The organism is Pseudomonas sp. VI4.1, from assembly GCF_002029345.1.
Classification (GTDB): Bacteria; Pseudomonadota; Gammaproteobacteria; order Pseudomonadales; family Pseudomonadaceae; genus Aquipseudomonas.
The window spans coordinates 1-57,537 of record NZ_MULM01000147.1; the positions used below are offsets into that span (position 1 = coordinate 1).

48 protein-coding genes and 8 pseudogenes are annotated in these 57,537 nt (G+C 58.3%); 27 read left to right on the forward strand and 29 right to left on the reverse strand.

All coding sequences use genetic code 11. From position 1 onward, the window contains the following. A pseudogene (locus BZ163_RS34825) lies at positions 1–1,439 on the forward strand (hypothetical protein); the annotation flags it as partial. Positions 1,440–1,509: 70 nt separating this feature from the next. Continuing rightward, entirely contained in the window at positions 1,510–1,893 is a 384-nt protein-coding gene (locus tag BZ163_RS13540) for a nucleotidyltransferase domain-containing protein (protein WP_128871331.1), read from the forward strand. A 39-nt stretch (positions 1,894–1,932) separates the two neighbouring features. Here BZ163_RS13540 and BZ163_RS13545 read toward each other — a convergent pair. Then, a pseudogene (locus BZ163_RS13545) lies at positions 1,933–2,833 on the reverse strand (LysR family transcriptional regulator). A gap of 166 nt (positions 2,834–2,999) precedes the next feature. Between BZ163_RS13545 and BZ163_RS13550 the strand changes: the two are divergent. From BZ163_RS13550 to BZ163_RS13560, 3 genes are all read left to right on the forward strand, one after another. Continuing rightward, positions 3,000–3,197 (forward strand): 4-oxalocrotonate tautomerase family protein, encoded by a 198-nt coding sequence (locus BZ163_RS13550; RefSeq protein ID WP_168187356.1) that lies wholly within the window; start codon positions 3,000–3,002, stop codon positions 3,195–3,197. A gap of 86 nt (positions 3,198–3,283) precedes the next feature. Further along, complete coding sequence (locus BZ163_RS13555) at positions 3,284–3,637, forward strand: putative quinol monooxygenase (protein WP_168187357.1); 354 nt, start codon at positions 3,284–3,286, stop codon at positions 3,635–3,637. A gap of 70 nt (positions 3,638–3,707) precedes the next feature. Continuing rightward, positions 3,708–4,322, forward strand: coding sequence for a nitroreductase family protein (locus BZ163_RS13560; protein WP_128871334.1), 615 nt, complete (start codon positions 3,708–3,710; stop codon positions 4,320–4,322). A 222-nt stretch (positions 4,323–4,544) separates the two neighbouring features. Here BZ163_RS13560 and BZ163_RS13565 read toward each other — a convergent pair whose 3' ends face one another. Then, the gene (locus tag BZ163_RS13565) at positions 4,545–5,198 is read right to left on the reverse strand and encodes an MFS transporter (protein WP_256579004.1); all 654 of its coding nucleotides are present in this window, start codon (positions 5,196–5,198) and stop codon (positions 4,545–4,547) included. A 136-nt stretch (positions 5,199–5,334) separates the two neighbouring features. Here BZ163_RS13565 and BZ163_RS13570 point away from each other — a divergent pair, with 136 nt between their 5' ends. Further along, complete coding sequence (locus tag BZ163_RS13570) at positions 5,335–6,048, forward strand: alpha/beta fold hydrolase (protein WP_128871374.1); 714 nt, start codon at positions 5,335–5,337, stop codon at positions 6,046–6,048. Between the two features lie 18 nt (positions 6,049–6,066). Here the strand turns inward: BZ163_RS13570 and BZ163_RS13575 are convergent, their stop codons facing one another. Then, positions 6,067–6,966, reverse strand: coding sequence for a LysR family transcriptional regulator (locus tag BZ163_RS13575; RefSeq protein ID WP_128871335.1), 900 nt, complete (start codon positions 6,964–6,966; stop codon positions 6,067–6,069). 148 nt (positions 6,967–7,114) lie between these two features. On the opposite strand from BZ163_RS13575, the pseudogene BZ163_RS13580 reads away from it, so the two are divergent. The 3 genes and pseudogenes from BZ163_RS13580 (at position 7,115) to BZ163_RS13590 (ending at position 9,038) form a co-directional block, all read left to right on the forward strand. Beyond that, positions 7,115–7,956 (forward strand): annotated as a pseudogene (locus BZ163_RS13580) (class III extradiol ring-cleavage dioxygenase). Next, positions 7,949–8,619 (forward strand): annotated as a pseudogene (locus tag BZ163_RS13585) (alpha/beta hydrolase). Before BZ163_RS13580 ends, BZ163_RS13585 begins: the two co-directional pseudogenes overlap by 8 nt. Positions 8,620–8,636: 17 nt before the next feature. Further along, a complete protein-coding gene (locus BZ163_RS13590; protein WP_128871336.1) occupies positions 8,637–9,038 on the forward strand; it encodes a DoxX family protein in 402 nt (133 codons plus the stop codon). A gap of 72 nt (positions 9,039–9,110) precedes the next feature. Here BZ163_RS13590 and BZ163_RS13595 read toward each other — a convergent pair whose 3' ends face one another. Then, positions 9,111–9,992, reverse strand: a complete 882-nt coding sequence (locus BZ163_RS13595; RefSeq protein WP_128871337.1) for a LysR family transcriptional regulator — start codon at positions 9,990–9,992, stop codon at positions 9,111–9,113. 157 nt (positions 9,993–10,149) lie between these two features. On the opposite strand from BZ163_RS13595, the gene BZ163_RS13600 reads away from it, so the two are divergent. The 4 genes from BZ163_RS13600 to BZ163_RS13615 are packed head-to-tail and all read left to right on the forward strand — an operon-like array spanning position 10,150 to position 13,804. Beyond that, entirely contained in the window at positions 10,150–11,166 is a 1,017-nt protein-coding gene (locus tag BZ163_RS13600; protein ID WP_128871338.1) for an LLM class oxidoreductase, read from the forward strand. Next, positions 11,163–11,963, forward strand: coding sequence for a sugar phosphate isomerase/epimerase (locus BZ163_RS13605; RefSeq protein ID WP_128871339.1), 801 nt, complete (start codon positions 11,163–11,165; stop codon positions 11,961–11,963). The genes BZ163_RS13600 and BZ163_RS13605 overlap by 4 nt, the downstream gene beginning before the upstream one ends. 15 nt (positions 11,964–11,978) lie before the next feature. After that, positions 11,979–12,785, forward strand: coding sequence for a TIM barrel protein (locus BZ163_RS13610; RefSeq protein WP_128871340.1), 807 nt, complete (start codon positions 11,979–11,981; stop codon positions 12,783–12,785). Positions 12,786–12,820: 35 nt separating this feature from the next. Continuing rightward, positions 12,821–13,804, forward strand: coding sequence for an LLM class flavin-dependent oxidoreductase (locus tag BZ163_RS13615; protein ID WP_128871341.1), 984 nt, complete (start codon positions 12,821–12,823; stop codon positions 13,802–13,804). Between the two features lie 172 nt (positions 13,805–13,976). Here BZ163_RS13615 and BZ163_RS13620 read toward each other — a convergent pair whose 3' ends face one another. The 6 genes and pseudogenes from BZ163_RS13620 to BZ163_RS13645 form a co-directional block, all read right to left on the reverse strand. Next, entirely contained in the window at positions 13,977–15,101 is a 1,125-nt protein-coding gene (locus BZ163_RS13620; RefSeq protein WP_128871342.1) for a glycerol dehydrogenase, read from the reverse strand. Between the two features lie 74 nt (positions 15,102–15,175). Beyond that, positions 15,176–15,958: a (S)-acetoin forming diacetyl reductase gene (locus BZ163_RS13625; RefSeq protein WP_128871343.1), complete on the reverse strand. Its 783-nt coding sequence runs from the start codon at positions 15,956–15,958 to the stop codon at positions 15,176–15,178. A gap of 59 nt (positions 15,959–16,017) precedes the next feature. Next, complete coding sequence (locus BZ163_RS13630) at positions 16,018–17,349, reverse strand: carbohydrate porin (protein WP_128871344.1); 1,332 nt, start codon at positions 17,347–17,349, stop codon at positions 16,018–16,020. A gap of 112 nt (positions 17,350–17,461) precedes the next feature. Next, a complete protein-coding gene (gene gabD / locus BZ163_RS13635) occupies positions 17,462–18,910 on the reverse strand; it encodes an NADP-dependent succinate-semialdehyde dehydrogenase (RefSeq protein ID WP_128871345.1) in 1,449 nt (482 codons plus the stop codon). Then, positions 18,907–20,585 (reverse strand): annotated as a pseudogene (locus BZ163_RS13640) (flavin-containing monooxygenase). The gene gabD and the pseudogene BZ163_RS13640 overlap by 4 nt, the downstream one beginning before the upstream one ends. A 139-nt stretch (positions 20,586–20,724) precedes the next feature. Then, the gene (locus BZ163_RS13645; RefSeq protein WP_128871346.1) at positions 20,725–21,525 is read right to left on the reverse strand and encodes an SDR family NAD(P)-dependent oxidoreductase; all 801 of its coding nucleotides are present in this window, start codon (positions 21,523–21,525) and stop codon (positions 20,725–20,727) included. A gap of 312 nt (positions 21,526–21,837) precedes the next feature. Between BZ163_RS13645 and BZ163_RS13650 the strand changes: the two genes are divergently transcribed. After that, positions 21,838–23,706 carry a sigma-54-dependent Fis family transcriptional regulator gene (locus tag BZ163_RS13650; RefSeq protein ID WP_128871347.1) on the forward strand — a complete coding sequence of 623 codons (1,869 nt, stop codon included), beginning with the start codon at positions 21,838–21,840 and terminating at the stop codon, positions 23,704–23,706. A gap of 126 nt (positions 23,707–23,832) precedes the next feature. Then, positions 23,833–24,006: pseudogene (locus tag BZ163_RS13655) on the forward strand (MFS transporter); the annotation flags it as partial. Between the two features lie 84 nt (positions 24,007–24,090). Here BZ163_RS13655 and BZ163_RS13660 read toward each other — a convergent pair. The 5 genes from BZ163_RS13660 to BZ163_RS13680 form a co-directional block, all read right to left on the reverse strand. Next, positions 24,091–25,542 carry an aldehyde dehydrogenase gene (locus tag BZ163_RS13660; RefSeq protein WP_128871348.1) on the reverse strand — a complete coding sequence of 484 codons (1,452 nt, stop codon included), beginning with the start codon at positions 25,540–25,542 and terminating at the stop codon, positions 24,091–24,093. Between the two features lie 26 nt (positions 25,543–25,568). Next, positions 25,569–26,714 (reverse strand): NAD(P)-dependent alcohol dehydrogenase, encoded by a 1,146-nt coding sequence (locus tag BZ163_RS13665; RefSeq protein WP_128871349.1) that lies wholly within the window; start codon positions 26,712–26,714, stop codon positions 25,569–25,571. A gap of 48 nt (positions 26,715–26,762) precedes the next feature. Then, positions 26,763–27,701, reverse strand: coding sequence for a catechol 1,2-dioxygenase (gene catA / locus BZ163_RS13670; RefSeq protein ID WP_128871350.1), 939 nt, complete (start codon positions 27,699–27,701; stop codon positions 26,763–26,765). Between the two features lie 80 nt (positions 27,702–27,781). Beyond that, positions 27,782–29,065, reverse strand: a complete 1,284-nt coding sequence (salA, locus tag BZ163_RS13675; protein WP_128871351.1) for a salicylate 1-monooxygenase — start codon at positions 29,063–29,065, stop codon at positions 27,782–27,784. Between the two features lie 168 nt (positions 29,066–29,233). After that, on the reverse strand, positions 29,234–30,574 hold the full coding sequence (locus tag BZ163_RS13680; protein WP_128871352.1) for an aromatic acid/H+ symport family MFS transporter: 1,341 nt from the start codon (positions 30,572–30,574) through the stop codon (positions 29,234–29,236). Between the two features lie 336 nt (positions 30,575–30,910). On the opposite strand from BZ163_RS13680, the gene BZ163_RS13685 reads away from it, so the two are divergent. The 9 genes from BZ163_RS13685 (at position 30,911) to BZ163_RS35605 (ending at position 40,773) form a co-directional block, all read left to right on the forward strand. Further along, on the forward strand, positions 30,911–31,813 hold the full coding sequence (locus BZ163_RS13685; RefSeq protein WP_128871353.1) for a LysR family transcriptional regulator: 903 nt from the start codon (positions 30,911–30,913) through the stop codon (positions 31,811–31,813). An 87-nt stretch (positions 31,814–31,900) separates the two neighbouring features. Then, positions 31,901–33,838 (forward strand): FAD-dependent oxidoreductase, encoded by a 1,938-nt coding sequence (locus BZ163_RS13690; protein WP_256579009.1) that lies wholly within the window; start codon positions 31,901–31,903, stop codon positions 33,836–33,838. Beyond that, positions 33,835–34,377, forward strand: coding sequence for a VOC family protein (locus tag BZ163_RS13695; protein ID WP_128871354.1), 543 nt, complete (start codon positions 33,835–33,837; stop codon positions 34,375–34,377). The genes BZ163_RS13690 and BZ163_RS13695 overlap by 4 nt, the downstream gene beginning before the upstream one ends. Before the next feature lie 157 nt (positions 34,378–34,534). Then, positions 34,535–35,461 carry an AraC family transcriptional regulator gene (locus BZ163_RS13700; protein ID WP_128871355.1) on the forward strand — a complete coding sequence of 309 codons (927 nt, stop codon included), beginning with the start codon at positions 34,535–34,537 and terminating at the stop codon, positions 35,459–35,461. Between the two features lie 40 nt (positions 35,462–35,501). Next, positions 35,502–36,425: a LysR family transcriptional regulator gene (locus BZ163_RS13705; protein WP_128871356.1), complete on the forward strand. Its 924-nt coding sequence runs from the start codon at positions 35,502–35,504 to the stop codon at positions 36,423–36,425. A 329-nt stretch (positions 36,426–36,754) separates the two neighbouring features. Further along, positions 36,755–38,044 carry an MFS transporter gene (locus BZ163_RS13710; protein ID WP_128871376.1) on the forward strand — a complete coding sequence of 430 codons (1,290 nt, stop codon included), beginning with the start codon at positions 36,755–36,757 and terminating at the stop codon, positions 38,042–38,044. A 4-nt stretch (positions 38,045–38,048) separates the two neighbouring features. Beyond that, positions 38,049–39,221, forward strand: coding sequence for a M20 aminoacylase family protein (locus tag BZ163_RS13715; protein ID WP_128871357.1), 1,173 nt, complete (start codon positions 38,049–38,051; stop codon positions 39,219–39,221). A gap of 305 nt (positions 39,222–39,526) precedes the next feature. Then, positions 39,527–40,303 carry an OprD family outer membrane porin gene (locus tag BZ163_RS35600; protein ID WP_256579010.1) on the forward strand — a complete coding sequence of 259 codons (777 nt, stop codon included), beginning with the start codon at positions 39,527–39,529 and terminating at the stop codon, positions 40,301–40,303. Beyond that, positions 40,231–40,773, forward strand: a complete 543-nt coding sequence (locus tag BZ163_RS35605; RefSeq protein ID WP_371916801.1) for an OprD family outer membrane porin — start codon at positions 40,231–40,233, stop codon at positions 40,771–40,773. Before BZ163_RS35600 ends, BZ163_RS35605 begins: the two co-directional genes overlap by 73 nt. Positions 40,774–40,866: 93 nt before the next feature. Here the strand turns inward: BZ163_RS35605 and BZ163_RS13725 are convergent, their stop codons facing one another. The 4 genes from BZ163_RS13725 to BZ163_RS13740 all read right to left on the reverse strand — a co-directional run bounded on the left by BZ163_RS13725 (position 40,867) and on the right by BZ163_RS13740 (position 45,417). Further along, on the reverse strand, positions 40,867–41,325 hold the full coding sequence (locus tag BZ163_RS13725) for a cupin domain-containing protein (RefSeq protein ID WP_128871358.1): 459 nt from the start codon (positions 41,323–41,325) through the stop codon (positions 40,867–40,869). A 272-nt stretch (positions 41,326–41,597) separates the two neighbouring features. Beyond that, positions 41,598–42,758 carry a mandelate racemase/muconate lactonizing enzyme family protein gene (locus BZ163_RS13730; protein WP_128871359.1) on the reverse strand — a complete coding sequence of 387 codons (1,161 nt, stop codon included), beginning with the start codon at positions 42,756–42,758 and terminating at the stop codon, positions 41,598–41,600. Positions 42,759–42,795: 37 nt separating this feature from the next. After that, positions 42,796–44,112: an MFS transporter gene (locus BZ163_RS13735; RefSeq protein WP_128871377.1), complete on the reverse strand. Its 1,317-nt coding sequence runs from the start codon at positions 44,110–44,112 to the stop codon at positions 42,796–42,798. 252 nt (positions 44,113–44,364) lie between these two features. After that, positions 44,365–45,417, reverse strand: coding sequence for a LacI family DNA-binding transcriptional regulator (locus BZ163_RS13740; RefSeq protein ID WP_128871360.1), 1,053 nt, complete (start codon positions 45,415–45,417; stop codon positions 44,365–44,367). Between BZ163_RS13740 and BZ163_RS34830 the strand changes: the two genes are divergently transcribed. Beyond that, positions 45,416–45,760: a hypothetical protein gene (locus BZ163_RS34830; RefSeq protein ID WP_168187359.1), complete on the forward strand. Its 345-nt coding sequence runs from the start codon at positions 45,416–45,418 to the stop codon at positions 45,758–45,760. The genes BZ163_RS13740 and BZ163_RS34830 overlap by 2 nt on opposite strands. Here the strand turns inward: BZ163_RS34830 and BZ163_RS13745 are convergent. The 10 genes and pseudogenes from BZ163_RS13745 to BZ163_RS13790 all read right to left on the reverse strand — a co-directional run bounded on the left by BZ163_RS13745 (position 45,728) and on the right by BZ163_RS13790 (position 55,471). Then, positions 45,728–46,660, reverse strand: a complete 933-nt coding sequence (locus BZ163_RS13745; protein ID WP_128871361.1) for a LysR family transcriptional regulator — start codon at positions 46,658–46,660, stop codon at positions 45,728–45,730. The genes BZ163_RS34830 and BZ163_RS13745 overlap by 33 nt on opposite strands. A 107-nt stretch (positions 46,661–46,767) precedes the next feature. After that, entirely contained in the window at positions 46,768–48,690 is a 1,923-nt protein-coding gene (locus BZ163_RS13750; protein ID WP_128871362.1) for an NAD(P)/FAD-dependent oxidoreductase, read from the reverse strand. A 52-nt stretch (positions 48,691–48,742) separates the two neighbouring features. Then, complete coding sequence (locus tag BZ163_RS13755) at positions 48,743–49,660, reverse strand: alpha/beta hydrolase (protein ID WP_128871363.1); 918 nt, start codon at positions 49,658–49,660, stop codon at positions 48,743–48,745. Between the two features lie 15 nt (positions 49,661–49,675). Beyond that, the gene (locus BZ163_RS13760) at positions 49,676–50,041 is read right to left on the reverse strand and encodes a Rieske 2Fe-2S domain-containing protein (RefSeq protein ID WP_128871364.1); all 366 of its coding nucleotides are present in this window, start codon (positions 50,039–50,041) and stop codon (positions 49,676–49,678) included. A gap of 3 nt (positions 50,042–50,044) precedes the next feature. Then, positions 50,045–50,357: pseudogene (locus BZ163_RS13765) on the reverse strand (YciI family protein). Beyond that, complete coding sequence (locus tag BZ163_RS13770) at positions 50,354–51,229, reverse strand: dioxygenase (protein WP_128871365.1); 876 nt, start codon at positions 51,227–51,229, stop codon at positions 50,354–50,356. The pseudogene BZ163_RS13765 and the gene BZ163_RS13770 overlap by 4 nt, the downstream one beginning before the upstream one ends. A gap of 43 nt (positions 51,230–51,272) precedes the next feature. Next, positions 51,273–52,340: a maleylacetate reductase gene (locus BZ163_RS13775; RefSeq protein WP_128871366.1), complete on the reverse strand. Its 1,068-nt coding sequence runs from the start codon at positions 52,338–52,340 to the stop codon at positions 51,273–51,275. A 9-nt stretch (positions 52,341–52,349) separates the two neighbouring features. Then, complete coding sequence (locus BZ163_RS13780) at positions 52,350–53,813, reverse strand: aldehyde dehydrogenase family protein (RefSeq protein ID WP_128871367.1); 1,464 nt, start codon at positions 53,811–53,813, stop codon at positions 52,350–52,352. Positions 53,814–53,904: 91 nt separating this feature from the next. Beyond that, positions 53,905–54,927: a hydroxyquinol 1,2-dioxygenase gene (locus tag BZ163_RS13785; protein ID WP_128871368.1), complete on the reverse strand. Its 1,023-nt coding sequence runs from the start codon at positions 54,925–54,927 to the stop codon at positions 53,905–53,907. Between the two features lie 46 nt (positions 54,928–54,973). After that, a complete protein-coding gene (locus BZ163_RS13790; protein ID WP_128871369.1) occupies positions 54,974–55,471 on the reverse strand; it encodes a hydroxyquinol 1,2-dioxygenase in 498 nt (165 codons plus the stop codon). A 352-nt stretch (positions 55,472–55,823) separates the two neighbouring features. Between BZ163_RS13790 and BZ163_RS13795 the strand changes: the two genes are divergently transcribed. Next, the gene (locus tag BZ163_RS13795) at positions 55,824–57,167 is read left to right on the forward strand and encodes an outer membrane beta-barrel protein (protein ID WP_128871370.1); all 1,344 of its coding nucleotides are present in this window, start codon (positions 55,824–55,826) and stop codon (positions 57,165–57,167) included. Positions 57,168–57,257: 90 nt separating this feature from the next. After that, positions 57,258–57,383: pseudogene (locus BZ163_RS35610) on the forward strand (helix-turn-helix domain-containing protein); the annotation flags it as partial. Between the last annotated feature and the right edge of the window lie 154 nt (positions 57,384–57,537).

Sequence of the window (57,537 nt, forward strand, 5' to 3'; positions counted from 1 at the left end):
GCACTGCCGGGGTCCTCAGTGAGGTCGCGGGCATGACGGCGACCCTGGGCAGCTACCAGCGACGCATGAACGAATGGAACCTGCAAAAGGAGCTCGCCGCCGCAGAGCTGATCCAGCTCGAGACCCAGATCGGCATGGCCAACGAGCGGCTGGCGATGACCAACAGCGAAGTCAACCTGCAGACGCGGCAGATCGCCAACGCCCGCGCCGTTGGCGACTTCCTCAATGAAAAATATACCAACGAGCAGCTGTACGGCTGGATGCTGACGCAACTCACGACGGTGCACACCCAAGCCTACCAGCTGGCCTTCGCCCTCGCCCGGCAGGCCCAGGCCGCCTATCAGTACGAACTCGGCAGCCAGGACGCCTTCGTCCAGTTCGGTTACTGGGACACCCAACTCAAAGGGCTCACGGCCGGGGAAAGCCTGCTCTTCGATTTGCGCCGGATGCAGGCCCGGTACCTGCAAGCCAATACCCGCGAGATCGAGCTGGTCAAGCATGTCTCGCTGGCGATGGTGCAACCCCTGGCCCTGGTGCAATTGCTGCAGACGGGCATCTGCGATATCGCCCTGGACGAAGCGCTGTTCGATCGCGATCACCCCGGACAGTATTTCCGTCGGCTGCGTTCGGTGGCACTCACCGTGCCGTGCGTCACCGGGCCCTACAGTGGCGTGAACGCCAACTTGACGCTCGCCCAGGCCAAGGTTCGCGTGCAGCCGCCCACTGCGCCGTACTCACCGGCACTGGCGCGGGATGTGGCCGCGGCCCCGGCGTTCGCGGCCAGCCTGCCGGCGGCCTCCGCCAGCATCAGCACCAGTCATGGCCAGGACGATGCGGGCCTGTTCGAGGTCAACCTGCACGACGAGCGCTGGTTGCCCTTTGAAGGGCAAGGTGCAATCAGTACATGGACCCTGGAGCTCGATCCCCGCGACAACGGCTTCGATGTCTCCACCATTACCGACGTCGTCCTGCACTTGCGCTATTCGGCGCGCGCGGCCGGTGGAGACCCCCAGGCGGTACGCCAGGCGCTCAAGCCGTTGGGCCCGCGGCAGTTTCTCCTGAGCGTGCGCAGCAGTTTCAGCGACGCCTACTACGCCTTCTTCAACCCCGCCGACCCAGAGGCCACGCAGCAGGTGCTCACGTTGCCGCTGTTGGCCAATGTCTTCCCGTTCTCCAATCTGGGCGCGGCTTCCATCACCGATATTTCGATCAACCTGATGCTGACCGAGGTGCCGCCCGCCGGCACCCAGATCACCAACGCCACGTTCGGGCCAACCGGCGGCAGCACGGTTGCCATGTCGATCAACCAGGTGCCGCCTCCGTCTGGCGGCGACCCCGTCGCGGCGCTTGGCGTCGTCACGGGCCAATCAGGACAACCGGGTTCCTACTCGCTGACCGTGCCCGAGTCCGGCATTGCGCCGCGATCGCCAGCACGCTGAATGGGCATGCACGCCTGGACGCCTCGCAGTTCAACGACATCCTGCTGATTGTCAGCTACGGGATCGCCTGATGCTCAGCGACGCCGACATTCAGCGCATCGTCACGCGCATCGTCCAGGGGTGCCAGCCCATCGCGGCCGGCACCTTTGGCTCGTACGCGGTCGGGCTCGCACGCGAGGACAGCGACCTCGACCTGTTCGTCATCCTGCGCACACCACTGGCAAAGTCAGCGCGACGCCGATCGATCTGTCGGCATCTGTTCGGCGTGATGCACCCGCTTGACGTCCATGTGTTCACACCGGAGGAGTTCGAGGCGGATGCGCGGGAGGAGTTGTCATTCGCCTGGATCATCGCGAAACAGGCCCGCTTGTACTATTGGACTGAGGAGGCGGCGGTGCAGGTTCCGGCATTGATGCTGGAACACGGCATTGTCAGTACGCAGCGTGCCAAGTAGTCCAGGCCAAATTTTCGAACCCTGTGGCGGCAGTTTGCATCACTGCCAATGCGCACACAGCTTCACCAGCTCATCGACCACATACCTGACTTTCGGCCGCAGATGGGACACCTTTGGCCAGACGGCATGCACATCGACAGCTTCTGGTTCGTACACTTGCAGAACCTCCACCAGCCTGCCGGCTTCGATATCGTCCTGAAACAGGCTGCGTGGCATCTGGCACAGGCCCGTTCCGGCGACTGCCGCGAGAATCATGGCTTCACCGTCGCCAATTTGATGGGTTGTCGGCGGCGCGTAACGTACGGTCTGCCCCGCTTGCATGACCCGCCACGACAGCGGCTGGCCGCGTCGATGCCGACGATGCAACGGTGCTGGCTCAGGTCTTCCAGGGTCTGCGGAACGCCAAACCGCGCCAGGTAGTCGGGGGCGGCACATATCGCCCAGCGTTGCCTGGTCAGCCGCCGCGCCACCAGGCCGCTGGTGTCTTGCAGTTCTCCGAAGCGGACCAGCAAATCGATGCCCTCTTCGAAGGGATCAACCAGATGGTCGGAGAACGTCAGGTTCAGTTGCAAAGCGGGGTGTTTTTTGGCGATCTCAAACAGCAACGGGGCCACGACCCGACGCCCGAACGCCACGGGAATGTCGACTCGCAGGCGACCGGAAGGCTCGCCACCACCGGGCCCCAACCCGCTCTCGGCGGCACCGATTTCTTCAAGGGCGCTGGAGCACGCCACGAAATAGGCCTCACCGTCCGCGGTCAGGGAAATGTGCGCGTCGTGCGATGAAACAACTGAGTACCCAGGCGTTCTTCCAAGCGCGCAATGGCTTTGCCGACGGCGGATTTTGACACGCCGAGGCGCTCGCCAGCCTGGGTGAAACTGGTCGAGCGCGCCGCCACGACAAAGGTGATGACGCCTTGAAACGAATCGATAGGTACCATGCCGGCTCGATAATTGTAGAGTTTTGATCTACCCAGATTATAGTTTCAGGTCATTTATCGCCAGCATACTCGACAGTAAGATGGACTCCAGCAATGCAACGGTGCAGATCGTGATCCTACGTCGCGCATCTTTCTCCCAATCATCCATACCCAGAAGGAGACCATCATGCCTGTCATACGTGTGAGCTGGTTCGAAGGTAAAGAACACGCGCAAAAAGCCGCTGTTGCCGCAGATATCACCGAAAGCATCGTGAAACACACTGGTACCGATGCCAATTACATCTACGTGATTTTCGAAGACGTCGCCGCATCGGATTGGGCCGGCGCCGGCAAGCTTTTCGGGGAAGCACCCGCAAAGTCCTGACGACCACGACCTGCATCGCATGCATTGGCTAGACCCGCAATGCTGCCGTGCAGGTATTCGTTATAAATCTGCCGGAGAAAACCACCATGCATCCGCATATTTCCTGCCTGTTCTCTCTCGCGGTCAAACCCGCAGAGTTCGCTGAGTTCAAGGCACTGATCGCCACCATCGTTGCCGCCACCCGTGCTGAGCCGGGCACACTGGTTTACGAATACAGCGTCAATGAAGACAACAGCACCGTTCACATCCTTGAGCGTTATAACGTCGATGCCGTGGTGAGCCACGTAGACACCACGTTTGCGCCTTTCGGCCAGCGCTTCCTGGAGCTGTGCTCGATCAAAAGCCTGGTGGTCTACGGCACACCCGACGCGGAAATCCGCAAGCGCCTCGACCCCTTTGGCGCCGTATACATGACCCCATTCGATGGCTTCAGCCGCTGAATTCAATCAAAGCGCAGGCTCAGGAGCGACAGCCGTGTCCTGCGCATTGATATCCCACACAGAGACCACCATGTCCGTAATCGCCGAAGTTATTAAGTCCCGCATTTCCGCCAACAGCTACGACATTGAACGTTCATTAACGGACGCCCAGATTGCCGAACTGATTGACCTGGCTACCCACGCCCCTTCCGCCTTCAACCTGCAAAACTGGAAGTTTCTAGCCCTGCGCAGCACCGAAGCCAAAGCGCGCTTGTTGCCGTTGGCATTCGGACAGCAAAAGGTCATGGACGCCGCCGTGACATTTATTGTCTGCGGCACCCTGAACCCGCATGCAACCCTCCCTGCTGCATTGAAGCCGACACTGGATGCCGGGATCATTGACCAATCGATCTACGACATGTGGGTGGGTGCGGCTCAAAGCATGTACCAGGAGAATCCTCAGCAGCAGCGCGACGAAGCAATCCGCTCTGGCTCGCTCGCCGCGATGACCCTGATGTTGGCCGCCAAGGGCCAGGGTTTAGTATCGACGCCGATGATCGGGTTCGATCAGGCTGCAGTCGCCAAAGAGTTTGGCCTGTCGGATGAAGATGTGCCCGTGATGTTAATCACCGTTGGCTACCCCGGCTTGGCCAACTGGCCACAAAAACCGCGCAAGGCCGTGAACGACGTTTTGCAGTTTGTTTAAGCTGCGGGCCCGTGTGTCAGGTTAATCCAGGCATGCGGGGACATTGCTAACTCTTTGGCAACAAGACCGCCGCAGAGTTGCTCCTGGAACTCTCCGCCATCGACCGCAATACCCTTTCCCCTTCCCCCTCCTCCTTCTGGGCGCGCTCAAGCTGTTGTTGTCATTACAGTTGCGCACTGAGTTTGTCATTAGAACCGGTGGGGGGTGTCATAGGAACTCCTGTTAATTTGAGTTGATGGGAGCAGGTTCGGTGCTGGTGATCATGGCCCCGAACACTGCCACACCGATCACGCCGCCCAACTGTCTGGCCGACGCCATCAGTCCCGACGCCATGCCGGCGTCATGCGATGAAACCGATGACAGCATCGAGTTCGTAATCGAAGGCACAGACGATGCACTGCCAATACCCACTACCATCAGGGCAATATCCAGGTACCAAAGCGATGTCTCAGGGGTGACGCGCGCCAACGCCACAAAGCCGACTGCCTGAATCAGGAAACCTATAGTAATGATGCGCTGTGCGCTGACGCGCCTGGCGATCCGGGACGAGATCATCGTGGAAATAGTCAGCACTGCCGTGAGCGGTATGAACGCCAGCCCAGTTCTGAAAGCGTCGTAATGCAGGAATGACTGGAAGTAGATGCTGAATATGAACACAGTGCCGTAGAAGGTGAAATTGATGGCGGCACCTGCCAATGCAGTGGTTGCCAGAATTCTGTTTCGGGCCAGTCGACTTGGCAGCATAGGGGCCTTTACGCGTCGCTCAATCAAGACGAATGCAACTGCGCAAATTACGGCGATTGCCAGGGTCGATAGCGTTTCAGTTACCCAGCCTTGGGAACTTGATTCAGTCAGGGCGTAAGTCAGTGACGGCATTTTGGGTATTTATCCTCGAACTGTCCAAGCTCTATCTTTGCTTGGCAGCGAGTTGACGGTATCGGGGACGGCCAACTTACAGCCGGTACCGGAAATCGTCGCTCGAACGTTATTTGAATCGACACAGGATTGGACCGTGAAGTATCCCCTAATCAATCAATCGCTCCCGGCCATGCTCGGCGAAGACTTTTACTTTCCCCACGAAATCATTGACCAGGCATTCCGCGCTTCGGACTTTCCCGACCTTAAAGTCAGCAGCTTCAGAACCAGTGACCGTGTAAATCTGGCTTACTGGGAAGCAGGTGCAGGGCAGCCATTGATTTTCATCCCGGGCTGGTCGGCAAACGGTGCGATGTATTTCCACCTCATGCACATCCTCAGCAATCACTATCACGTCTACGTGTTGGATGTTCGCAACCAGGGATTCTCCGAGAAAACGGCGTCGGGCAATCGCATTTCCCGTTATGCCATGGACGTAAAAGAGTTTGCCAAACATCTGGGCGTGCCACATGCGCACTATTGCGGGTGGTCGATGGGGGCCTCGGTCATGTGGGCCTACATTGATCTGTTCGGTACACAAGGTATTCGCACCTTGAGCATCATCGACCAGGCACCTTCGATTTATTGTCACGCTGATTGGACGGAACAACAACGACTGGATGCCGGCGCGTTCACCACCTCGCCGGAACGCATGATCGATTCCTACGTGAATATGAAGTGGATGAACTCAGTGATCAGTGACTCGGTACTGTTTGTGTACGACAAGACTGAACAGGGCGACCACTTTCTGGCGTTCAAGAACCCGCAGAAATTCGCCGCTGACCTACACAACTTTTTGCAACGATCCTGATGCGTGCGGCTAAAAGCGCTAACGCTCCCATTCGGGATGGGCAAAACGTTCAGTCAGGAAGCTGATCAGCGCCCGCACCTTGCTTGCCACGTGCTTGCGAGTGGGATAAACCACGTAAATGCCCAACTCGATGGAGCGGTATTCAGGCAGGATTTCCACCAGGGCTCCGCTGCGTAAATCCTCTCCGACCATAAAGCTCGGCTGTAGGGCAATGCCGCCGCCGGCAAGGGCGATACTGCGGCACGTATCGCCATTGTTGCAGCGCACGCTCGAGCGGGTGCGCACGCTTACGCGACCGTCGGGCCCGTCGAACAGCCATTCATTCCCAGTCGCAAAGTTGGTATAGGCAATGACGCGATGTTCAGCCAGGTCCGCCAGGGTGCGGAGCGGCGGATGACTTACCAGATAATCAGGGGATGCACACAAGCACATTCGCGTGCCAGCCAGCCGCCGCCCCACCAGGGATGAATTCTCCATGCGCGCAATGCGTATCGCTGCGTCGAAGCCCTCATCCACCAAGTCCACCAAACGGTCATTCAAGCTGATATCCAACTCCACGTTCGGGTGGGCGTTCATGAACGCTCCCCACAGCGGCGCAAGGTGCAGAACGCCGAAACTGACCGGCGCATTTACTCGTAAAACACCACTGGGTTCCGGCGCTGCGGACGATACAGCCTCCTCTGCCTGATCCATCAGGGCCAGTACCTCACGTGCCTGATGGTAGAACTGCCGACCCTCCTCGGTCAGCGAAAGCTTGCGTGTGGTGCGATGCAGCAGCCGCGCGCCCAATCGTTCCTCAAGGGCACTCACATACCGCGAGATAGCGGCCTTGGACATTTCGAGCGGTTCGGCCGCGCCTACAAAAGTACCTTTATCGACCACCGTGCAGAACACCTGCATCTCCAACGCTCTGTCCATGACTGTCTCACTTATTGGAACTATCCATCACATTCGGCCTTATTTATCTCAGATTCACAACCTATAAACTGATCCCGTCGAAACAAGCACCAACGTGGCACATCCACCCTGGCTGCCTTAACAAGTAACTCCTTCGGAGCATTCCACCATGAACACCCCGTTTCCCCTGTTGTTTGTGTCTCATGGTGCTCCAATGTTCGCGATCGAGCCTGGCCTGGCGGGTCCCCGCCTGGCTCAAGTCGGTCGCGAGCTGCCACGACCTGACGCCATCGTCGTCCTCTCTCCGCATTGGATGACGCGCGGCGAAGTCGTTGTCACCGCGAGCACCGCGCCTGCGACCATCCATGATTTTGGAGGGTTTCCCGACGCACTGTATCAACTGAGCTATCCCGCACCGGCGCGCCCGCCCTGGCTGGGCATATCGTAGACCTGTTGCAGGCAGCCGGCTGGCAGTCACGACTAGACGCTCAACGCGGCCTGGACCATGGCGCCTGGGTACCGCTGTTGTACCTGGCACCCGAGGCAGATATTCCGGTGGTCCAGGTCTCCATGCCCGCCAGTCTTGACACCCATCAGGCCTGGAAGCTGGGCGATGCACTCAAGCCGCTGCGGGATATGAATGTATTGATCGTCGCGTCAGGCAGCCTGACTCACAACTTGTACGAGTTCCGCGGAGCCACCCGCGAGAGCGCCACCTACGTCGACGCGTTCGCCGCGTGGACCGCTAAAACCCTGCACGACGGTAACACCGAGCAATTGCTGGACTTCAAGCACTATGCGCCATCGGCTGAGCGGGCTCACCCCACCGATGAACACTTTCTGCCCTTGCTGATCGCTCTGGGCGCAGCCGGGGAAGGCTACGAGACGCAGGTATTGGAGGGTGGCGTGACCTACGGCGTGCTGGCAATGGACAGCTACTTGTTCACCTCGGCCCCGTCCAATGGACACGGACCTATTCAACTGACTCAAGGCACTATCGACCATGCGTGACACTACATTTTCCGATGCAGCCCGCGAACCACAAACCGGTCTGTTTTTCCGCAAAGGCTGCAGCACCTTCTCCCCCCAAGGCCGCCTCATCCTGCTGCATGGTGTGGGCTCGAACGAGGGCAATCTTGCTGCCTTGGCCGAATCGCTTCCTGAAGAGTTGGAAGTCATTCTGGTTCGCGCCCCCTTGCAGGTCGGCCCGCAAGGCTTTGCCTGGTATCAGGTGAACTTCACCAGCAACGGTCCGTCCTTCAACCAGGAACAGGCGGAATCCAGCCACCAGCTGTTGCAGCGATTTATCGAAGCGCTGCCCGCCCTGCCGACCGTGATCGCAGGTTTCAGCCAGGGCGGCATCATGAGTGCGAGCCTGGGCGTCACCGAGCCGGAGCTGGTGACGGGCTTTGCAATACTGAGCGCCGCATGCTGCGCGAGATTGCCCCAAGGATCGCTTCAGCCGAGCGCCTCAAGTCGGTCACGGCCTTCATCGCCCACGGTCACCAGGACGCCGTCCTGCCGGTGGACTGGGCGAACGAGGCAGATGCCTGGCTGGATCGCATCGGCGTCAAGCACGAAACCCATTTCTACACCATGGCCCACGAGATTATCGGTGACGAACTGGCCGACTTTTCTCAATGGCTGAGCCACACGCTGTCCCTTCCCAACTAAATAAAAGGAGCTACACCATGATTGACTCTCGCACTGCACCCTACGCTGCACTCGTCATGCGCTTGGCGCTGGGCATCATGTTCATCGCCCACGGCTTGACCAAAGTGCTGGTATTCACCCCGGCGGGCACTGCAGGCTTTTTCGAGTCCATCGGTTTTCCAGGCTTCCTGGCCTATCCGGTCATGGCTTTCGAAGTGATCGGCGGCTTGATGCTGGTATTAGGTGTCTATGCACGCTGGGTAGCCGCACTGGCAGTGGTTCAGCTGTTCGTCGCGGCGACCGTGCACTTCGGCAACGGCTGGAGCTTCAGCAACGCCAATGGCGGCTGGGAATATCCAATCTACCTGAGCATGACCGCACTGGTCGTTGCATTGCTGGGTGAAGGCGCCTTCGCGGCCAAGCCATCCAATATTGCTTGATTGAGCCCACACGTGACAGCTGCCGGCGCCCTGCGAACCCAGTGCGCCGGCAGCTGCGTTTGGGGCCGGCGCTCACGTCAGGCGTGACACCATGAAGCTGACAAACGCCTTGATCTTGGGCAGCGGCTGTCGGCTGGACGGCCACAGGATGCTGAACGTGCGGTGATCACTGATATACCGGTCCAACACCGGTACCAAGCGCCCTGCCGCGATGGAGTCCTCGATAAAAAAGTCAGGCAGGCAGGCGATACCCTGTCCCGCTTGCGCCATTGCCAGCAATGCTTCAATCGCGTTGGACGTCGCCGATTGCCCCAGCTCCAGCGTGTCTTGCCCTTTCTTCGTCACCAGCGGCCAGGGATCAAGCTTACCGCTGGTGGGATAGCGGTACCGCAGGCAAGCATGACTAGAAAGGTCCGCCGGGCGCAAAGGTACACCCCGACGCGAAAGGTAGTCTGGTGATGCGACCAACCGGTGACTGTAGCCATTGAGCTTACGCATCATCAGTCGGGAATCGTCGACTTCGCCGATGCGCATCACCGCATCGAAGCCCTCCTCGATCACATTGACCAAGCGATCACTGAACTCCAGCTCCAATTCCACTTCTGGATACGCTTGCTGAAACGCAATCAAATGAGGCATCAACCGCATGCCGAGCTGTGGCAAACCGAGGCGTAACTTGCCCTGGGGGTTGCCTGCAGCCTGCGTGAGCTCTCGCTTGGCGACTTCATATTCAGCAAAAATCCGCTGGCAACGCTCCAGAAAAAGACTGCCCTCGGCCGTCAAGGTAATCGCCCGCGTGGAGCGATGAAATAGCCGCACGCCCAACTCTTCCTCAAGCCGCGCGACGGCCTTGCCAACGGCCGAGGAAGACACCCCGATCCTGCGCCCGGCCTCAGTAAAGCTGCGGGTCTGCGCCGCCTGAACGAATGCGCTGAGCGCGCCGAAATGATCCATGAACAGCCTCGCCTATTTGAGCTTTATTTTCACAAATGATCGGAATTTCATCTTGTTTTTCTTTCAAATCATAGCGCCTATAGTCCCCTCCATCGTGACTTTATGAGTGCTTCTCGCCTTCAACGTCACCGCCATCCGCTAATACGAGCGTACCCCGATGACCTCCCAACCTCGCGCGCGCGCAATCGCCCAGGAGCTTCAGCAACACCCTGGCTATGCCCGCGTATTCAAACCGGGGCATTTGACCTTCGGTTTCATTGCCCCGCTGGAAAGCTACCCCAACAGCCCGGGCCCCACCTTGCAGGATCACGCGCAGATGGCTCAACGCGTAGACGAAGCCGGATTTTCCGCGATCTGGCTGCGCGACGTGCCGTTCTATGACCCCAACTTTGGGGACGTCGGCCAGATCCTCGATCCTCTGGTTTATGCAGGCTACCTGGCTGCCGTGACCACGCGAATTGCGATTGGCACGGCGGGTATCGTCTTGCCGTTGCGCGATCCACTGATTGTTGCCAAGCAGGCCGCGAGCGTGGACCAGCTGCTGGGCGGGCGATTCATTCTGGGGTTGGCCACCGGTGACCGGCCGATCGAATACCCGGCTTTCGGGCTGGATTTTGACAACCGTGCCGACCGCTTCCGTGATGCACTGGGCATCATCCGCGCAACCACGCAAAGCCATTGGGCAAAGCATACGTCGCGTTTTTATGGCCAGTTGAACGGTGAAATTGACCTGATCCCCAAACCCGTCGGCGCGCGCTTGCCCACCCTTATCGTCGGCCACGCGGGTCAGTCGCTGGAGTGGATCGGTAAGCACACTGACGGGATTCTTTCCTACACCTCCAACCCTGCGTTGATTCCCCAGGTGATCGAGCGCTGGCGTGCCGTCTGTGGCAACGAGGTGCACAAGCCCTACGGCTACGGCACGTTGTTTGATCTGGATCGCGATCCGAACCATCCCGTTGAGGTGGGACGCGTGCTGCGCGCCGGGCGTAATGCGCTGATAGAGCACTGGAAACGCCAGCAGGATCGGGGGGTGGGTCATGTCGCCCTGCACTTCAAACCACAACGCCGCCCTGCCGCTGAAGTCATCGATGAGCTGGCTGAATACCTCCTTCCGCATTTTCCAAGCATCGCCCTCCCCGTTGCCCCTCAACCTACGCAGGCCGCCCGATGAAACACGCCCTTCACCACATGGATTTCATCTTCCAGACCGCCATGGGCACCTATCCCCTGGCCGCACAGTGCGAAATGCTCGCCGAGCATGGTTATCAAGGCTTGACGATGTCTGCGTGGAGCCAAGACCTGAAGTCGATTCCCCAAGTCAAACCGACCTGGGGCCTTGACGTAGGCGCGGTCTACTTGATCTACCGCAAGGGCCTCGAATCGTTCGTGATCCAGGTTTTCGAGAGCATTGAGGGTTGCACCACCATTGAACTGGCGCTGCATTCAGGTGATGAAGTCACGAACTTTGACCGCCGCATGCTTGAGCGCCTGTTGCCTATCTGTGAGCGCAGAGGCCTGCACATCAACCTTTATCCGCACGCACGCTACGGCATGCAAACGACCTCGGAAGCCGTCGCACTGTGCCGGGAATTCAACCATCCCCTGCTCAATATCGTGTTCAACGGTTATCACTGGTACGCCACTGAAGAACAAGCCTTGGAACAACGCCTTGATGCGATGTGGCCTTGGCTCCAGCACGTGAACATTGCCGGAACACGACGTTCTCCGTTGGGTTGGGGCGGGCTGGCGACCATCGAAACGCTTGATGAAGGCGAGATGGATAATTTCGTCCTGCTAGGCGCCCTGGAACGCCGCGGCTTTACGGGTCGTGTCGGCGTGCTGGGATGGCAAAGTATGGGAGGCGACGTCTACGGCAACCTGCGCCGTTCAGCCACGGCATATCGCTCCATGGAGCAACGCCTGGCCGCACACCCTGAATGGGCCCTATTGACCGAGACGCCACGCTAGGCGAGGAGATAGACCGTGGCCCATCGTGTCCATGCACTCGATTCATTTTTTTACTCTTCAATGGGCGTTTATGCCTTTCAGTCACAGTGCGAAATGCTCGCCGAACTCGGTTATGACGGTCTCACTGTTTCGGCCTGGGGCGGCACGCCGCTGACCGACCTGCGCCTGCTGCCGCGCGTTGGTGAACAGCACGGCCTGCGCGTCGAAGGCCTGTACCTGGTGCTGCACGAAGGCCGCAATGATCACCTTATTCGGCGCATCATCGAAAGCGTCGAAGGGGTCGAACTCATCGAGCTGGCGATCCAGACCTCAGTCAACGGAAGCACGGCCATCATGCGGTTCATCGAGTCGCTGCTGCCCATCGCAGAACGGCGCGGTTTAAGAATCGCTCTGTATCCTCATCTTCACCACGTCACCCAGACCACGGCTCAAGTGGTGCAGATCTGCGAGTACTTTGCTCACCCGCGCCTGGGTGCATCGTTCAACGGCTATCACTGGTACGCCAGTCAGGAAGGCGAACTTCAGCAGCGTCTTGAAGCCATGCAACCCTGGTTGATGCAAGTCGTACTTTCAGGCAGCGCGCTCAGCGAACTGGGCTGGGGTGGCGTGGCCACCATGGAGCCGGTTGACCGTGGAGAGTTGGACAACTTCGCCGTGGTCGCGGCGCTGAACAGCGTCGGATACACAGGCAGCATTGGCGTGCTCGGCTGGGACTACGGCGGCGATATTTACCTGAAACTGCAACGCTGCCTGGCGACCTTTCGCAATATTGATCGTCGCCTGGAGCGTCATCCGCATTGGTCGGACTTTTCATCGCTGTAATACCCTCTCCACCTGATATGAAAAAGGAGTCTGCAATGACTGCCCTCTCTGTGCTTGACCTCATGATGATTGGCGAGGGTAAAACCTTCACCGACACGCTGGATGACGCGGTCGCACTGGCGCGACATGTGGAAGCCTATGGTTACAAACGATATTGGGTCGCCGAGCATCACGACCTGCCGGGCATCGCGTCTTCGGCCACCACCCTGCTCATCCAGCATCTGGCGGCGGCCACCCGCACCCTGCGCGTGGGCTCCGGCGGCATCATGCTACCCAACCACTCCCCGTTGATGGTGGCCGAGCAGTTCGGCACATTGGCCACGTTGTTCCCTGGCCGCATCGACCTGGGTATCGGTAGAGCACCGGGTTCAGCCGGGGCGGCGATCCGCGCCTTGCGCGGTGACGCATCGGAACGGGACTTCGCGCAGGATATTCAACACTTGCAGGACTATCTGGCAGACAACGGGCATCAGCCGGTCCGGGCGATTCCCGGAACCCACGACGTACCACTCTGGCTCCTGGGCTCGAGCATGAACAGCGCAGACCTTGCCGCAAAGCAGGGGTTGCCCTACGCATTCGCCTCGCATTTCGCGCCGCGCTTCTTGATGGATGCGATTACGCACTACCGCACTTCGTTTCGCCCATCAGCGACGCTCAAGCAGCCTTATGTGATCGCAGGCGTCAATGTCTTCGCTGCCCCCTCACGGGCCGAGGCCGATTACATCGCGAGCTCTCACCGACAGTGGGTGTGCAACCTGTACGCCGGGAAAGCAGGCCCGTTACCCCACCCCTCGGAGGGTTATATGGATACGCTTACGAACATTGATCGGCACACGCTCAATCAGGCGATGCTGTGCACGGCGACAGGTGACCCGGACGACGTCAGCAGTTGGTTACGCCAGTTCATTACAACGACCCAGGTGGATGAAATCATCATTGATGCGCGTATTTATGACGCCAAGGCTCGCTGCCGATCCTATCAACTGATCGCCGAATCCCTTGCCGACGTGCTGGCTTGAGCCGGTCTGGAGCGACCGGCTGGGATGTCGACCACGCGTTCTCAGGCCAGGTAATACTGGCAACCGTAAGTTCCGTGCAAAAAAAAAGGCGCCGCCAATCCGTTTGAACGATTGACGGCGCCAACCCGTTTGAGCGCTATGGACGCCTAAAAACGGGTACCCAATCAAGTGGCTAGTGCACTGCCTTTTGTTTCTTGAACCCATGCAACAATGCGTCAGTCGCCACGATCGCGTCATACACCAGGTCCGGCGTCACCGTGAAAGGCATGTTGTGCATCGTGTCGTTTTTATCGCAGGCCAACTCGGCCACTTTTCTCCACTCCGCTTCCTTGAAGTGTTTGAGCCCCAAGTCTTCAAGCGTCAGTGGCAAACCGACTGCCATCGCAATATCCACCACCTCCTCAATCTCAGCCATAGACGCAGCTTCCATCACGAGCTGGGTGAACAGGCCGAACACGACCTTTTCTCCGTGCTGTGCGCTGTGCAGATCATGCACACTGGTCATCCCGTTATGGATCGCATGCGCAGCGGCACAACCTCCCGACTCAGCCCCGACAGCGGACATGTAGATGGTGGCTTCAATCGTATTCTCCAGGGCGGCAGTAATGGCTTTCTTCTGCACCGCGAATGCCGCCTGGGCCGAATATTTTTTGATGGTTTCGTAGCACGTTTGGGCAATCGCAAACCCGATCAATGTGGGTTTTAGCATCTTGCCGTCATTGCCCAGGATCAGATTGTCGCGTTGCGCAGCAAAACACGCGCGGGCCTCGAAATACGTGGCCAAGCCGTCACCCACGCCCGCTGCAAAAAACCGCGGGGGTTGTTCCGCCAGAATGCGTGTGTCGGCTAAGACAACGTCCGGATTTCTGGATAAAAACAAGTAGCGATTAAACGTATCGTCGTCGTTGTAAATCACTGAAATCGCCGTACAGGGCGCATCCGTGGAGGCTAACGTGGGCAGGATCAACACGGGTTTTTCCAGGAAGTGTGCAGCCGCCTTGGCTGTATCCAGGGTTTTTCCGCCACCGATCCCGACGACATAATCAGCCCCACGCGCCGCTTCCACGTGCCTGTTGATTTCACTGTCGGAACACTGCCCGCCAAACACGGCCAACTCGGCGCGTTGTGCGTTCTTGAACCCCGGCATCGCTTTCTCATGAACCCGACCGACGATAAATTGATCGCAGATCAAATAGGCATTGGCTCCGAAGACTTTGCCATGTGCCGCTAAATCCGCCAACGCATCGGCCTGGACCAGAAATTTGGCCGGTGATGCAATGCCTTTGGTAATAGTCATCTCATTCTCTCACGTCGCATGCGCAAAACGCTCAACGCGTACACACTTGAGCATTCTTCTGCGCTGATGACGAATCAGTTAAATACCATGCCGCCATCAATGATCACCGCCTGACCGGTCATGTAGTCGGAGTCAGGACCGGACAGGAACGAAACGCAGGCCGCCACGTCTTCGGGCTGGGAAAGTCGCTTCAAGGTGATGTGTTGGGCAAATTGTTCCATCCCCCATTCAATGCTTTGATTGGCGTTATCGGCCACGTCCTGGGCGACCTTGCGCATCATCGGAGTATTCACGATGCCAGGGCAGTAGGCGTTTACCGTAATACCCAGGTGAGCCAATTCCCGGGCCGCTGTCTGGGTGATGCCACGCACGGCAAACTTGGTCCCGCCGTACACTGCCAGATCGGGATTGCCGATATGACCCGCCTGCGACGAAGCACTGATGATTTTGCCGCCGTGACCCAACGCCTTGAACGCGTTTACTGCCGCCTGTATGCCCCAGAGAACACCACCCACGTTGATGTCGAACGTTCGCCGATAGATCTCTGGCGTAATCGCTTCGATTGGAGCAATTGGCGCAATGCCTGCGTTATTGATGACCACATGCAGGTCACCCAAGCCATCCACCGCTGCCTGCACGGCCTTGAATACATCCTCACGATCGGCAACATCGACCTTGATCGCCAGGGCTTTTCCGCCCGTTTTCCTGATGTTTTCAGCCACCTGATCGGCTGTTTCAAGATTCATATCGGCGCAGGCTACGGCGAAACCATCTGCCGCCAAGCGCAATGCAATGGCCTCTCCGATCCCTTGACCGGCACCGGTTACAAAAGCAACTTTTCCCAAGGACTTACTCATACTGGTGTTCCTTCTTATTCGTGATGGGGGTTAAAGACTGCTCACACACCTGCCCTGGCTCAAAAGCTCGCCTGGAGCTTCACACCGGCAACCCAGGCATTGTCCACCTCGTAGACTCCGCCTGGATTGCGCACGTACTGCACGTTCGGGCGCACGGTTAGCCAGTTGGTCGCGTGTACGCCGTAATTGAGTTCGATGTTGTATTCGCTGTGCTGCACTGGAACGTACTGCGGATCGTCGTAGTCGCTGATGCCCGTGCTGTCATTGATCAGGCGCTGGCGCTTGGTGACGTCGTCGTTGACCTTCAGGCGTGCGATGCCCAAGCCGATGTCGTCTTTGGGCCGCCCATCAAACGGGCCTTTGTAGACCGCACCGATATTCTGGAAACTCTCGATGCCGCTGGTAGCCTTGTCGTGCATGGTCAGGCTGGCAAACACGCTCAGGCCGCGTGAGGCGTCGCCGTTGTGGGCAGTGAGCTGCTGTTGGCCAATGATCCAGGCGCCATGTTTGCTGCTGCGCGACTTCGGCGCCTGGCCGGTCAACACCTGCGGGTTACCGTTGACGTCGTCGTACAGATCGTTGGCGCTGGCACTGCTGTGGTAGTAACCCAGCCGGTATTCACCTGGTAAGGCTGCTTTGCCAACTGTTGGCTTCCAGATAACCTCCACCGGCACCAATGCGCCTTTGGTACCACTGCCACTGAGCTTGAAGCCGTTGCCGGTACTGAGGTTCGACGGGTTCTGCTCATACACCCCGACCTGCACCGCCCAGCGTTCATCGAGGTTATAGCGCACCCGCCCGCCCCACTGGCTCACAGGCCCGCTGTACCAGACATCACCGGCGACGTTTCCGATAGGTGCACTGCAAAAAGACAGGCTCTGGAAGTCGCATGGGAAGCTGGCGAAGTCTTCGTTGACGCCCACGCGGCCAAATTTGAGATCCAGGGCGCTGTCGAAAAATTTCTGGCGGTACCACATCTGGGTCAGGCGCCAGGTCTGCCCCCTGCCCCACACCTCTTGCACCGAACTTAGTTGCGGCGCGCGGGGATCAGAAACGCGCTCGTTGGAGAGGTTGTTGCCATTGCGTTCAGTTACCAGCAGTTGAAACTCGGCGTCCTTCCAGCCCAGCAATTTTTGCAGGTCCAGGTGAGTGCCCAGTGCCCATTGCGCGGTGTAGCGCGCAGTGCGGTCATGGTCATAACCCCCGTGAACATTGGTGGCGGCTTCGCCGACGTAACCGACGATCACGTCAACACCCTGCTCCAGCAGCTCACTGCGTACCCCTCCCCAATCTCCGGTGCCCCATTTCGAGGAATCGTCGGCGGCGGATGCATGCACGGCGATGCATGACAGGAGCCCGAGCCCCATCGGCAATTTCCAAGCGATGTTCATGTCGATTTACCCTATTGTTTTTATGTTTACGACACAGCGTTGACTGGACCGCAGGGCAACGCTCCTGCGGTCACTCAAGAAAGCAATCAGTTGAAAAGTGGGCAGCTACGGCTCAAATGCCGGCCAGGCACAGGTATTTGATCTCCAGGTAATCCTCCAGCCCGTATTTGGAGCCTTCCCGGCCGACACCCGATGCCTTCACCCCACCAAACGGTGCGGCTTCGGAACTGATAATCCCGGTGTTGACCCCGACGATCCCGTACTCCAGCGCTTCCCCCAAACGGAACACCCGGCTCAGGTTTGCGGTGTAGAAATACGCCGCCAGGCCGAATTCGGTGTCGTTGGCTTTAGCGATGACTTCGGCGTCATCGAAGAAGCGGAAGATCGGCGCCAATGGCCCGAAGGTTTCTTCCTTGGCGACCCGAGCGGTGTCCGGCACGTCCACCAGGATGGTGGGCTCAAAGAAATTGGCGCCCTGGGCATGCGCACCGCCGCCCTGGACCACCTTGGCACCTTTGGCCAAGGCATCCTCGATATGCTCGCGCACCTTGGCGACGGCCTTGCCATCGATCAGCGGGCCGAGCGTGACGCCATCGGTAAAACCATCGCCAATCTTCAGAGCACCCACCGCTGAAGCGAGTTTGTCGACGAAGGCGTCGTACACTTTGTCATGCACATACAGGCGATTGGCGCAGACGCAGGTCTGCCCGGCATTACGAAACTTCGAAGCGAGTGCGCCCTCAACGGCAGCATCCAGATTGGCATCTTCGAACACGATAAAGGGCGCGTTGCCGCCAAGCTCCAAGGAGACTTTCTTGATGTCGTGAGCACATTTCCCCATGATCTGGCGCCCGATCTCGGTGGACCCCGTGAAGGAAATTTTGCGCACGACCGGGTTGCCGGTCAGCTCTTCGGCAATCTCTGCAGCTGCGCCCGTGACCACCGACAGCACTCCCTTGGGAATGCCCGCTTGTTCGGCGAGGTACACCAGCGCCAACGCCGAGAACGGCGTCTGGGAGGCCGGCTTGATGACCATGGTGCAACCGGCGGCCAGCGCCGGCCCTGCTTTGCGGGTAATCATTGCGCTGGGGAAATTCCACGGCGTAATGGCGGCGCAAACACCCACGGGCTGTTTGATGACCAGCAAGCGTTTGTCCGTTGCGCCCGGAATAATATCGCCGTAGACCCGCTTCGCCTCCTCCGCATACCACTCGATATAGGACGCGCCGAAGACAATTTCACCCAGCGCTTCAGGCAGCGGCTTGCCCTGCTCCAGGGTCATGATGTGAGCCAGATCGTGCTGATTTTCGATAATCAAGTCGTACCAACGTCGTAACGCATTGGCGCGGGACTTGGCAGAAAGCTCACGCCAGGCCGGCAGCGCGCGCTCGGCCGCTTCGATAGCACGGCGTGTTTCAGCCTTGCCCATGCGCGGCACCTGGCCGACGGTCACCCCCGTCGATGGATTGACCACGGTGATAGTGCTTTCGTTGTCGGCGGCTAGCCACTCACCGTCGATATAGGCTTGGTGACGCAAGAGTCGAGGGTTGTTCAACTTCATTTCAGGAGCTCCGTAGCGCGGCGCGATTGCGCCAGATCAATACTCACGGCCTTAAATTTGAAGCCCCGGTAGTCATCGTTCTTGACCGCTGCCAGTTGTTCGCTGAACGCGCCCAAACCACCCATGTAGAAATAAACTTTGTTGCTTTTACCTGGGATGTTGGCGCCGAAGATCCACGAGTCGGTCTTGGCGAACAGCGTCTGATCGGCAATGTCCTGGCAGGTCTTGCCCCATTCCTGCTCGCTTTGCGCAGATGGTTCCACGCAGGCCAACTCGTTCTGCTCCATGAACCCGACCAGGTCGGAGACCCACTCCACTTCGGTTTCAATCGTCGGCGGAAGATTGGTAAACGGACCGTTAGGCCCCAGGATCATGAACATATTCGGGAATTTGGTGGTGGCCACCGACAGGTAGCTCGATGGGCCGTCAGCCCAGTGATCCTTCATCGAGACGTTATCGCGGCGCGAATATCGATGCGCTTGTAATTACCGTCTACGGCGTCAAAACCGGTGGCAAACACCAGCACATCAAGCTCGTGCTCGACGCCATCTGCCGTACGAATGCCCTTGGCAGTGATCTCGTCAATCGGGTTGGCCTTGACGTCGACCAGCGACACATTGGCCCGATTGAAGGTGGCGTAGTAGCCGCTGTCGCAAAGCGGGCGCTTGGCGTACAGGTCGCGGGGCATTAGCTTGCGTGCGGTTTCCGGGTCGGTGACGATCTCGGCGATTTTCTCGCGGACGAAGTTTTGCGCCTCGATATTGGCCTCTTCACTGGTGGCGATATCGTTGAAGGTCTGGAACATGTAGCGGAAACCGCCGCCACCTTCCCAGGCGCGTTGGAAGATGGCTTTGCGTTCAGCAGCATCCACACTCATGGTCGGAATGTCGCTTTCTGGGAAGCCGAACGCCAAGCGCGACGAACGCACCTCCTTCCAGATTGCGTCATAGTTACGTTTGATGTCTTCGACGTAGTCGCGACTGACCGGACCGTTGCCCACCGGCACGGTGTATTGCGCAGAGCGCTGGAACACGGTCAGGTGGCCGACGGTCGGTGCGAGCGCGGTGATGACCTGGCAACCCGTCGAACCCGTGCCGATCACACCCACGCGTTTGCCTTCCAGCACAGCATCTGCCGGCCAGTTGGCGGTGTGATACATGTGCCCCTTGAATTGATCGAGGCCTTTGATCTTGGGTACATTCGTTGCCGACAACAGGCCCAGCGCCGTCACCAGGTACTTGGCGCTGTATTGATGACCGTCATCGGCCGTGATCAACCAGCGGCTGCTCTGCTCGTCGAACACGGCGGCGGTAATCCCTGTTTCAAGCTGGATGTCGCGGCGCAAGTCGTGGCGATCCACTGCGTGGTTCAGGTAGGACAGGATCTGCGGCTGGGTCAGGTAGCGTGTGGTGATGTCCCATTCCTGGCACAGTTCGCGGTCCCAGGAGAAGCAATAGACAAACGATTCACTGTCGGATAACGCGCCGGGGTAGCGATTCCAGAACCAGGTACCGCCGATGCCACCGGCCTTATCGAAGGCGCGCACTTTCAAGCCCAATTCATCGCGCAACTTCTTGAGCATGTAAATGCCGCCGAAACCTGCGCCGATCACAATGGCGTCGTAGTTGATAACGTCGGTGCCAACGGAACGTTTAGCCAGAACTGTATTTGTCATTATGTTCTCCTGTTTCGATCAGTGCGCCCGCAGAGGTGAACCAAACTGCAGGCAAGCCTTATCCGTTTCCCTGGGCGAGCGCTCCGGGGACGTATCTTCAATGGGTGCTTGACGGGCCAGGGCTGGCCCGCGGTTTCAACTAAAGCGAGAAGCCGCCGTCGACGGCAATTGCCTGGCCGGTGACATGGGGTGCACAGGCCAGGTAAACCGCCAGTTGGCCCATGTCTTCCACGGTTTGCGCCTCCCCTTGGGGCAACAGGCTGGACTGATGCCGCTCCCAGGATTGCACTTCGGTTTCGCCCGGTTGCGCCCAGCGTGCGGAAAGTCCCTCATCACCGCGCCACATGCCGGTGCCCACGACACCTGGGCAAAGGGCGTTAACCGTGATGCCTTCGCGGGCAACTTCCTTGGCAAAGGCGTTGGTAAAACCGATCACGGCGAACTTGGAGGCGCTGTAGTGGGAGAGGTCCGGGAAACCGACTTTGCCGGCAATCGAGGCCAGGTTGATGATGCGGCCGAAATTGTGCTCGCGCATCAGCTTGAGTTCGGCCTGGCAGCACAAGAAGACGCCACGCGCATTGATATTCATGATGCGGTCCCACTCGCTGACCGCTAACTCATCGACCCGGCCGAGGCTGACTACGCCCGCATTGTTGACGGCGACGTCCAAGCGGCCAAACGCCGACCTGACGTGCTCGATCATGCTGGCAACACTTTCGGCCTGGCTGACATCCACTTGCACGGCGACCGCACGTCGACCCAGCTCGCGAACATTGGCAGCCGCCTCTTCGGCGATATTGATGTCGTAGTCGGCGAGTACCAGATCAGCGCCAGCGTGGGCCAGGCTCAGTGCGATGCCTTGACCAATGCCTCGACCGGCACCCGTCACCAGGGCGACTTTGCCTGCCAGGGAGAAATCGACAGCTTTGAATTGGCTCATGTGATGCCTCTGTTCATTATTGTTGTTGAGAAACAGCCGTCTCATGCGGCTCGCTGAAACAGTCAGAGCAAGTCGAATGCCAATATCGACTAACCAGGCTGAAAGATCCGAGATAGAGGGTTTTCAGATTTTAATTCTGTGTGTCACGCGCGGCCGATCTAACACATTACGTCTCCCTGTCCTCAGGTCCTACTGCGAACAATGAGATGTTATGTCTCACCGGGACCTGCCAGCCGATACAGCTTGAAGGGGACGGCTAGACCGCCTTTAATGGGCCTCACAGAAAAATAAGATCCAATCTTCGGAGGTACCATGTCCTCTGGCTTATCAAAGGTTCATGTCGAGCATGTGAATCGCGTGCTGCGCACAGCCGAACGGGCTCCGAGCTTGCCAGTGCCGAATGTCATCCTCGACTCCTGGCGCCGCTCGGTTCAGCACTACAATCTGGACCCTGGCTCAATGCACGGCCCCAGGGTTCTTGAGGCGCATCAGCTCAACGAACACCGCGAACGGGTTGATGATTTCCTGCACCTGGCTGCCGACGAAATTTCGCGACTGCACAGCCGTGTGCGTGATGCCGATTACTGCGTGATGCTTACCGACACGCTCGGCTGCACGGTGGATTACCGAATCGAATCAACCCTGCGCAGCGAGTACCGGCGCTCTGGCATGGACGTGGGTACCTGCTGGTCGGAAAGCGAAGAAGGTACAACGGCTGTCTGCGCCGTGCTGATCGACAAATTGCCAGTCACCGTGCACAAGCAAGACCATTTTCGCGCAGCGTTCATCGGCAATACCTGCTCGGCAGCGCCGGTATTTGCCCCAAACGGCGAGATCCTGGCGGTGCTGGATGTCTCTTCGGTGCGCGCGCCCGATGATCGACGCAGCCAGCATCTGATCCGGCAAATGGTCATCCAGAGTGCCAACGACATTGAAAATGCTTACTTCATGTACAGCACTCAAGACCTGTGGGTGCTGCGTGCACACCCCCTGCCCGGCTACGTCGACAGTCAGCCACAGTACCTGTTTGCCTGGGACCGTGATGGCCGGATCGCGGCGCTCAATCCTGCCGCGCGACGGCTGTTGTTGCAGCGCTGTGGCAGGATCCCCGCGCATATCGACGAGGCCTTTTTAACTGCGCAATTGCCTATAGCCGGTGATGACAGCATCCACTACTTACCCTCGATGGGGCTGCACGTGCGCCTCAAAGTCCCCCGCCGCCCCCTTAGCGTACTCGTGGACCGCAGCCTGGCGTCAGCACTCGACCCCAAGGTCGCACACGCACTGGAACTGGCTGTACGGGTGAAAGATCGTGGGCTCCCGGTATTGCTGCATGGTGAAACCGGCGCTGGCAAAGAGCATTTTGCATTGCAGCTGCACGCGGCCAGTAAAAGACGCGACAAGCCCTTCGTCGCCATCAACTGCGCGGCGATACCCGAGAACCTGATTGAGAGCGAACTGTTCGGCTACGCCGCCGGCGCGTTCACGGGCGCGTCCAGCAAAGGCATGCGCGGGCTATTGATCCAGGCTGACGGCGGTACTTTGTTTCTGGATGAAATCGGCGATATGCCGCTTACCTTACAGACACGTCTACTCAGAGTCTTGAGCGAAGGTGAGGTGGCCCCCTTGGGTGGCGCTCGACCGCAGTCGATCGACATCGAGATTATCTGCGCCAGCCACCGAGACATCGCCACACTGGTCGAAACCGGAGACTTTCGTGAAGACCTGTTCTTTCGCTTGAGCGGCGCGCGCTTTGATATTCCACCGCTGCGTGAACGCAAGGACAAATTGTCCCTGATCACCAAGCTGCTGGACGAAGAATGCAAACGCTCTGGTGAGCGACTGCAATTAAGCGAAGCCGCGCTGGAAATGCTTTTGAACTTCAGTTGGCCCGGCAATATGCGGCAGTTGCATCATGTGCTGCGCTACGCCTGTGCAGTGTGCAAGAGCCAGGTGATTGGGGTGGAGGATCTGCCGGCGACCTTGAGCGTGAGTGCGCCAACCAAAGGGATGAACACCGTCTCTGGAAGTCCGGAACGCCAGGCCTTGATCGATACGCTAGTGCGCAACCGCTGGAAGCCGATACTGGCAGCGCAGGAACTGGGGATTTCGCGTGCAACCTTGTATCGCAAGGTTAATCTGCACGGGATCAAAATGCCGGGCAAAGGCTCCTACAATTAGTATTCACCAGACGTCGCCTGTATCGGACGCCTGGTGTTGTCATCTAACGCTTAAAGGGCTTTTTCCAACTCAGGTACGGCCTCGAACAAGTCCGCCACCAGGCCGTAATGGATGTTTTTCTGCTGGGCACTGACTGTCGGGCGTCTGGGGGCAGCCATTGCTCCGGCCGCTATCGGCTTTCTCGCCTCCCATGGTTCGATAGGTGTGGGTTATCTGGTCATGGGCGCGGCCTACTTCATCTGTGGCGTGATTCCAGCGCTGTTTATCAGGGATAAGCAGTTCGACCCGCAAAGGCAGTAGCGCCTTGTAATACATCGAGGCCTGGCGGTGCGGCGGTAGTACCCGAATACAAAAAAACCGGCGCATTACGCGCCGGCTTAAAACTCAGAATGGATAAGGCTGGTTGGAGGGTTCAACCGTGACCCACTTGACCTCGGTAAACTCCTCGATGACGGCGCTGCCATCAAAGCGTCCATAGCCGCTCTTCTTCATCCCACCGTAGGGAGCCTGCGGCTCGTTTTGCACGGTGGCGCCATTGATGTGTACGCAGCCGGCATCCAGTCGGCCGGCCAACTCCAATGCCCGTGTGACATCACGACTGAATATCGAGGATGAAAGACCGTACGCGGTGTCGTTGGCCACCTGCAGCGCCTGCTCGGCGCCTTTCACCCGCACGATCGTGGTCACCGGTCCAAAGGTCTCTTCGTCGTAGATCGACATCTCACGGGTCACCCGATCGACCAGTGTCGGGCCCATCAAGGCGTTTTCCGCCAGGCCGCCTGCAACTATGTCAGCGCCCTTGCCAATGGCGTCGTCGAGCAGATGGTTGATCCGTTGTACCGAGCCCTGGCCGATCATCGGGCCAATCACGCAGCTTGGAGTCGTAGATGGCACGCCGGTCTCCAGCGACCGCACGCGTTCTGCGAAACGGGAAACGAATTGGTCGGCAACCGCTTCATCGACCACAAAACGCTCGGTCGACATGCAGATTTGTCCCTGGTAGAGGAATGCTCCGAAAACGGCAGCGTTGACTGCCCCGTCGATATCCGCGTCATCCAGAACGAGGAAAGGGGCTTTGCCACCCAGCTCCAGGAGGCAGCGCTTGAGATGACTGGCACAGGTCTGGGCAATCATAAGGCCGACCTTGGTCGAGCCGGTGAAATTCACTCGACGCACAATGTCATGCGCTACCAGCGCTTCAGTCACGGCAGACGCGTCCTCTGGCGCGCTGATCAGAAAGTTCAACACGCCCGCCGGCAAGCCGGCATCGTAAAATGCTTCGGCCAGCAATGCATGCGTACGTGGGCTGCTTTCAGACCCCTTGAAGATCACCGTGTTGCCACACGCCAACGGGTAGGCAATAGCGCGTGCGCCAAGGATAACCGGACCATTCCAGGGCACGATGCTCAGTACCGCGCCCACCGGCTGGCGCAACGTCATCGACAGAGCGCCTGGCTTGTCGGTAGGAATGGTTTCGCCTTTGATTTGTGTGGTCAGGGCCGCAGCTTCACGCAGCAGGTTGGCCGATGCGCCCACGTTGAATTGTGCCCACAGTTGCGAAGCGCCAATCTCCTCGGCCATGACCGAGCAGAACTGCGCCATTTTCGCTTCCAGGGCATCGGCCGCCGCCAGCAGAATGCGCCGGCGCTCGGTTGGGCCGGTTCTGGACCACGTCCGAAAAGCGCGCTGGGAAGATTCGGCGGCACGGATGGCGTCCTCGACGCTGCAGGCTGCACCTACGCTCACGGTCGCGGCACTGAGCGGATCGACACGCTGGAAGGTCTTGCCATTGGAGGCGTCGAGTTTTTGATTGTCTATTACGAGTTGAACGGTCATTGCGGGTTCCTTTTAAATGGAAATAGTCAGACCGAAGCAGGGACTGGCATGCGAAGAATCGGTTTGATGGTGACACCGCGCTCGCTATCGGCCATCGCCTGGTTCACCTCGTCGAACTGGTAAAACCTGCATAGCTTGTCGAAAGGGAATCGGCCCTGCAGATAGAGATCAACCAGCTTCGGAATAAAGGCATTGGCAACGACATCGCCTTGGACGATACCCATGATCCGTTTGCCGGGAATCATCACATCGTTGATATTGAAGGCCACCTCGGTGCCGACTTTGGTAGCGCCGACGATGCCGCAGGTGCCAAGCGTGGTGAGTGAGTCGATCGCCTGGCGTAGAACCTCGGAGCGCCCGGAGCATTCGAGGCTGTAATTGACACCGCACTGGGTGATGGCATGAATACGTTGAACCGGATCCTCTTCGCGGCTGTTGATGACATGGGTTGCACCCAGTTCGAGCGCCAGTTCCAACCGACTCGGGGTGACGTCCACAGCAATGATGGTCGTAGCGCCGGCGACCTTAGCGGCCATAACTGCAGCTAGACCGACCGCGCCTGCACCAAAGGCGGCGAAGCTCGATCCGGCCTCAACCTTGAGTGCATTGAGAACCGAACCTGCGCCCGTCTGGATGCCGCAACCCAGCGGCCCCAACAGTTCCAGAGGCGCCTGCTTGGCGACTTTGACCACGTTGCGCTCATTGGCGATCGTGTAAGTGGAAAACGAGGATTGGCCGAAGAAATGGTCATGGATGGCATGGTCGCTGCCACAACCGCAAGCGGAGGTACTGCCATCGAGGCGGCCGCCACCGAAGTTCAGCGGGTGCATGTGCGTACAATGTGCCGGGTGGCCCGTTTCGCAGGGCAGGCAAAGGCCGCATGACATGTACGTCATCACCACGTGATCGCCCGGTTGCACCGTGGTAACTGCAGAACCGACCGCATCGACGACACCCGCACCTTCATGGCCGAGGATGATCGGCAGTGGTGTCGGAAACAGCTGGTCCCGCACCACCATGTCCGTGTGGCAAACGCCTGTGGCGACCACGCGGACGCGCACTTCGGTTGGCCGAGGCGCCTCGAGCAAGACATCCTCGATTTCTAATGGGGCTCCAGAGGTGCGCAGCACTGCGGCACGGATGTTCATCGATTGTGCATCGGTCCGGGACATCATTGTCTCCTTGAAGTAGTTCGTCAGAGCCGGGAAAACGTCGGCTTTTCAGGCAGACTGCAACGCTCGCGGGCGTTGGCTGCGATGGGTTGTTTCAACGCTCGCGGCCGGACGCAGGCTGAAATTGAAGGTCATCTCGGCAAAGCGCCCTGTCACGCCCTTGACGGCGGCCCGTTCCTCGTCATCGACAAAACTGACTTCGCCGATCAGTCCGTCACGTGTTGCATAGGCGAAGTCGTCCCACAGGTACTTGTCATTCGACAGGTTGATCTGCGTGGTCAGATGTTCGTGCCCCGGGGCAGAAATAAAGAAGTGGATATGCGCAGGTCGCTGCCCGTGACGGCCCAACTGATCGAGGCATTCCTGAGTAGGGCCGGTTGGATCGCAACCGTACCCCGAAGGCACGATGCTGCGAGCCCGGTAGCAACCATTGGAGTCCGTGAGAATCCGCCGACGCAAGTTGAATGCCGACTGGCTCTTGTCGAAGTAGGAGTAGTTGCCTTGGGTATTGGCTTGCCACAAGTCCACGGTGGCTCCGGCGATCGGTTGACCGTTCAAGTCGGTTACGCGTCCCTCCAGGAACATCACCGTTGCGATACCGTCCTCGCTCCCGTCGTCCATGCGAGCCTGGTACTCGCTCAGCGGAGCCCCCGCTACATACAGCGGGCCTTCAATCGTCCGTGGCGTGCCGCCGGTCCGGCCCGCTTCGGCGTCCTTGGCATCCGCCAGCAAATCAAGAAAATGTTCGATACCGAGTCCGGCGACCAGCAGACCTGCTTCGTTTCTGGCACCCAAACGGTTGACGTAGTCCACCGCCCCCCAGAACTCATCGTCGCTGATCTGCAAATCCTCGATCACTCGGGCGACTTCCTGCAGCAAACGTAAAACGATCTGCTTGCGGCGTGGATCGCCTTCGCTGTTGCCCAGTCCCGAGGCTTCGCGGAAGAATTGCTGCAATTGCGGCAGTTGAGAAATTGTTACTGTCATTTTGATTCACCTGATCTTATTGGTAGTGCCGAACGAAGAGAGCCGCTGGATGCTCCCTTCGTGCTTGTCGGTTCAAATCATTAGGCGAGTGCGCGCCAACCCAACTGGGCGCGAGCCTCTTGAAGGTCTGACTGCATATCGTGATTCCACAGCCAGTCGAACCGCTCTGCGAGGGTCTTGCCCAGCAGTTTTTCGTCATCGGCTACAGCGGGATCACGCATTTCATACAGCTCCCCGGCTTCCCAGGAAGTACGCTGCACACGGCAGGCACGTGGACGACGGATGGCGTCGTAAGCCGCAAGCACCGCTTGTGGCTGGCTGTCCAAAACCTGCGGATCGGCCAGCAGTCGCGCCAGGAGCCAGGCGTCTTCCAACCCCTGGCCCGCGCCAGCGCCCTGGTGCGGCAACATGGCGTGGGCCGCATCGCCGATCAGTCCCACGCGACCGTGCACGTAGCCTGGCAACTCTTCGAGCTCATGCAGCGCCCAAAGGGTGGGTGCCGGAATGCATTCGAGCAGCACCCGGGCAGCGTCTCCCCAATGGTTGAAAGCGGAGAGCATTTCTTCCTGGCTGGCATTGCGCACCCACGGCGAATCGCTTGGCCAGGTCGGATCAGGGCGGCTGCGATCGGAAATGAAGGCCACGACGTTGATAAGGCGGCCCTGTTTGACCGGGAATGTGAGGATATGGGCATCAAGCCCCAGGTACATCTGCGGGACATCGATCAAGTGCTCATCGACACCCCGGGCCCGGTACGCCGCACGCAGCTGTTCGCTGTCGATCATCCCGCGGTAGGCGCAGGTACCGCTGAAACGCGGCGCCACCAGCGGTTGGCCAAGACCGTTGAGCACATGATCACGAATGGAAGACTTGATACCGTCCGCGGCGATCAACAGGTCGCAGCGATGCTCAGTGCCATCGGTGAACAGTACACGAGCCTGTTCGGCATCCTGCTCCACGCTGACGGCGCGCTTGCCGAACTGGGCGATCCCTTCGGGCAACTGGCTGGCCAGGGCGTCGAGGAAGTCGGCACGGTGTACCGAAGACTGCCCTACCCCTTCGGCCAGGCTGGCGCCCAAATAACCGGCATCTTCACCACGACGCCATTCGAACCAGATGTCCTGCCAGGGGTCCTGGGTCTGGTCGGCAATCTTGCGGTAGGGTTCGGCAATACCCAGGCCCGCGATGGCACGAACGGCATTGGCGCCGAAGGAGACACCTGCTCCAACCTCGCCGAAGGCTGGAGCCGATTCGAACAACTGCACGCTCAGGTGCGAATGACGGCACAGGTCCAGGGCCAGGGCCACGCCAGCGATACCGCCGCCAACGATGCCGATTTGCAGTTTGGATTGAGAAGTACGCATAGCAAGTTACCCATGAGGCTGATTGTTATTGGTGTAGCCAGATCATCGCTATCAGAGCGCTATTGATAAATACCGCAACTCCCATACATTCCATCATGGGTGTGAATATTACTTTTGCGCACGAGCAGTCATTGGCCATTTGAGCCCTTCCGTGGGCTCAGGCCATCGTTACTGCGACACGGTTTGCCGGGATGAAGCCGCCTGACGGCTTGAAGCGTTCTGAATGAGAAAGACCAGGATGGCGATCGCGCCTATCAGCCCCGGTACGGCGAAGATGAGAAAGCTCGCCTGCAACGGCAGTGATGAGGCGTGCAATGCACCGCCCAGCAAAGGACCGATGATGGCCCCGGTGCGACCGATGCCCATCGCCCAACCAAGCCCCGTAGACCGTATGTGCGCAGGGTAATACTGCACCGTGCAGGCGTTGGCCAGGATCTGCGTGCCAATGGTGCACGCCCCGGCGATGGCGATGAGCAGATAGAGCACCGGTAACGGCGCCTTGAGCGCCAACAGGCTCAGGGCCAAGGCTCCACACGTAAAAAATGCGAACAGGACCTTGGCGATGCCAATCCGGTCCCCCAGCCATCCGCCAGCCACCGCGCCAATGATCGCACCGAGGTTCAGCGCCAGCAGGAACGCCAGGCTGGAGTTCAGCCCATAACCGGCGGCAGTCATGAGTTTGGGCAGCCACGAGCTCAGTGCGTACACCATCAGCAAGCAACAGAAAAACGCCAACCACAGCATGAAGGTGCTCAACTTGCGCCCGTCCTGGAACAGCTGCGCAATCGACACACTGGTGCCTTTGGCGACCATCTGGGTCAACTGGTCATTTGCGGTTGGTTGATAAGACGGCACGGCTTGTGCCAACAGGTGTTGCGCCTTGACGGTCTGCCCGGTGCGCAACAGGTAATCCATCGACTCAGGCAATTGGCGTATCAGCAATGGCAAGGCCAACAGCGGAATCAGCGCGACATAGAACACGGCCTGCCATCCCCACTGCGGGATCAACACCATGCCCAGGCTCGCCGAGAGCATTCCGCCTAACGAGTAGCCACTGAACATGATCGCGACCAAAGTACTGCGGGATTTCTTCGGCGCGTACTCGTTCATCAACGCCACAACGTTGGGCATTACTCCGCCGATGCCAAGGCCGGCGATGAAACGGCATAACGCAAACGCCTCGGGGCTCTGGGCCAGGCCGTTGATTGCCGTAACCCCGCTGAAGATGGCGACACACATCATGATGGTTTTACGTCGGCCTATACGATCCGACAATGAACCGAAAAACAACGCACCCAGCATCATGCCCACCAGCGCGCAACTGCCCAGCGCGCCAGCCTGCAACGAACTGAGCCCCCACTCGGACATCAGTGAGGGCAACACGACCCCATAAATGACCAGGTCGTAACCGTCGAAAATGATGATCAGCGCGCACCAGAACAGCACGCGTGCATGGAAGGTATTAAAACGTGCCCCGTCAATCAGGGCCGATACATCTATCGTACGCATGGCATCGCTCTTCTTGTCATTGTTATAGAGCCGGAGGATCTGACGCCTCCGGTTATTGCGCGGTGCCCAATGGTTTTACGCAGAGCGTGCAGTACTGGGCATAGGGTCGATCATGGGCAAACCATCAACCGTGATAAATGCAGCCAGGTGAATAGGCATTATTTCGAACGTGAATAAAGATCGAAGGAGAGCCAAGTCCCATCGATCCAACGATGGACGCGGCGGTCTGGCACTTGTTAGGCTTTGGCGCTTGCAGCGGCGATTTCAGAGCGGTGCAGACCCAACGAAGGGCTAAAATTTTTAGCCCTTATGAGCACGCAATCTGCACGAGGCGGTATGGAATTACGTGAACTTGATCTCAACCTTCTTCTGGTCTTCAACCAACTGCTGATCGATCGCCGGGTATCGACGGCGGCGGATAATCTCGACCTGACCCAGCCCGCTGTCAGCAACGCGTTGAAGCGACTGCGTGTCGCCTTGAACGACGAGCTGTTCGTTCGTACCTATCAAGGAATGGAGCCTACGCCCTACGCCCAGCAGTTGGCTGAGCCGGTTGCACTGGCCATTCAGACCTTGCGTGACGCACTGAACCGACAGGACACGTTCAATCCGCTCAACTGCAATCGTCGATTTACCATGGCAATGACCGACATTGGTGAAATCTACTTCATGCCGCGGCTGATGGACGCTCTGGCTGAACGCGCTCCGGGTTGCTCGATCAGCACGCTGCGCAACACCTCCGATACCTTGGCCGAAGGGTTGCAGAACGGCGCAATCGATCTCGCCGTTGGATTACTGCCGCACCTGCAGGCCGGATTTTTTCAGCAGCGCCTGTTTCACCATCGCTATGTCTGCATGTGCCGCAAGGACCACCCCGCTACCAGGGGACCGCTGACGCTGGAGCGTTATTGCAGTTATGACCACGTTCGCGTCGTAGCGGCGAACACGGGGCACGGCGAGGTCGATACGTTCCTGGCGCGGGCCGGCATCGAGCGAAACATACGCCTGGAGGTTCCCCACTTCGTCGCAGTAGGTCACATCCTGCAACGCACAGACTTGATGGCAACGGTGCCTGAACGATTCGCCAGCAGTTGCGAACAACCCTTTGGACTCACGGTTCTGCCGACGCCGGTGGAACTGCCCAACATCGAAATAAACCTGTTCTGGCATGCTCGCTATAACAAGGATCCCGCCAATCGTTGGCTGCGCCAGCTGATGTTCGAGTTGTTTTCCGATTAAGTCGCCTGAGAGTACCGCTGCGACGCTAAAGCAGGATTCTTCAACGCCTGGGCATAAACGTTCAATACTGATCCAGGCTGTCATTGCATGCTGCAACCTCAAAACAAAAAAAATAATGAGGAGATGGCAATGGCACACCCAGACATCCGTAATCTTGTGGTGACCGACAGCCCGGCTGCGGCGCTCTACCAGCCCGGGCGGATCGGCACCCTGCAATTGCGCAACCGTTTTGTGCAAGCGCCGATCTTCACTCAGTTCGCCAGCACCTTCGGTGAGGTTGACGATAAGCTCATCGAATACCATCGGGCCCGCGCCCGAGGAGGAATTGGTTTAATCATTACCGAAAACACCTCTATCGATTGGGAAGTCGGGCGCACGGCCGGCCACCCGATGCGCATTGACCATGACAGGTTCATTGGTGCTCTCAGTAATCTGGTCGACGCGGTCCACGGCGAAGGTGCGAAAATTGCGGTGCAGTTGCACCACACCGGCCGCCAGAACTCCCAGAGCAATACGGAACGGAACGAACCGCCACTCGCGCCAACGGCAGGCATCACCAGCGCCTTCGGCACCCCACCGCGAGCAATCGAAGAACATGAAATTCCCGGACTGATCGACAAGTACGTCCAGGGTGCCCGGCGCGCCGTGGCTGCTGGTTTTGATGCCGTTGAGTTGCACGGTGCACATGGTTATTTGCTCGGTCAGTTTCTCTCCCCTTTCACCAATAAACGCACTGATAGTTGGGGCGGATCCCTGGAGAACCGAGCCCGTTTTGCTCTCGAAGTCGTACGCGGGATTCGCGACCAGGTCGGTGCAGATTTCCCGATCCTGTATCGCCTCAGCGTGATGGAGCCTTACGAGGGTGGCCTCTCATTGGAAGATGGTCTGGCCTTTTGTGAAATGCTCGAACCTTACGTTGACGCCCTGGATGTCAGTGCCGGGAACTACGACACCGCAATGACGTTGCTGCCCATGGTTCCGCCTGGCTCCTTGGTGAATTACGCCAAGCTTGTGAAAAAGCGTGTTTCGATCCCGGTGATCGGCGTCGGTCGTCTCACCTGGCTGTTCGATGAGATGGCGCAAGCCGTGTCTGATGGCGAGCTCGATTTTGTGGCCTTGGGACGATCTGGTCTTGCCGACCCCGAAACGGTTAACAAGACAAGGCGCGGGCAACCGCAGAGTGTCCGCCGCTGCCTGGCGGTCAATGAATGCATCTCACGGTGGATGTTCAACGGCAAGGGCACCCAGTGCGTGATAAACCCTGCCCTCGGCCAGGAACGCCGGGCGAGTGACGCTCGCCGCCCTGCTTCCACACAGCAGCGAGTGCTGATCGTCGGTGGCGGGCCGTCCGGCTGTGAGGCCGCGATCCTGGCCGCCGAGCGCGGACACCGTGTGCGCTTGGTCGAGAGATCGGATCGCATCGGCGGCCAGCTCCATGCCTGGGCAGCTGCGAGCCCGTTTCGCATGGAGGTCAAGAACATGATCGACTTCTACCAGGGCGAACTCGAACGCGTGGGCGTCAACGTGCAACTCAATACCGATGCAACCGATCTCGACTTGAGCCCGTGGGACACGGTACTGCTCGCCACCGGTACCGTTGCCCAGAATCAGGGGGCGGATGTTGCCGACCTGCTGGCAAACGGAGAACTGCCCGTGGCTGATGAAGTCACCGTGTTTGGTGAAACCGAGACTGCCATGTTCGCCGCCCTGTGGCTGGCCGAACAAGGCAAAAAGGTCAGCCTTGTTTCACCCGCTGAAACGGTGGGAGTCGATACCAATGATATGCAGCGCGACCACCTCACCGGCCTTCTCAAGAGCCTGGACGTATCGATCCGCACAGCAGGTGCGGCGCCAGATGACGTCTACGTGGTGATGGCGACCGCCCGCAAGGCTTCAACTGTCCTGGAGGCGTCCGTCGATGACATTCGCATCCATCGCATCGGAACGAGGTCCCGTGGCGGGCGGATGTATGAGGCTACTCAGTCCGGTTTCTGGGCGGCAGCGAAAATAGGAGAGTTGGCATGAACGTTCGCGCGATCGAACACGTGGGCATCACCGTTCCCGATATGGAAGCGGCAACCCGGTTCTTCGTCGAGGCCTTTGGCGCCGAGAAGCTTTACGACATGCTTGACGCACCCCTGGGGGGGCCTGAGGTGGAGTCGGGACTGGGCATTGCAGCCGGTGCCGTGATTAGCGCGATCCGCATGCTTCGCCTCGGCAACGGCCCCAACCTGGAGCTGTTTTCCTATACCGGGGTGCAGCAATCGCAGCCTGTCGTTCCCAGTGATCTGGGCATCCAGCACATCTGCATCTACGTTGACGATATCGACGCCGCTGCCGATCGCCTGGAGAAGGCCGGTGGCGTTCTGCTCAGCCGCCCCGGCGAGCTCCCGGGCGGTGACGCCGGGGAAGGCAATCGCTACGTCTACACCCGCACGCCTTGGGGAAGCACGATTGAACTGGTGACTTACCCCTCGGCGCAGGCCTACGAGCGTCACACCCACCTGCGCCGCTGGAGACCGGGTTTGACCGAGCCGAGCGATCACGAAACCCAGGTGAAGTAAGAAAAGGCTGGCCAGACGATCGGGTGCAAATCCCCCGATCGGTGGCAGGCCTGTTTTGCGTGCAAACCTGAAGGATGTGTTAGTTTTTAAAAGTCACAAAAACTGCCAAGTGCTGATAAAAAACTCCACTGCCAATACCAATAAAAAGGGAGTTGTGATGAGCGCCATCCTTCTAACGCCAGAAAAAATGCTGGACGTTATCCCTGGTGAAGTCACGATCAAGGGTACCGTCGAGACTGCACCCGATAACGGCATGTCAATTCGGGGCTACCGCTTCGACAAAACCGAAGTCCGCATTCCGTGTATGCGAGACTACGAGTTGGTGAGATGGAAATCAGGGACATCCAATCTGGGGTTCCATGACGGCAAGCATTGGCAAAAATGGTCGGTTGGTGATGATGACGTGACCATTTTGACCCGAGGCGAATCATCCAGCTGGTACTGGATGAACGATATCGAGGTCAGTCATATTTACATCTCGCAAGCAATGATGGCCAAAGTCGCCAATGAAGTCTTTCAACAGGATGTTGACCGTGTTTTTGTCGACCATTGCCCCCTCGTTAACGACGCGACACTCTCCAGGCTCATGGCCGCCTATGAAATCGAATGCCTGAGCGCTGAACCGGGCAGCAGCATCTTCGCCCAGACGCTGGAAATACAGATGTGCATTCATCTGCTGCGCCAGTATGTGCGGTGTGACCTCAGAGACAACGATCAAGCGTCTCGCCTGACAAACCTCAAACGCGACCAACTTCAGCAATATATCGACTCACACCTGTCCTGCTCGATTACCGTCAAAGACATGGCTGCCATCGTCGACCTGAGCCCGTCGTACTTTGTACGGGTGTTCGGGACTGTGTACGGGGTCTCGCCCCATCAGTATGTTCAGTCGCGCCGCTTGAAAAAAGCTGAGCGGATCCTGTCTACGGTGCGTGATGTACCGTTGAAAGCGGTCGCCATGGACTGCGGGTTCTCGGACCAGAGCCACATGACCCGACTGTTCCAGGAAAAACTGTCCATGACACCCAAGCAGTATCGGGAGAAAAACGTTTCCAGGCTTTTTTGCTCCTCGGCCTTGCAGTAACGTGCAGCACCTTCGTCGCACTGCAAGGACTTGTCCGTAAGTGAAACTCCATCAAATCAAGGCACTGGTAGCTATCCACCAAACCGGTAGCATCAGTGAGGCCTCGCAGATACTGCATGTCACCCAGCCGGCCATCAGCCGATCGATCAAGGATCTCGAGAGCGAGCTAGGCCTGGCTCTGCTGCAGCGTTCCCACAGGGGAATGTCGCTCACCGACGAAGGCCGCCGCATCATTCGCCATGCGCAGTTGACGGTCGAGAGCATGCGACGACTGCAACTGGAGGCTGAAAACATCAAGGATATGCAAGTGGGTGAGGTCACCGTCGGAGTTACCTCCCTGACAGCAGTGCTCAAAGGGCTGGGAGAGTGCATCGGTGCGTTCCAGGCGAAAAATCCGCGTGTTCGCATCCGCCTGGTAGACCTGCGTCCCAACCAGATGCTGCAGCGACTACGGGACGGTACGCTGGATTTCGCCATTACCTCGCAGCAACATACCCAAAGGCTGAACCTGGACTGGGAGGCGTTGAGCCGCATGCAGGGTCTGGTGGTCTGTCGAAAAAACAACCCTCTGCGCCACTCCCACTCGCTGCGTCAGTTGCAGTTCGCGAACTGGATCAGCCTCGATGCCATCGACGATCACTCGTCTCAGTTCTATCAAATGTTTGAAGACAACGAGATTCCTCCACCGCAGCGAATAACCGAGTGTTCATCGGTTTTGCTGGCGCTTGATCTCTTGCACCACGCCGATGCCTTCATGACGCTCAGCGAAGCCGGGATGGAAAACGCACTGCCCAAAGGGCTCAATGAAGACCTGATGCAGGTCAAGATCGAAGAAATCATCCCCGAGTACCCCATTTACCTGGTCTGTATCGACCGCAACGCTCTAACCACGACGGCTCGCGACCTCTACTACGCGATAAGAAGCGTGCTCTCAAAGAATCAATCAATGGATTCTTCGCGCTAGCCCAGACTCGAGAAACTTAAGAAAAACGCAACGATATGCCCAATGGTTAAGTCTGTGCCTGTTTGCGGCCGCAGGTCCCCCTAACCTTCAGGCAATTGGGCTAAAGCATCCGGCCGCCGCCTGCGCGGCTTGCCTCGACGACTGCGTTGCTGTCGTCAAACAGTGCATGTGATCGATAATCGGGCGATATCGCACCGAACCGGCGCCGTCTTTCACCACGGCGGCCAGGCATCTTAACTAACGGTTAATCATCGAAGAAAAGCGCAAGTGCGCAGTGACAGTGTTTGCCGGATATTCGGGCCACAACAAAACTGTCACAGGAAAAATCGATGACTACTCTGCAAGCGCCCCTTCTCCCCTGCACCGCTGCTCCACCCGTGAACGGTTCCAGGAAAGCCACAGTTGCTTGCGCTCTAGGCAATGCCCTGGAGATGTATGACTTCACAATTTACAGTTTCTTCGCTGTCGTAATCGCAAAGAATTTCTTTCCTGCACAGTCGGCAACGGCATCGCTACTGATGTCTTTGGCCACCTTTGGCGTGGGTTTCCTCATGCGCCCGGTGGGTGCTGTGGTGATTGGGCGCTTTGCCGATCGACGTGGCCGCAAATCTGCATTGAGCCTTACAATCAGCCTGATGACAGTCGGCACTGCGATGATTGCCTTCGCGCCGTCGTATCAAGACATCGGCTTGTTCGGCACGTTGATGCTGGTGGCCGGCCGCCTCATGCAGGGCTTTTCTGCGGGCGGTGAAGTCGGGACCGCGTCGGTGTATCTGATGGAGTCCAGTGCCACGGCAAACCGCTGTCGTAACGTCAGCTGGCAGGCAGCTAGCCAAGGCTACGCGGCCATGGTCGGTGCCGGACTCGGTTTACTGCTAAACAACACGTTGAGTGCCGAGGACCTTGAAAACTGGGGCTGGCGCATTCCCTTTTTACTGGGGCTGCTCATCGGTCCGCTAGGCTGGTACATCCGTCGCTTCCTGCCGGAAACCCACGAAGCCCAACCGACCAAACGCGACGGTCGGCTGCGCGACCACATCGACCTGCGTCACACCTTGCTGGCGATCGGCCTGATGGCCAGCGCCACCATCGGCATATACCTGTTCATTTTCTACATGCCCGCCTACCTGACGGTCACCCTGGGCTACCCGCAACGTAGTTCCTTGGTTATCGCCTGTGTAGCAAGTGCCTGTTTGGCTGTCATCACTCCATTGGCCGGTCGCTTTGCCGATCGCCATAGCCTGCGCAAGAAGCTGCTGGTCTGGACGATAACCCTGCCCGTGCTACTGGCGTGGCCAGCCTTCTACTTGCTCAGCTTGAGCACCAATTTGTTTGTGGCGATGTTCGTCATTGCGATTCTGGTACTGCCAGGCTGCATCGGTTCGGGTGCCTTCTTCGCCCTGATCATGGAAGCCTTTCCGAAAAATCGCCGCGCCTTGGGCACCGCAGTCAGCTACAGCTTCGGCGTCACTTTGTTCGGCGGTTTCTCCCCATTGATCGCCACGTGGCTCACGGCGGCCCTGGATAACCCACAGGCTTCAGCACTGTACCTACTCGTCGGCGGCGCCATTAGCTTGGCGTGCCTGGCTGTATTCCCCGAAAACCCTGGTCGGGAGTGACCTGATGAATGCATTGACCCAAACCGTTGGCGGAATGGACCTGGACACGTTTATCCAGCTGCGCCGGGACATCCACCAGAACCCTGAACTGGGCGCGCATACCCCGCTGACCGCCGAGTTGGTGGCCAGCAAGCTCGAAAGCTGGGGCTACGAAGTTCATCGAGGTATCGGCGGACATGGCGTGGTCGGCGTCTTGCGTCGAGGCAGCGGCACTCGCCGCTTGGGCCTGCGTGCCGACATGGATGCCCTGCCAATGCAGGAGAAAAACCGCTTCGACCACGCCAGCCGGATCGAGGGCCGCATGCACGCCTGCGGCCACGACGGCCACACTGCCATCCTGCTGGCAGCCGCGTGGCGAATCGCTCAGTCGTCCGACCTCAATGGCACGCTTAACCTGATATTCCAACCAGACGAGGAAGGTCTGGGTGGAGCCAAGGCCATGATGGACGACGGCCTTTTCAAACGTTTTCCTTGTGACTCGATCTTTGCCTTGCACAACTTGCCTGGAATACCGCTAGGCACCGCGGTGGTCCAGGCCGGTCCGACCATGGCCTCTTCTGAATGCGTGCGGGTGTTGATCAAAGGTCGCGGCGGTCATGGCGCAATGCCCGAACGCGCTGTCGATCCGATACCGGTGCTGGCCAGCATGATCAACGCGATCCAGACAGTGAAGTCGCGCAATCTCTGCGTTGATGAGCACGCAGTGATCAGCATCGGTATGGTTGAAGCTGGCAGTGTCTACAACATCATTCCCGACACGGCATCGATGTTGATCAGCGTGCGTACCGACACAGCGCAGACCGAAGGCAAAATCAATCAGCGTCTGGCGGAAATCGCCCAGGGCCATGAATACACATTCGGTGTCAAAATCGAACTAGAAACCACGCAACTGGCGCCAGCATTAGTCAATACGGCGTCGGAAACAGAGATGCTTCGCCAGAGCCTGGCGCCGCTGTTCAAGCCCGGCCAATTGTTGCCACACGCGGCGAAGATCATGGCGACCGAAGATTTCGCCTGGATGCTGACCGAAGTGCCCGGCTGCTACTTCTTTCTGGGTAACGGCGAAGGCGAGTTTCATGGCTGCTCAGTGCATAACCCCCACTACGACTTCAATGACGAGTTGATTCGCATCGGCTCCGACTGCTGGGTGAAATTTGTTAAGGATTATCTCAACTGAGGTCGCAGGCTTGGGTTCACATCTTCATCGATGTTTGATGATTTCGAAGTGCTCGAGTCGCTAAACCGGCACCCCAATATCTGAACGATCACCATCAGGCCGCTGCGGCCTGATGGGCAAGTCGGGCCACGCCCTGCCCGCGCAAAAACTCCATAACGATGATTCGGCGACTTACTTCTTATCTGCCCTAAAAACAACAACAGGCAAGGTCTATGTATCGCACAGGTAATTTGGCGTTATTCACCGTCGGCTCGCTGGCGGCCGCAGTTTCTGGTTCCCAGGTCCATGCCCAGGAACAAGGTTTTGTGCAAGACAGCTCACTGACGCTCAATACCCGTCAGTGGTACTCACACGAAGTTGGCCACAAGGACACTTTTTTCAAACTGCAAACACCCGACGGGGTCCGCCAGCTGCGTGACCGTACCGCCTGGCTGCAAGGCATCAGGCTCGACTTTGTCTCCGGTTTTACCCAAGGGCCGGTGCAGTTTGGCCTGGATCTGTCGACCTTCTCGGCCGTGGCGCTGGAACGCAGCCGCGAAGCCGCGGCAGGCGGCAGTAATCGACTGCTGGTGAACCAGGACGGCGATGTGGTCGACGACTGGAGCAAACTCGGTATCGCAGCGCTGAAGTTCAAAGTCGCCGACACACTGCTCAAGGTTGGCAGGCAGCAAGTCAGGACACCGATGATGTCCTACACCGATACCCGTACCCTGCCTTCATCGTTCGATGGAGTGTCCCTGGAAAGTCATGACATCGATGGCTTGACGATCAAGTCTGGCTATTTCGACAAGGGTTCGCCGCGCACCGGAGCCGGAAGCCAGGACTTGACTCCCACTTATGGTTCACCGCTGGTCACCAGTGACTTCAACGCTTACGCCGGGGCCGACTATGTGTCGAGCGCTGGCTGGCGCAGCAGCGCCTACGTCTCTCGCTTCGACGATATCTGGAATCGCGAGTACCTGGGCCTGGGCAGGAAAACCAACTGGGGGCCGTCAACGTTGACCTGCAACTGGATGCCTATAACACCCGGTCCAGTGGTCGCGAAATCGGCGGAAAAATTGACCAGCAGGCCTACGGCCTGAGTATCACGCCGCAATGGCGCAACCACTCACTGAAGATCGGCCTGCAGCAAATCAAGGGTGATGAATATTTCGATTACCCCTTCGAATCCAATGCCATCAACCTGCCCAATACCATGATGTCCTTCTTCAACGGCCCCAATGAACGCTCCGTCGGGGTGTTCTACACCAACGATTGGGTCGCTTATGGGCTACCGGGTCTCAAGACTACGCTCTGGTACATCAAGGGCATGGGCATCGACGGCAGTCATTACGACGGTGGCCCGAACGGCATTTACAACTCGGTACTCAAACAGCGGGGTGAAAGCCACTATGAAGTGGGCGCCAATGCCAGCTACACCGTGCAATCGGGCACCTTCAAGAACATCAGCCTGATCACCAGTTATTCCTCGCACCGTGCCAGTGAATATCAACTGGAAGGCAATATTGATGAGCTCAGACTCATTATCAACGTACCGATCAAGGTGTTCTAGGCGAACACGTGGCATGTCGGCCCGGTGAAAGGGTGAAACGATGAAATAACCGCAAGGTGCACACCCGGCCTTGCGGCGCATCCACCAGGAGGTTTATTCGACGTGTTCGAACTCGTCTTTTTCGCCTTTGTCGGGAACAGACAGCGGGGTGCCTTCTACACCCGAATAGGTCACTATCACGACAACTGCCTGATCGCCGGTTACGCCGCGATGGCTAGCGCCCACCGACTCAGCGAATGCCTGCCCGGCGCTCACCTTATGCCGTGTTCCCGTTAGCCTGTCCTCGATCGTTAGTTCCCCCGAGACCACGTAGGCCGCGTTCGGAACGGGATGATGATGCCAAGGCAATGCCGTGTGGGGAGGTATGGTTATTTCCAGTATCGTGAGTTGCGGCTGACCTTTAGGATAGGGTTGATAGGGCGTCCCATCCCACGAGACGCTCTCCTTCAATGCAACTTTCGCCTTGATTTCAGGTTTGTCCGCGGCGTGTGCAACGCTGGCGAGAGTGGTCGCAAGGACAAGCAGGTTGGCGCAAATCTTGAGTACCTTCATGACTTCCTCATAATTGTTATTGTTTTGAGAGACCAGTTTTAGAGGGTTCACCTAGCAGAGTATTGAATAATACTGCGCACCTTTTGAATGTATCGTCTGATTCGCTGCCCCGGCAACTCTGATCTGCTGGGTGCGATGGACATGCACTTTTTCATGTAAAGAAGCAGGGAAAGCTACCTTTCAGAGATGTTTCTTCAGGTGTTTGCGAGACCGTAAGCCCGGGGAAATTCGACCCCCCGGTGTGCAACATACACCGGGGGAGCAAAGGTTCTTCAGGGACGAGTACCCACCTCAGCTTCTTGCGCTGTCCACGGTTTGACTTGCTCGCTGAGTGTCAGCCCCAGGCCCGGACGAGTGGGAACCAGCATGCGGCCGTCTCGCGTTTCCAGGCGCTCATTGAAGAGCGGCTCAAGCCATTCGAAATGCTCGACCCACGGTTCGGTGGGGTATGCGGCCGCCAAGTGAACGTGTAACTCCATGGCAAAATGCGGGGCCAACATGAGTCCCGCTTGCTCGGCCATTGAGGCTACCTTCAGGTAAGGGGTAATGCCGCCTACTCGTGGTGCATCGGGCATCAGGAAGTCAGCGCCACGCAGCTTGATAAACTCGGCGTGCTCCGCAACGCTGGTGAGCATTTCACCCGTGGCAATCGGCGTATCGAATTGTTGTGCCAAAGCGGCGTGACCTTCAGCGTCATAGCAATCCAGCGGCTCCTCAATCCAGATCAGGTTGTACTCTTCGAATTGGCGGCACATGCGCTGGGCGGTAGGGCGATCCCATTGCTGGTTGGCATCAACCATCAGAGGGAAGTTGTCTCCCAGGTGCTTGCGCACCGTGCTGACACGTTCAATATCGATGGCACAATCCGGCTGCCCGACTTTCAGTTTGATACCTCCAATGCCCTTTTCGCGCGACAGGTCGGTGTTCTTCATCAACTGGTCAAGCGGAGTGTGAAGGAAACCACCCGAGGTGTTGTAGCAGCGTACCGAATCCCGTTGAGCACCGAGCAATCGGGCTAGCGACAGGTTGGCGCGCTTGGCTTTCAAATCCCACAGCGCCACGTCGAAGGCACCGATGGCCTGAGTCGACATGCCGCTGCGGCCTACGGACGCGCCGGCCCAGCACAGTTTGGTCCAAAGCTTGGAAATGTCACTCGGGTTCTCCCCAATCAGCGCGGGAGCGATTTCCTTTGCGTGGGCGAATTGACCCGGCCCGCCTGCGCGCTTGGAGTAGCTGAAACCAAGGCCACGGTGACCGTCGATGGTTTCGATTTCCGCAAACAGGATGGCGATCTCGGTCATCGGCTTTTGCCGTCCCGTCAACACCTTGGCATCGCTGATCGGATTGGCCAGAGGCAGGATTACCGAGGAGACCCGAACCCAGGCAATGCGATCATCGTCGGAGGATTTGATAGATTCTTGTTGTGCGAGCATGGAGCTCTCCTTAACAGTGATGAGGTCTTGAAAGAGATCAGGTGCGAGGTTGTGACAATTTGCTGTTAACCGGAGCGCCTTCGACAGGGTTCACCGGCAGCTCTTCAAAATCATCGAGTTGCAGGCGCTTGAGTGGCCCGACGATGAACAGGTAAGAAAACGCGCCCAGCAGGCCCATACCCGCTACGTACATCAGCGCAACATCGAAGGATCCCAGCTGGTTGATCATTACGCCGATGGCGATAGGCGTAACAATGCTGGCAAGGTTGCCGCAGAAGTTGAACATGGCGCCGCTGACCCCCATGGCCCGTGCCGGGGACACGTCACCGACGATGCACCAGCCCAGGTTGCCCACGCCTTTCGCGAAGAAGGCTACGGACATCACCAGAATCACCAACGTGATCGACTGGGTGTAGTTGGCGACCATGATGCTGCTGGAGAGCAACAAGCCACAGATGATGGGGGTCTTTCGTGCTGCGGTGAGGCTAAAGCCTTTGCGTAGCATCCAGTCCGACCAGACGCCACCGATCATGCCGCCCAAGCAACCGGCGATGGGTGGAATGGCCGCGACCAGTCCGACCTTCAGCATGGTCATGCCCTTGGCTTCGATCAGGTAAGTCGGGAACCAGGTCAGAAAAAACCAAGTGATGGAAGTCAGGCAAAACTGCCCAAGATAGATACCCGCCATCATGCGATTGCCGCCGATAGCCTTCATGCGCTTCCAGCTGAATGGCGTTTTAACGTCGCCGATGGTTGGCAAGCCACCTCCGGCTTCGATGTAGTCGAGTTCAGCCTGGTTGGCGCGCTTGTCTTTACGCGGCTCCTGAACCATCCGGAACCACAAGAAACCAATCAGGATACCTGCGCCACCTGTAACCCAAAACACGTGCTGCCAGCCCCAGGTGCTGACCAACCAGACCATCAAGGGCGTGAAGGCAGCCAGTGCAAAATACTGAGCTGACTGGAACACCGCAGTGGCCAAACCACGTTCGTGGCGCGGGAACCACATAACGGTCAAGCGGTTATTAGCGGGAAACGCAGGCGCTTCCGCTACACCCATCATAAAGCGCAAAACAAACAGCGCGAGAAAGGCGGAACTGAAGAGGTCAACGTACCCTTGCAGGAATGTAAACACAGACCAGATGATGAGGCTCATTCCGAGAACGACGCGAGAGCCAAATCGATCAAGGATGATGCCGCCAGGCAGTTGCATGGATGTGTACGCCCAGCCGAATGCCGAGAAGGCGATGCCCATGGTCATGGCATCGAAGCCAAGATCTGTGCGCATGCTGGGGGCCGCAATGGACAGCGTCGCCCGATCAACGTAATTGAAAACTGTGACGATGAAGATCATCACGAGGATTAGATAGCGGACGTTTGTCTTCGCTACCGATTGCGTAGGGTTGATCACTATTATTTTCCTTATTGTGAGTAGTGCATTGAATCCGTGTGGCCCTTACAGCTCCTGACAGCGGTTTGATCGAGCAATGATTGCGCAATCATTACGGTGGGTAAAAAAGGCCCGTCGATAGAGCCTTTGAATCAATACTACACTGATTGCGCAATCATACAACCATGCGTTTGTTGGCAAAAAGAGATTTCGAGGTTAGGTGCTGGCGCGGTCGATGAGGGTAAAGCCTGTGTCGATTCGCACAGGATGATGACTGCCATTTGGGAATTCAAAGCGCTCAAGCAGCGCCTGAGCTACTTGCAGACCAATTTTTTTGCCATCGACGCTGACTGTCGACAACGATGGGTAAACTTGGGCCGCGCTGCTCAAATCCCCGAAACCCATAACTGCGAGGTCAGACGGTACATTCATCGCGCGACTGGCGGCTTCCGCTAAAACACCTTGTGCTACGGTATCAGAGCTGCACACCACAATGTCGGGCCGAACCGGCTGCTCCAATAGCCGTCGAAGCCCTTCCCTGCCTACTTCGAGCGTGGCTGGCGGTGCCAAAACCTCCATGGGAACTTCTTCGATGCCTTGCCGCTTCAGCTCGGCGATAAGGCTATTGCAACGGCGCAGCCCGCGAGGGTCACTGATCGTCACCACCGAGAAGCGCTTATAGCCCTTTTTCAGCAAATGCCGTGCGGTCTCCTCCCCCACTTTTTCATGAGAGAAGCCGACCAGCATATCCAGGGGGGCCTCGCTCAAGTCCCAGGCCTCAACTACTGGGATACCCGCCTGAGCAAGGCGTAGCCGACTTGATTCGGTGTGGAGTGTGCCAGTCAAAACAATCCCATCCGGACGCCGACCAAGAACAGCCTCAAGCAGGTTTTCTTCCTGCTCGGCGGAGTAGCCTGTCAGACCTAGCAGGGTTTGGTAACCCGCTTGGGTCAGGCGGTCCATCAGTGATTGCACCGTGTCTGCGAAAATCGAGTTGGCGATAGTCGGGAGGAAAATCGCTACCAATCGGCTTTTGTTACTCGCCAATCCTCCGGCCAGCATGTTCGGTACATATCCAGTTTTGCGCACGGCTTCACGAACTTTTTCGCGAGTATCCTCGGTAACCAATTCCGGTCGATGCAATGCCCTGGAAACGGTCATCGGCGAAACACCCGCCACCTTGGCAACATCGATCAAGGTCAGGCTGGAACCCTTCCTGGCTGCTGTGATCGAGGCGTCGGTGGAGGATGCTACTGATTTCTTTGCCATGAAGATTTCCGATTTTAAAGCACAGTATCTGAAGCTGCGCGCCAAGCAGTCCGTTTGTCAGCCGAATCTACCAAAGACCAGCACAACATTCACGATACATGATCTAGCTCAATCGGATGGAAGCAGATGGCGTTTCGGCAGCGTTTCGGCCAGAGCCTCTTCATCGAGCGCCTCAAGATACTCACACACAGCGCTCCTGGATGCCCAGCGCAATCTGTTTACAGCGCGCGAAGAGCTCGCTTCCAACCAATTGCCGCAGCTTCAAAGTCAGGTCCAGCTTTACCGCGCCTTGGGCGGCGGGGGCCCGCAGTCAGTTAACCAGAATGCCGCGATCCAGCAGTAACTGGTCCCACTGCGGCGTATCGCCGATGCGTCCAATCAAAAAGTCGATCAAGGTCCGCACCTTGAGCGCTCGACGTTGGGTTTCGGGATACACGGCGGCAAAATCGAAGGATGACAAACGATAGTCGGTAAGAATCGGCACCAGTCTCCCGGCAAGTAGCTCGTTGCTAGCAAGAAGTGTCGGCAAGCAGGTGATCCCAGCACCGCTCAAGGCATAGTCACGCAAAAGATGGACCGAACTGGAGCGCACCTGACCGTGTAAGGTCAAATCGATACACTCCTCGCCCCGAGTGAACTGCCACCGGTTGCGTGACGGATAGCCACCGTAAAGAGCAATGCGGTGATCCTTGAGCTGTTCGGGATGCTGGGGAGCATCATGTACGCGCAAATATGCGGGCGACGCACAGAACAGCCGATACACATTAAACAGCTTGCGCACCACCAGGCGTTCAGCCATCGGCGGGAACATCTGGAAGGCAATGTCAAAGCCCTCTTCGATCGGATCGACCACGCGGTCATTGACCACCACATCGAACTCGATCTCGGGATACATAGCGGTGAACTCCGCCAGCATCGGACCCAAATGATCGATCGCGAACCCTTGCAGAACCTGTACGCGTAACTGACCCGTGAGGTTGGAGCGCTGATTGCGCATTTTCTCGGTCAGACCATGAAAACCGGCAACCATGTCGGCGCATTCTTGGAAATAGGCTTCGCCAATGTCCGAGAGTCGAACGTGGCGAGTGCTGCGGTGAAAAAGCGGCGAATTGATGAACGTCTCAAGCTGTTGCACACGATTAGTAATCACTGAGCGGGTCACGCCCAGCTGCTCCGCCGCCTTGGAGAAACTACCGGTCTGCGCCACGTGCACGAACGCCTCAGTGATGAGTAGACGATCCATGACCTCCCCTTTTTTTGTAATGATTGGCTGGAATTCATTTTAGGTGAGTCCGGCACAGCCTGCCGTTTCATAGTAAGGCTGTGCCGGTGATCTCGCCAGCGAAGCGATCAGGAAAGGTGGTAATCGGTCGGCTCGACTTCATGAGTCCGGCGCCAGAACTCTACTGCGTTGAACGGGAAGTTCTGGGTGACCCGCCCTTTGCTGTTCTTGTACCAACTGTTGACCTTGGAGAAGCCCCAGGCGCGCAAGCCATTGGCGTGGTCGACCCTCTGGTTGTAGCTCTCGAACACCTGCGGCTTGATCTCCATGCTCTGGTGCCCCCGCTCCAGCAACAGACGCACGGCATCGACGATATATGTCGCGGTGAACTCGGAGAATTGAATAATGGTGCTGTACACCACCAGCCCTGTGTTGGGCCCGTACATGCAGAACATGTTGGGGAATCCAGGCACTGTCATACCCATATAGGCCCGCGCGTCGTCATCCTTCCAGACCTCATGCAAGGCCAGGCCGTCACGCCCGGTAATGTTGATCGGCATGAGGAACTTGGAAGCGTGAAAGCCGGTGCCATAGACGATTACGTCGAACTCGTGCTCAGTGCCGTCCACACAGCAAATGCCCTTGGGCGTGATGGCCTCGATCGGCAGACGAATCATGCTGACGTTGTCGCGTTTGAGCGTCGAGATCCAAGTGCCATTGTCGCGGATGATGCGCTTGCCGCCGACCGGAGAATCCGGAATCAGCACATCGCGCAGATCAGGCCGGTCGGCAAATTGTGGCTCCATCCAGGCGCTGATTGCCTGGCGCAATTGATCGTTGCGCGCCGACACCGCGACCTCGGTCGGAGGGTAATCGACATCGACCACCACGTCTTCGAGGAAACCGACACTCTGCGGCATCACCATGGCCGCCCGATACCACAGGCTGTAGTTGGGCAAATTGGTAAGTAACCACTTGCAACTGTCGGAGATTTTCTCGTGCAGGTCAGGCGTGGGCAACAGCCAGTTGGTGGTGCGGGCAAAGACCTTCAGATCGGCAGCCGTCTTGGCCAGTTGCGGAATAAACTGGGCAGCACTCGCTCCAGTGCCGATCACACCAACCCGCTTTCCGCTCCAGTCGACGTTGTGATCCCACTGCGCCGAGTGGAAGGCCGGACCATCGAAGGTCTCGATGCCGGGGATCGCCGGAATCATCGGCCGATTTAATTGCCCTACTGCAAACACCACCACGTTGCTGTCGACGCGAGTCTGCCCTGTACTGTTGCGGCAGAGCATGTTCCAACGCTGGCTGTCTTCGTCCCAATGGGCATCGGTGACTTCGGTGTTGAACTGAATATGCTCATACAGCCCTTTCTCCCGCGCCACCGCCTGCATGTAACCGAACACCTGCGGGCCGGGGGCGAAACAATCGTCCCAGGTGCTGCGGGCAAAAGAGAAGCTGTAAAAGAAACTGTTGATGTCGATGCGGCAACCCGGGTAGGTATTTTCGCGCCAGGTACCGCCGACATCGGAGCCTTTCTCATAGACAACGAAGGGTACACCCGCCTGTTTGAAACGCAGCGCCGCGATCATGCCGCTCTCCCCAGCGCCAATGATTACCACCTTGAAGTCACGGTCGGCGGCCACATGTTCTTTATGCCAGCGTGGGGCGCGAGGGTCCTCTTCGGCGGTCACCAGTTCTTCGGCGACCAGCGGCAGATAGGGCTCGATGACAGGACCCATCAACCAAGTCCCCAAGGCATGCAGCTGGTCGCTGGTCGGGCGCGCCGGCACGGGCAACCCGCTGTCGCGGAAAGCCAATAGCCGGAGCAGGCAGAATTCACGCACCTCGGCTTCGACATCGGGGCTCATCCCGCTTCCTGCGACGCCCATGGCAACTACAGGTTTCCAGTCCGGCTTGAGCACATCGAGGTCGCCGGTCAGGTGCGCGACAGTCATCAGTAAGGTCGGAATATCGGCCCCCTGCAAATGGCCACGCAGGGTTTCTTCATCACAGTCAAGGGAAGCCAAAGTAGTGTTATAGGCGCTCATGGGTAAACCTCTTGTTCTTGTTGTCGGGGATCATTGATCGGTCGTACGGGGTTTAAACGGCCTGCAACCAGGGATCGATCTGGTCACTCAGCCAATCCAGCGCCTCGCGGCTGGCACGCAGGAAAGGAATGGTCACGAAGCCGTGCATCTGCCCGCTGAAACAGCGTTCACTCACAACGATGCCGGCCTGCGCCAGCCGGTTGGCGTAGGCTTGGCCTTCGTCGCGCAGCACATCGAATTCCGCAGTCAGCACCACCGCCGGTGGCACGCCACGAAAGTCCTTTGCCGCTAACGGTGATGCCGAAACCTGCTGGCGCTCGTCGGCATCCGGCAGGTAGTGATCCCAGAACCAACGCATGTCCTCACGGGTCAGCAGCAGTTGCCGTTGCGGGTCGAGATAACCAGGCCCATCGAGATCAGCCTGGGTCGCCGGATAGATCAACACCTGCAAGGCCCAGCGCAACTGGCCTCGCTGGGCAGCACGCTGGGCGAACACGGCCGCCAGGTTGCCGCCGGCACTGTCGCCCGCGACTATCAACGTGCCGTTGGCCGAGCCGGCGAGCTGCTCGCGACGGTCCATCAGCCACTGAGCGGCGCGCTCAACGTCATCGAGGGCAGCCGGAAAAGGAAACTCCGGGGCCAGGCGGTAATCGACGAGGACGACGGTGCAGTCGGTACGGTGCGCCAACTGGCGAGCGAAGTGGTCGAAGTCATCGAGCCCACCCACAACCCAGCCCCCGCCATGCAGGTAGAGGATGGCGCCGCGTACCGAGGCGCTGGGCGTCAATACACGCAGGCGTGTCCCGCCCAATTGCACGTCCTCGACGCTGTGCATGGTTGGCCCCTGAGCCAACGGACGCAGGCTCGCCATGACTTCACGAGCCTCGTAGGGATTCATCAAATGAAACGGTTTCAGGCCGCTCTCGGCCAATTGCTCAAGCAATCGGGCAGACTCGACATCAAGCGTCATAGCGTTGCTCTCCTGTCATGGGTGCACCTGCTCGGGTGCGTTGTGAACCTCGGCCAACCACAGCACCCCGTCCTGCTCATACACCGGGACACTGTCCAGGTTCGCGCCCTCACAAGGTCCATCGATGCAGCGGCCATCTTCGAAACGGAACATCGCCCCGTGATGCGCGCACATCAGCAGTCGTGTCTGGTAGGTGCTGAACAGCCCCGGTTGATAGTCCAAGGGGATGGAAAAATGCGGGCAGCGGTTACGGTAGACCCACACCTGCGTGCCCCGTCGCACTGCGATCACGGCAGTGGCCTGGCCCCGCAGCGTCGCCTCAAACCCGAGTGCTCCGCCATCGGGCACCTGATCGAAAGCGCACAGCCGAATATCTGCCATGGCTCACGCTCCCATTTGGGGATTACCCAAGCCCCAGTACCAGGGCCGGATCTCGACGCGCTCGAACAGCCCTGCCCGGGCATAAGGATCATCGGCAAAAAAAAGCCTCGGCCTCGCTTAAACTACCTGCCTCCACTACCAGCAAAGTGCCATTCATGACGCCTTCGCAGCCGTTCAACGTCGGCCCGCCCAAGCGCACCACCACGCGATGCGGGTGGGGCTCGCGCAGATACTCACGATGCAAAGGGCGGATCTCGCTGCGCAAAGGCCCGCGGTCGGGCTTGTCGGTGGCGAAGATGGCAAAGAAATGATTCATGCCGTGGCCTCCAGGACGAAGTCGAAACTCGCGATGTGGAAATCCGTGCCGATATCGAACTGCTCGGCCAAGGGATCGCTGACGGACCGTGGTTCGTACAAGACCCGCAGCGAATCCTTGACCCCAAATACTGCGTCAGAATCGATATAGGGATCGTCGTCGTTGAACAGATGGGTCACCAGTCGGCGATGCCCCCTCGCATCCAGCATGAAATGCTGATGCGCCGGCCGCCACGGATGGCGGCCGCTGGCCTTCAGCAGGTCGCCAACCGGGCCGTCGGTGGGGATCGGATAACTTACCGGCACCACGCTGCGAATCGCATAGCGCCCCTGTTCATCGGCGTGGTAACGACCGCGCAGGTTGCCGTGCGGCTGCGCGAGATCCTGACCCGAGTACTGACCGTTTTCCGCGGTCTGCCACACGTCCAGGGTGGCCCCCGGCAAGGGGTTGCCACAAGCATCGCGCACGTAACCGGTGATCAACGAGGCGCTGCCAGGAATCAGCGCCATGTTTTCGCCGTATTCCCGTTCGGGCATACCGGCCATGTAGAACGGCCCGAACACCGTGCTCTGCGTCGCCTCTACGGCACCGCGGTGCTGGATGGCGTCGACTAACATGGACAGCCCCAGCACATCCGAGAGCAGAATAAATTCCTGGCGAACCACGTCGTCACACTTCTGCCCGGTGGCTGTCAGGAACCGGATCGCCTGCAACCATTCGGCCTCATTAAGCTCGACTTCACTGGCAAACTGGTGCAGATGCGACACCAGTTTCTCCAGCAAAAAACGCAGACGTGCATCGGGAGTTTGCGCAAAGCTGTTGATGGCGCGCATGGTTATCTCGCGCTCGGAAGACAAGTCGAGGTTATTCATCTTGTTATTCTCGTGTGGCAATCGTTGGAAAGCGGCACCACCCTCAGGCCGGTGCTTGCCCCTTCAGCGCTCGGGTCAGCAATGCCTCAATGGCATCCTGTTCGAACGGGCGCGGGTTGTAGTAAGGGCTGGCGCAGGCAATGCGCGCCGCTTCGGCCGGGCCTTGCTCGGGAAAGCCGATCTCGGCCAACGCGAGTGGAATGCCAAGGCGACGGTTCAACTCGTACAACAATGGCCCCACTTCATCGGCGTGCTCACCACCCAGCGCTCGTGCAGCGCGGCGTAACGGCTCGGCCGCTGCACTGCGGTTGTAATGCGCCGCATGGGGCAGGACGATGGCGTGGGCTTGGGCGTGTGGCAGGTTGAAGGTACCGCCGAGGGTGTGGCACAACTTGTGGTGGACCGCCATACCCACCGAGCCCAGGCAGATACCGGCCAACCATGCGCCTTGCAACGCCTGGCCACGGGCCTCGACGTTTTGCGGGTCATCGACGATTTTCGGCAGTGCCTGTGCCAAGGCGCGGATCGATTCTTCGGCCATCAACGAGATCACCGGATTGGCATCTTCGGCATACAGGGCTTCAATCGCATGGGCCATGGCGTTCATGCCCGAGCAGGCCGACATACCTACCGGCAGAGTCAACGTCAGCTCCGGGTCATAAATCACGGTCTTGGGCAGGACGCGCTGGTCTCGCCCAGTTTTCTTCAGGCGGTTTTCGGTGAGGCCATAGATCGGGGTCATCTCCGATCCAGCGTAAGTGGTTGGGACCGCCAGGATCGGCAAACCGCTGTCCATGGCAATCGCCTTGCCCAGGCCGATGGTCGAACCACCGCCTACGGCCACGCAGCAATCCGCTTCGCGGCGCACGGCCTCCTCGCGGGCCGCTTGTGCTGTTTCCAGCGGCACGTGCATCACCGCGTAGGGATAGACACCCGCGCTGCGATCACCCAGTAACCTGGCGACCTGTTCGCCCAGTTCCTGTTGCTCCGGGGTGGTCAGGATCAGCGCGCGACGGGCGCCCAGGCGCTGGATTTCGTCACTGAGGCTGGCCAGTTTACCGGCACCGAAAATCACTCGGGTCGGCGTGCCTTGATAGATGAATGCGTTCATGAGGTCGCCTCAGCGCGGGTAGTGGGGAAGGATTTTGGCATCGACGTTGACCCATACCGAGCGAGCCTCGGTGTAGTCGTGGATGGCCTCGAAGCCCATCTCCCGGCCATAACCGGATTGACCCAGACCGCCAAACGGGCTGCCAGGGCTGACACGCTTGTAGCAGTTGATCCAGCACATGCCGACGTTGATTTTTTCCGCCACACGATGGGCGCGCTGCAGGTCACGGGTCCACAGACCACTGCCTAATCCGTACGCCGTTCCGTTGGCTATCTCGAGCGCCTCTTCCTCGGTGGAAAACCGCAGCACGGTCACGAAGGGGCCGAACACCTCTTCCTGGGCCACACGGTCACTTGGCTTGGCTTCAACGATGGTCGGCTCGATATAAAAACCCGAGGCCAACTCGGGATCGCTCGGCGCCTTGCCTCCGGTGAGGACGCGGCCGCCCTGCTCGCGAGCGATGTCGCCGAACGACAGCACGCGGTCGCGGTGCAACGCAGAGGTCAGTGGGCCCATTTCGGTATTCGGGTCCAGGGGATCGCCCAGGCGGATGGACCTGGCCAAGGTGACAAAGCGCTCAAGAAACTCATCGGCGATGCTGTCTTGCAACAACAACCGCGAACCTGCGATGCAGGCTTGGCCCTGATTGTGGAAGATCGCCCAGGCCGCGCCGTTGACTGCGGCGTCGAGGTTGGCGTCTTCGAAGACGATGTTGGCCCCCTTTCCGCCCAACTCCAGTTGCACGCGTTTCAGGTTGCCCTGGGAAGCTTCGACGATGCGCCGCCCGGTGGCGGTAGAACCGGTGAAGGCGATCTTGCCGACATCGGGGTGTTCGGCCAGGCGTTGCCCGGCGGTATGGCCATAGCCTGGGACGATATTGACCACGCCGTCTGGAAAGCCCACTTCTTTCATCAGCTCGGCGATGCGCAGCGTCGAAAGTGGCGTCAGCTCCGACGGTTTCAGCACCACTGTATTACCCGCGGCCAGCGCCGGGCCCATCTTCCAGCTGGTGAACATCAGCGGAAAATTCCACGGCACGATCTGCCCCACAACACCGATCGGCTTGCGCTGCACGTAATTGAGAAAGCCGGCATCCACCGGAATAACCTTGCCTTCGATCTTGTCGGCGATACCGCCAAAATAGCGGAAACAGGCGGCGGTGCGCGGTACGTCGAGGATCCGTGAATCACGTAGGGGATGGCCGGTATCCAACGACTCCAGATGCGCCAGCTCATCGCTGCAAGCCTCGATGCGATCGGCCAGCTTCAAAAGCAGACGCCCCCGCTCAGCGCCCGGCGTGGCAGCCCAGGCTGGGAATGCGCGCTTGGCGGCTGCCACGGCGAGATCAACGTCTTCGGCCTGCGCCGCGGCAATGCGCGTGATCAGCTCGCCATTGGTAGGATTGACGACATCGATCTCGCCCCCTTCGAGGGCGGGGACGAACTGGCCATCAATGAACAATTGGTTTTGCATGAGCAAAGACTCCCTGCAGTGCCTGGATAGGCACTGTGAAATGCACTGGTATGGGAATGCCGGCCCAGCCTGAATCGCTGGGCTGCGGTGATTAGAATTCGACGGGGTACGGCTTGAGTTCGCCGCTTTCGTAACGCTGAGGCAGGTTAGGCGTGGCGTTCTCCCAGACCAGCAGCATCGAGCGCTTAGTCGAGTAACCCTGGTGACGGATGTCGGCGGGCATCGCGCAGATGTCGCCGGCACGCATGGTGATCCGCGCACGAGGATTGCCATCATCCTTGTCGCCAATATCCCAGACGATCTCGTCGCTGAGCTGCAAGAACCACTCGATCCGGTCATTGCCATGGACAATCGGCAGGATGAACTCTTCGGTGGTCGGGCAGAACAGACTGGTGCCGCACACCGAAGTTACCGACGGGTTCCAGCTCACGTCAGAGCGTGACAGATACTTGTATAGACTGAAGGCATGCAGTTGGCCTTCAAAACCTTCGGCGGCATGTACCTCGGGTTCGTCCTGGGCTACATCGGCGAAATGGCGGTTGACCGGCAGGTCGTCGCGCAGTGGTGAATCTCCTTCCAAGCCTGGCATGCGGCGGGTGGCAACGCGGAAGCGCTCGATCGCCTCGATGTTATCGCCGTTTTTGCGGCCAAACGCCGTACCGGTTTCGCTAGGCGCGGCAAACGGGTCAAAGCCGGCGTTGGTCCAGTCGCGCAGGATCGACTTGAAAGTGGCCATGATCTGCGGCGTATCGAACTGCTCGGTATAGTCGACACCTGCTGCTTTCAGCACGCCATTGAAGGTACCCGCGTACATGTCGACTTTGCCGTACAGATTGCGGGTGCCGACGACGTGGTCGAAGTTGACCCAGCCGTAGAAGAAGCCCCACGCCACATCGCGCATCACCGCACGCAGGAATGCATCGGCGGGGATCAAGTGCGAGCGTTGCTCTCCCTTGGCCGGCCATTCGATGCGAGCGAAGTATTCATCTCGTGAGAGCTTGAAGGAGCCCAGGTTAAACGCTTTGTAACCGGTGACTGGGTGAGCGGCACTGGCATCTACCAGGGTATCAAAGATAAGTGCACTTTCAGTTTCAACTGCTTCGAGCATAGCCATGATCGGCTCCTGTTATTTTTGGATTAATGTCGAGGTCAGAACACAATCATTTCAAGCAGATGTCAGCCCACCTCTCGATGCTGAGGGAGCCCTGTACGGTTTGCTGCAGGAGCACGCAGGGGATGCTCGCTTCAAAGCGGTAAGCGCAGCCGGCCGGTAGCAGCGCCTGATGGCCGCGCTTGAGGAGCACGTAGCCCATCGGCCGACCTTTAGGCAGTTCACCGGCCAGCTGGGTGCCGTCGCCTTGGGCCGTTGCCGCGTCGAGCTTGAGAAAGTCGACGCGAACAATGCCGTCAACGGCGATGACGAATTCGTCGTGGGCGCAGGTGAACCAAGGGGAAGTGCCTTCAGCGCGGATGGCTTCGATCACATAGCCGAGATTAAGGCCTACGACGACTTTCTCGTAGGGTGCCGATTGCGCGGCGACTTCGAAAATATTGGAAAAGGCATAGTGGCTTTTTTTGCCAGTGACCAGTTCAATCGAGCCCTTGGTGTACTGCGCCAGCGAGCCGAAAACCGTATTGAATGCAGGTTGGGTACTCATCGTTTTAGCCCTGTTTATTTTTGTGTTGAGTGGCTAAACGTTAAGCCGCGTCCCCGTGTCCTAACAAGGCCATTATGAGCGAAATGACTGTTCGCGAAACGCGAACAGTATTGCTGAAACCCTGCAGCTCGCTTGAGCGTAGAGGCGGTGATGGATCAGTTGTTCGTTTTTGACGAACAGTCATTTCGCAATATTGTCCTTGTTGTGCAAGGGCGATGAACTTACCGTCTGGGTACTCGACTATAAAAAGAACAGGCCAAGCCATGAGTATCCAACCACCATTTAGACGATCTTCGAATCGTTCCAGCTCTGTCTGATCGACTTTAAACAATAACAATAAGGTAAATGCTCTATGCGTATTCCTATCGCATCACTGTGCGCGGTGTTTTCATGCACCCTGTGCGCGGCGCCTCCCTCTCAGCCTGGAGAAGGTGACTTGGCAACCTGGCTTATACCTGGATTGGAGAGAGATACCGGCATCAGGATTTACGGCGTCGTGGATGCAGGGTATTCCCGCAACAATACATCGACCGCTAGTGAGCGCCATGGTGGCCTGACCAATTTGCCCGTGGCAGGATACGCCGACGAAAAGTTCCAGTTATCCTTTTTCAACTTATTCATTGAAAAGCCTCTTAATACCACCTATGTTCCGCGCGCTACGCCATTACCAGGACCGCAGCCGACCGATACGTCATTCGGCTTCACTTTTGGGTTGCTCTATGGCCGCGACGGTCAATTTGCGCGAACCACAGGTTGGGATGAGCATTGGGGGGTGAATGAACCTGGTGCATCAGACCCCGCCAAAGCTCAGCGACGCCGGCAAAACTTCTACGCATTTCCCGACTTGTTTGGTACGGCCTATTTGCCTGTTGGCACAGGGATCAGCGTCATGGCCGGGATCTTCGGACCAGGCGTAGGCTACGAGATACCGCCGAACATCCGGATTGCGCGCAACGCTTTTGCTACCAAAACCTACGCATTTGTAACCGAGCCAGCAACCGTCAGCGGCGTGGTTTTGGGCACTAGATTGATGACTACGCAATCAAGTCTGCTCGGCGGCGAAATAGGAATTGTGCAGGGCTGGAATAACCTGAGAGACAATAACGACAGCAAATCAATATTAGGCGCAATACGTTGGCGCAGAGCCGATATGCGAGGATGGATCGATTATGAGTTTATTATTGGCGACGAACAGAATAAATCTATCGATGATATTCAAGCCCCCACTTCTCGGTTGATATCATCAAGTGGCCAACTCAAACAGCAACATTCACTGAATGGCTGGTTCGCGCTTGACCAGCACTGGTCTATCGGCGCCGAGGCGGTGTATGGACACCAAAGTGGCGACGGCAAAGTTGATACTGTCGACATCGTGACCGGCCCGCGGTTCTCAGGCGCTCACTGGTGGGGCGTCAATAGTTCTCTGAGCTATCACTATCGCAGCGACCTTATCTTCTCGGCGAGGGCGGAACATTTCGCGGACCCCGACGGCTTCGCGCTATTCCCCGTATCAATAGCACACGGTGCATTTAATGCCCTGACCTTGGGATTTCGCTATGAAGCAACGCGAAATTTATCGTTGCGCCCTGAAATCCGATATGACTGGTTCACCGGCAGCGATGATGACAACCCCTTTGGCAATGGCAGGGACCGCAAACAAGCTACAGCGACTGTGCAAGCGCTTTATTATTTTTGACCGCTGTCACCGAAACCCTACTTGCGCTACGTGAACGAACCGCGGCGAGGCTATCGATGCGGTTTGGCGTCCGCGCGATCGATTCGCCCCGAGGACAGCCTGATACAAGAGGCTATGCGCCAGTCCAAGCAGAACGTCTCCGGGGCCGCACGCCTGCTGGGACTAAGCCGCCCGGCTTTAGACTATCGCCTGAAAAAAATCGGACTCGAAGGCTAGAGGCTGGGGTGGATTCGAGCAGCACATGCTCGGCGTCGCCCCAGTCAGTTAGGGGCGCAACAAGGACCCGGCCAATCGTTAGTTGCGCCAGCTGATGTTCGAGTTGTTTTCTGATTGAAAGGGCCCCACTCAAGAGGCTCGACGGCCTGAATAT

What these genes read in the sequence shown, in the direction of transcription:
- BZ163_RS13540 (WP_128871331.1), top strand. Translation starts at nt 1,510, where the DNA reads ATGCTCAGCGACGCCGACATTCAGCGCATCGTCACGCGCATCGTCCAG.
- BZ163_RS13550 (WP_168187356.1), top strand. Translation starts at nt 3,000, where the DNA reads ATGCCTGTCATACGTGTGAGCTGGTTCGAAGGTAAAGAACACGCGCAA.
- BZ163_RS13555 (WP_168187357.1), top strand. Translation starts at nt 3,284, where the DNA reads ATGCATCCGCATATTTCCTGCCTGTTCTCTCTCGCGGTCAAACCCGCA.
- BZ163_RS13560 (WP_128871334.1), top strand. Translation starts at nt 3,708, where the DNA reads ATGTCCGTAATCGCCGAAGTTATTAAGTCCCGCATTTCCGCCAACAGC.
- BZ163_RS13565 (WP_256579004.1), bottom strand. Translation starts at nt 5,198, where the DNA reads ATGCCGTCACTGACTTACGCCCTGACTGAATCAAGTTCCCAAGGCTGG.
- BZ163_RS13575 (WP_128871335.1), bottom strand. Translation starts at nt 6,966, where the DNA reads ATGGACAGAGCGTTGGAGATGCAGGTGTTCTGCACGGTGGTCGATAAA.
- BZ163_RS13590 (WP_128871336.1), top strand. Translation starts at nt 8,637, where the DNA reads ATGATTGACTCTCGCACTGCACCCTACGCTGCACTCGTCATGCGCTTG.
- BZ163_RS13595 (WP_128871337.1), bottom strand. Translation starts at nt 9,992, where the DNA reads ATGGATCATTTCGGCGCGCTCAGCGCATTCGTTCAGGCGGCGCAGACC.
- BZ163_RS13600 (WP_128871338.1), top strand. Translation starts at nt 10,150, where the DNA reads ATGACCTCCCAACCTCGCGCGCGCGCAATCGCCCAGGAGCTTCAGCAA.
- BZ163_RS13605 (WP_128871339.1), top strand. Translation starts at nt 11,163, where the DNA reads ATGAAACACGCCCTTCACCACATGGATTTCATCTTCCAGACCGCCATG.
- BZ163_RS13615 (WP_128871341.1), top strand. Translation starts at nt 12,821, where the DNA reads ATGACTGCCCTCTCTGTGCTTGACCTCATGATGATTGGCGAGGGTAAA.
- BZ163_RS13620 (WP_128871342.1), bottom strand. Translation starts at nt 15,101, where the DNA reads ATGACTATTACCAAAGGCATTGCATCACCGGCCAAATTTCTGGTCCAG.
- BZ163_RS13625 (WP_128871343.1), bottom strand. Translation starts at nt 15,958, where the DNA reads ATGAGTAAGTCCTTGGGAAAAGTTGCTTTTGTAACCGGTGCCGGTCAA.
- BZ163_RS13630 (WP_128871344.1), bottom strand. Translation starts at nt 17,349, where the DNA reads ATGAACATCGCTTGGAAATTGCCGATGGGGCTCGGGCTCCTGTCATGC.
- gabD (WP_128871345.1), bottom strand. Translation starts at nt 18,910, where the DNA reads ATGAAGTTGAACAACCCTCGACTCTTGCGTCACCAAGCCTATATCGAC.
- BZ163_RS13645 (WP_128871346.1), bottom strand. Translation starts at nt 21,525, where the DNA reads ATGAGCCAATTCAAAGCTGTCGATTTCTCCCTGGCAGGCAAAGTCGCC.
- BZ163_RS13650 (WP_128871347.1), top strand. Translation starts at nt 21,838, where the DNA reads ATGTCCTCTGGCTTATCAAAGGTTCATGTCGAGCATGTGAATCGCGTG.
- BZ163_RS13660 (WP_128871348.1), bottom strand. Translation starts at nt 25,542, where the DNA reads ATGACCGTTCAACTCGTAATAGACAATCAAAAACTCGACGCCTCCAAT.
- BZ163_RS13665 (WP_128871349.1), bottom strand. Translation starts at nt 26,714, where the DNA reads ATGTCCCGGACCGATGCACAATCGATGAACATCCGTGCCGCAGTGCTG.
- catA (WP_128871350.1), bottom strand. Translation starts at nt 27,701, where the DNA reads ATGACAGTAACAATTTCTCAACTGCCGCAATTGCAGCAATTCTTCCGC.
- salA (WP_128871351.1), bottom strand. Translation starts at nt 29,065, where the DNA reads ATGCGTACTTCTCAATCCAAACTGCAAATCGGCATCGTTGGCGGCGGT.
- BZ163_RS13680 (WP_128871352.1), bottom strand. Translation starts at nt 30,574, where the DNA reads ATGCGTACGATAGATGTATCGGCCCTGATTGACGGGGCACGTTTTAAT.
- BZ163_RS13685 (WP_128871353.1), top strand. Translation starts at nt 30,911, where the DNA reads ATGGAATTACGTGAACTTGATCTCAACCTTCTTCTGGTCTTCAACCAA.
- BZ163_RS13690 (WP_256579009.1), top strand. Translation starts at nt 31,901, where the DNA reads ATGCTGCAACCTCAAAACAAAAAAAATAATGAGGAGATGGCAATGGCA.
- BZ163_RS13695 (WP_128871354.1), top strand. Translation starts at nt 33,835, where the DNA reads ATGAACGTTCGCGCGATCGAACACGTGGGCATCACCGTTCCCGATATG.
- BZ163_RS13700 (WP_128871355.1), top strand. Translation starts at nt 34,535, where the DNA reads ATGAGCGCCATCCTTCTAACGCCAGAAAAAATGCTGGACGTTATCCCT.
- BZ163_RS13710 (WP_128871376.1), top strand. Translation starts at nt 36,755, where the DNA reads ATGACTACTCTGCAAGCGCCCCTTCTCCCCTGCACCGCTGCTCCACCC.
- BZ163_RS13715 (WP_128871357.1), top strand. Translation starts at nt 38,049, where the DNA reads ATGAATGCATTGACCCAAACCGTTGGCGGAATGGACCTGGACACGTTT.
- BZ163_RS13725 (WP_128871358.1), bottom strand. Translation starts at nt 41,325, where the DNA reads ATGAAGGTACTCAAGATTTGCGCCAACCTGCTTGTCCTTGCGACCACT.
- BZ163_RS13730 (WP_128871359.1), bottom strand. Translation starts at nt 42,758, where the DNA reads ATGCTCGCACAACAAGAATCTATCAAATCCTCCGACGATGATCGCATT.
- BZ163_RS13735 (WP_128871377.1), bottom strand. Translation starts at nt 44,112, where the DNA reads ATGATCTTCATCGTCACAGTTTTCAATTACGTTGATCGGGCGACGCTG.
- BZ163_RS34830 (WP_168187359.1), top strand. Translation starts at nt 45,416, where the DNA reads ATGAAGATTTCCGATTTTAAAGCACAGTATCTGAAGCTGCGCGCCAAG.
- BZ163_RS13740 (WP_128871360.1), bottom strand. Translation starts at nt 45,417, where the DNA reads ATGGCAAAGAAATCAGTAGCATCCTCCACCGACGCCTCGATCACAGCA.
- BZ163_RS13745 (WP_128871361.1), bottom strand. Translation starts at nt 46,660, where the DNA reads ATGGATCGTCTACTCATCACTGAGGCGTTCGTGCACGTGGCGCAGACC.
- BZ163_RS13750 (WP_128871362.1), bottom strand. Translation starts at nt 48,690, where the DNA reads ATGAGCGCCTATAACACTACTTTGGCTTCCCTTGACTGTGATGAAGAA.
- BZ163_RS13755 (WP_128871363.1), bottom strand. Translation starts at nt 49,660, where the DNA reads ATGACGCTTGATGTCGAGTCTGCCCGATTGCTTGAGCAATTGGCCGAG.
- BZ163_RS13760 (WP_128871364.1), bottom strand. Translation starts at nt 50,041, where the DNA reads ATGGCAGATATTCGGCTGTGCGCTTTCGATCAGGTGCCCGATGGCGGA.
- BZ163_RS13770 (WP_128871365.1), bottom strand. Translation starts at nt 51,229, where the DNA reads ATGAATAACCTCGACTTGTCTTCCGAGCGCGAGATAACCATGCGCGCC.
- BZ163_RS13775 (WP_128871366.1), bottom strand. Translation starts at nt 52,340, where the DNA reads ATGAACGCATTCATCTATCAAGGCACGCCGACCCGAGTGATTTTCGGT.
- BZ163_RS13780 (WP_128871367.1), bottom strand. Translation starts at nt 53,813, where the DNA reads ATGCAAAACCAATTGTTCATTGATGGCCAGTTCGTCCCCGCCCTCGAA.
- BZ163_RS13785 (WP_128871368.1), bottom strand. Translation starts at nt 54,927, where the DNA reads ATGGCTATGCTCGAAGCAGTTGAAACTGAAAGTGCACTTATCTTTGAT.
- BZ163_RS13790 (WP_128871369.1), bottom strand. Translation starts at nt 55,471, where the DNA reads ATGAGTACCCAACCTGCATTCAATACGGTTTTCGGCTCGCTGGCGCAG.
- BZ163_RS13795 (WP_128871370.1), top strand. Translation starts at nt 55,824, where the DNA reads ATGCGTATTCCTATCGCATCACTGTGCGCGGTGTTTTCATGCACCCTG.